Source organism: Streptomyces torulosus (assembly GCF_001419765.1).
Lineage (GTDB): Bacteria > Actinomycetota > Actinomycetes > Streptomycetales > Streptomycetaceae > Streptomyces > Streptomyces torulosus.
In genome coordinates, this window is the sequence record NZ_LIRK01000191.1 from 1 (window position 1) to 57,671 (window position 57,671).

A 57,671-nucleotide genomic window follows, 5' to 3' on the forward strand; every position below is an offset into this window, starting at 1 on the left:
CCCGAAGGTGATCCATGTCCGCCGCCCCCGAGTTGATCTCCCCCCGTTCCGCCCGGGTCCTGGCCGCTCGGCGGCTCGCCAGGCGGAACTTCCGGGGCAAGGACCGCCTGTTCCTCGCCGAGGGCCCCCAGGCGGTGCGGGAGGCGGCGGCGCACCGCGCGCCGGCCGACGGCACGCCCACCCTCGTCGAGCTGTTCGCCACGGTCGACGCCGCGGAGCGCTACGCCGACATCGTCGGCGAGGCCCGCGCCGCGGGCGCCCGCGTGCACCTCGCCGACGAGACCGTCATCGCCGACATCTCCACGACCGTCACCCCGCAGGGCCTCGTCGGGATCTGCCGCTTCCTCGACACCCCGTTCGAGGAGATCCTCGCCGCCCGCCCCAAGCTCGTCGCCGTCCTCGCCCACGTCCGCGACCCCGGCAACGCCGGCACCGTCCTGCGGTGCGCCGACGCCGCCGGCGCCGAGGCCGTCGTCCTCACCGACGCGTCCGTCGACCTCTACAACCCCAAGGCCGTCCGGGCCTCCGTAGGGTCGCTGTTCCACCTGCCCGTCGCCGTCGGCGTGCCCGTCGAGCAGGCTGTCGCGGGGCTCAAGGACGCCGGCGTACGCATCCTCGCCGCGGACGGCGCCGGGCAGGACGACCTCGACGACGAACTGGACAAGGGCACCATGGGCGGGCCAACGGCCTGGGTGTTCGGCAACGAGGCATGGGGGCTCCCCGAGGAGACCCGGGCGCTCGCCGACGCCGTCGTACGGGTCCCCATCCACGGAAAGGCGGAAAGCCTGAACCTCGCGACCGCCGCCGCCGTATGTCTCTACGCGTCCGCCCGTGCACAGCGCGCCTTCGGAGGGTGCCGCACCGTCACTCCCAGCTAGTAGGGTGACGGGCTCGGGGGCCCACTGCACAACGGAAGAGGTGGGGTACGGGGATGAGGGTCGGCACGAGCAGCACACTGGGGGGACGCGATGTGCGCGCCACACCCACGGCGCCGCACGCCGAGATCGCCGGACTCGGCATCGACCCCGACGACCTCCCCGACGGGCTCGTCGTCGCCGACGAACAGGGCCGCGTGATCTGCTTCAACGCCGCCGCCGCCCGGATCACCGCCGTCCCCGCCGCCGACGCCCTCGGACTGCCCCTGGAGCGGGCGCTGCCCCTGGAGGACCTCGAAGGCCGCCGCTGGTGGCAGCTGACCGACCCCTACGGGGGCCTCGCCATCCGCGTCGGCCAGCCCGAACGGAACCTGCTGCTGCCCGGCGCCCGCGAGGTCCTCGTGTCCGCCCGCTACATCCGCACCGAACCCACCGGACCCGTCCGCCGTGTCGTCGTCTCCCTCCGCGACACCGAGGCCCGGCGCCGCACCGAGCGCAGCCACGCCGAACTGATCGCCACGGTCGCCCACGAACTGCGCTCGCCGCTCACCTCGGTCAAGGGGTTCACGGCGACCCTGCTCGCCAAATGGGAGCGGTTCACCGACGACCAGAAGAAGCTGATGCTGGAGACCGTCGACGCCGACGCCAACCGCGTCACCCGGCTGATCGCCGAACTGCTCGACATCTCCCGCATCGACTCCGGGCGGCTGGAGGTGCGCAGGCAGCCCGTCGACATAGGCGCGGCCGTCGGCCGGCACATCCAGGCGTACGTCGCGGCGGGACAGCCCGCCGACCGGTTCCTGCTCAGGATCGAGCAGCCCCTGCCCGACCTGTGGGCCGACCCCGACAAGATCGACCAGGTGCTCAGCAACCTGCTGGAAAATGCCGTGCGGCACGGCGAGGGAACCGTCACGATTGACGTCACGCCCACGGCGTCCCCCCGCGAAGGGGAGGACACCGGTACGTCGGTCACGGTGAGCGACGAGGGCACCGGTATCCCGGAGGAGTCCATGAACCGCGTCTTCACCCGCTTCTGGCGGGGCAGCAAGCGCGGTGGCACCGGCCTCGGTCTGTACATCGTCAAGGGCATCGTCGAAGCCCACGGCGGCACCATCACCGTCGGACGCGCCCCGAGCGGCGGCGCCGAGTTCCGATTTACGTTGCCCGTGAGCGCTCCGGCCTACCTGGCCTGAGCAGCCTGCGGGCGCATCCGTACACCTCCACCCCGTTAGACTCGGCCTTTGGCACCTTTGTGTCCTGCACACGGCCCTGAGCGCCGGTCACGGGGACCTTCAGCCAGCCAATCGGAAGCACGGGAAGAGATGTCGGCACCGAATAAGTCGTACGACCCTGTAGAGGTCGAGGCCTTGAAACCGGAAGAGATCGAGCGCATGCGGGACGAGGCGCTCGCCGCCTTCGCCGCCGCGGACTCCCTCGACGCGCTCCAGGAGGCCAAGGTCGCCCACACCGGCGGCACCTCCCCGCTGGCCCTCGCCAACCGCGAGATCGGCGCACTGCCCCCGCAGGCCAAGGCCGCCGCCGGCAAACTGGTCGGCCAGGCGCGGGGCGCGGTGAACAAGGGCCTCGCTGCCCGCCAGGCCGAACTGGAGGCCGAGCGCGACGCGCGCGTCCTCGTCGAGGAGGCCGTGGACGTCACGCTGCCCTACGACCGCGTACCGGCCGGCGCCCGCCACCCCCTCACCACCCTGTCGGAGCGCATCGAGGACGTCTTCGTGGCCATGGGCTACGAGGTCGCCGAGGGCCCGCAGGTCGAGGCCGAGTGGTTCAACTTCGACGCCCTCAACATCGGCCCGGACCACCCGGCCCGCGGCGAGGCCGACACCTTCTTCGTCAAGGGGCCGGACGGCGGCACCGAGTCCGGCGTCGTGCTGCGCACCCACACCTCGCCCGTGCAGATCCGCTCGCTGCTCGACCGTGAGCTGCCGGTGTACGTGATCTGCCCCGGTGTCGTTTACCGCACCGACGAGCTGGACGCCACGCACACCCCGGTCTTCCGTCAGGTCGAGCTGCTGGCCGTCGACGAGGGCCTCACCATGGCCGACCTCAAGGGCACCATGGACCACATGGTCCAGTCGCTGTTCGGCGAGGGCATGAAGACCCGGCTGCGGCCGAACTTCTTCCCGTTCACCGAGCCGTCCGCCGAGATGGACATGGTCTGCTACGTCTGCCGCGGCGAGTCCGTCGGCAACCCCGACCGGCCCTGCCGCACCTGCTCCAGCGAGGGCTGGATCGAGCTCGGCGGCTGCGGCATGGTCAACCCCAAGGTGCTCACCGCCTGTGGTGTCGACCCGGAGAAGTACAGCGGCTTCGCCTTCGGGTTCGGCATCGAGCGGATGCTGATGTTCCGCCACAACGTCGAAGACATGCGAGACATGGTCGAGGGTGACGTCCGGTTCACCCGGCCGTTCGGGATGGAGATCTGATGCGGGTCCCGCTTTCCTGGCTGCGGGAGTACGTCGACCTGCCGGCGACCGAAACCGGCCGTGACGTACAGGCCAAGCTCGTGTCGGCCGGCCTCGAGGTCGAGACCGTCGAGCAGCTCGGAGCCGACCTCAAGGGCCCCCTCGTCGTGGGCCAGGTGCTGACCATCGAGGAGCTGGAGGGCTTCAAGAAGCCGATCCGCTTCTGCACCGTCGACGTCGGCACCGCCAACGGCACCGGCGAGCCCCAGGAGATCGTCTGCGGCGCCCGCAACTTCGCCGTCGGCGACAAGGTCGTCGTGGTCCTCCCGGGCGCCGAGCTGCCCGGCGGCTTCGCCATCTCCGCGCGCAAGACCTACGGCCGCAACTCCCACGGCATGATCTGCTCCAGCGACGAGCTGGGCATGGGCGACGACGGCACCAAGGGCATCATCGTGCTGCCGCCGGAGACCGAGGTCGGCAAGGACGCGATCGAGCTGCTGGAGCTGGTCGACGAGGTCCTCGACATCGCCGTCACCGCCAACCGCGGCGACTGCCTGTCGATCCGCGGCGTCGCCCGCGAGACCGCCATCGCCTACGGTCTGCCGCTGCGCGACCCGGCGCTCCTCGACGTCCCCGGCCCGAACGCCTTCGGCCACCCCGTCCAGGTCTCCGACCCGCTCGGCTGTGACCGCTTCACGGCCCGCACCGTCACCGGTCTCGACCCCGAGGCGCGCTCCCCGATCTGGCTCAAGCGCCGGCTCCAGAAGGTCGGCATGCGCCCGATCTCCCTCGCCGTCGACATCACCAACTACGTGATGATGGAACTGGGCCAGCCGCTGCACGCCTACGACCGCAACCTGGTCCAGGGCACCATCGGCGTCCGCCGGGCCGCCGAGGGCGAGAAGATCGTGACTCTCGACGGCGTCACCCGGAAGCTGCACGCCGAGGACCTCGTCATCACCGACGACCGCGGCCCCATCGGCCTGGCGGGCGTCATGGGCGGCGCCGACACCGAGATCGCCGACCACGACGATCTGGAGAACGCGTCCACCGAGGTCGTCATCGAGGCCGCCCACTTCGACCAGGTCTCCATCGCGCGCACCGCCCGCCGGCACAAGCTGTCGTCGGAGGCGTCCCGCCGCTTCGAGCGAGGCGTCGACCCGCTGGCCGCGTCCGCCGCCGCCCAGCGCACCGTCGACCTGCTGGTGCTCCTCGCGGGCGGCACCGCCGACGCGGGCGTCACCGAGGTCATCGCCCCGTCCGCGCCGCACACCATCGCGGTCCCGGCGGACCACCCCGACAAGGTCGCGGGTGTCGTCTACGGCCGCGAGACCGTCGTACGCCGCCTCCAGGAGGTCGGCTGCGACGTCTACGGGCAGGACGAGCTGATCGTGACCGTGCCGTCGTGGCGGCCCGACCTCACCGACATCAACGACCTGGCGGAGGAGGTCATCCGCCTGGAGGGTTACGAGAACCTGCCCTCCACGCTGCCCAAGCCCCCGTCGGGCCGCGGCCTCACCCACCGGCAGCGGCTGCACCGCCGGGTCGGCCGGGCGCTCGCCGGCGCCGGGTACGTCGAGGCGCCGAACTACCCGTTCATCAGCGAGCAGGTCTTCGACCAGCTCGGGCTGGACGCCGACGACCCGGCCCGCCGTGTCGTCCGGCTCACCAACCCGCTGAGCGACGAGGAGCCCGCGCTCCGTACGACGCTGCTGCCGGGCCTGCTCGGCGCGCTGCGGCGCAACGACGGCCGCGGCTCGCACGACCTCGCCCTCTTCGAGACGGGGCTGGTCTTCCAGCCGCGCGCCGAGCAGGGCGTCGCCGTCGCGCTGCCGGTCGACCGTCGGCCCACCGACGAGGAGATCGCGACGCTGGACGCCGCGCTGCCCGAGCAGCCGCGCCATGTCGCCGTCGTCCTCGCCGGGGCCCGCGAGCAGGCCGGCTGGTGGGGCAAGGGCCGTCCGGCGGACTGGGCCGACGCGGTCGAGGCCGGGCGTGCCGTCGCCCGTGAGGCCGGCGCGGAGCTGATCGTCCGCAAGGGCCAGTACGGGCCCTGGCACCCGGGCCGCTGCGCCGAGTTCGTGGTCGTCGTCGACGGCGCCGAGCGCGTCGTGGGCCACGCCGGTGAACTGCACCCGCGTGTCGTGAAGGCCCTCGGGCTGCCCGCGCGTACCTGCGCCGCCGAGCTGGACCTGGATGTGCTGGAGCGGGTCGGGGACGACACCCCGCAGGCGCCGAGCATCTCCTCGTTCCCGGTCGCCACGCAGGACGTCGCGCTGGTCGTCGACGAGTTCGTGCCGCACACCGAGGTCGAGGCCGCGCTGCGCGAGGGCGCCGGTGAACTGCTGGAGGGCATCCGGCTGTTCGACGTCTACGAGAACGCGGAGCAGCTCGGTGAGGGGCGGAAGTCGCTGGCGTACGCGCTCCGCTTCCGGGCCGAGGACCGGACGCTGACCGTGGACGAGGCGTCCGCGGCGCGCGACGCGGCGGTGGCCCTCGCGGGTGAGCGTACGGGGGCGGTTCTGCGGAGCTAGGACGCCGGGGGCGCCGTGGGTGCCGAGGGTGCTGAGAGCGCCGAAGGGGCGGGGAGCTGCGGGTGTTCGGCGGCTGCGGGTTGTCCGTGGCTGGTCGCGCAGTTCCCCGCGCCCCTTTCAGGGGCTTCGCCCCTGATCGGGGCCTCATCCCCCTCTCTTCTTCTCACTCATTCGAGTGAGAACTTGGGGCGATCTGGCCCGAACGGGGCATTCGGTCGACAGAATCGGACCGGCCTCTCTGGGCCGTACCGCTGTCAGGGCCTGATGGGGGGCCAACGGCATGATTCGAATCAGGACTGGGGCACCTCCACGGGCATGGGTCCGAAGGCGCCGCCCGTCCGACGGGCGGTCTGTCCGACGGGCCCTCGCGCTGGGGTTGCCGGCGGTGTGGGGCGCGACGGCCGTCTCCTACAAGTGGGCCTGCCCGATGGCGCAGAACAACGGGCTCGGGGCCCGGCTCGCCAGCAGCGCCGTGTTCCTCGCGGTCGGCGCCGGGCTCGTACTCCAGGTCAGACAGGCGATGCTGCAGGAGGTGCGGCAGGCGCGCCGGGTCGCCGGTGCCGCGCAGAGCGTACTGCTGAGGCCCCTGCCCGCCCGGATCGACGGACTGGCCACCGCCGCCGCACAGCTCTCCGCCGACCGGGGCGCGACCGTCGGCGGCGACCTCTACGAGGTGATCGCCACCGAACACGGCGTGCGCGTCGTGATGGGCGACGTGCGTGGCCACGGCCTCTCCGCCATCGGCACCGTCGCCGCCGTGCTCGGCAGCTTCCGCGAGGCCGTCCACGACGAGGCCGAACTCACCGGCGTCCTCGCCCGCCTCGACCGCGCCCTCGCCCGGCATCTGCGGGACCGTGCCCGCGCCGAGGACACCGAGGAGTTCGTGACCGTACTCCTGCTGGAGATCGCCCCCGACGGCGAGGTCCACGCTCTCAACTGCGGGCACCCCTGGCCGTATCTGCTGAGCGCCGACCGGGCGGAACTGATGGCCGGTGCCGACCCGCTGCCCCCGCTGGGGGTGTTCCCGCTGCCGGCGGAACTGCCGGCCACCCCGTGCGGCCGGCTCCTCCCCGGAGAGGCCCTCTTCCTCCACACGGACGGCGTGGAGGACGCCAGGGACGGCGACGGCCGCTTCTTCCCGCTGCCCGCGGCCCTGGCGGAGGCCGTGCGGGGCCGCCCCATCTCGCCGCACTCCGTCCTGCGCGCCGTCTTCACCCAACTCCTGCGCCACACCGGGGGACGGCCCAAGGACGACGTCGCGATACTGATCATCCGCAACGACCGGCTCATGAGGGCCTCCGCCGCTTACCGAGGCGCGGGGACCTGCACGATCGGACCGCCCGGCCCCGCGGCCGACACCCCACCCGTCGTCCCCGGGCCGTAGCCGCCGAGCGCCCTCGGCCTGTTCGTCCCGACGGGGCCACCGCGCTGTACGAGGGGGAGCCGGTGGCCCAGTCGGCCTCTTACGAGGCATTCCAGTCAAGCGGCCCGAAACTCTCCGCAACAGCGCGCGTACAGCCCGAATTCGGGCATTCCCTTCACACCCCGTGTGAAGACGGAGGCGCTACGCTGCCAAACGCCGGCACCGAGCCACCGGAGGGCCCTCCATGCAGCCCAACACCCTGCTCGACGCGATCCTCGACGAGGCCGGTATCTCGCACGCCGGACTCGCCGCACACGTCAACCAGGCAGGGCGGGCACGCGGTCTGGCGCTGAGATACGAACACACCGCCGTGGCCCGGTGGTTGAAGGGGCAGCGACCGCGTGGCCAGGTGCCCGACCTGATCTGCGAAGTGCTCGCCGGGCGGCTGCGCCGGACCGTCACCCTCGACGACATCGGTCTCGGAGTGCCGGGTGAGGCGACCTCCCCGCATGGCGCGGGACTCTCCGGGTTCGTGGAGCGCGCCACCGCCCTGTGGCGCTCCGACGAACAGCAGCGCCCCCATGTCCTCGGCGCCCCCGCCGTCACCGGAACACCCGCCGTGATGCCGGTGTGGGAGTGGGAGAACCCGCCGGAGGACGTCGACGTCTCCCGCGGCGGACGGCACCGCGTCAGCATGGCCGACATCGAGATGCTGCGCGCCGCCCGATCGCACTACGAGCAGCTGTACCGCAAGGCGGGCGGCATCGCGACCCGCGCCCGTATCGTCGGATTCCTCAACGCCGAGGCGGCGCCCCTGTTGCGCGGCAGCTACACCGACGCCACCGGACGCCAACTCCACCGGGCCACCGGCGGACTGGTCGCCATCGCCGGCATCTGCGCGTACGACTCCGACGCGCACGGGCTCGCCCAGCGCTACTTCCACCAGGCGCTGCGGCTCGCCAAGGCCAGCGGGGACCGGGGACTCGGCGCGTATGTGATCGCGCTGCTCGTCAACCAGTCGCTGTTCATGCGGGAGTACCGGCAGGCCGTCGCCTTCGCCGAGGCCGCGCTGCGCGCCGCCGGCAAGCACATCACCCCGGCCCTCGCCGCGGACCTCTACGCGATGCAGGCCAAGGCCTACGCGCACCTCGGTGACGGCACGAGCGCGCTGTCCTGCATCCGGCGGGCGGAACAGGCCGCCGAGCGCATCCGGCGCGGCCATGAACCCGACGAGACCGGCTATGTCCAACCCGGCCTGGTCAATGTCCAGGTGGCGGAGGCGCTGCTCAGCCTCGGCGATCTGACGGCCGCGGCGGAGCACGCGGCGGCGGCCGTCGACACCCCGGCGCACGACCGGGGCCGGGTGCACCGGCTCGCCATGCTCAGCCAGATCGAACTACGGCAGGGCAACGCCGACAAGGCGGTCGAGACCGCCGTGGAAATGGCCGAGCGGGCGCGCGGAATGGAGTCCATGCGCCTGCGCGACAGACTCCGGGCGGTACGCGAACATCTCGTGCGAAACGGCTGCGCGGGGACCACGGAGGCCGCGGAACTCATCGACGGGGCACTGCGCGTACCGCTCTGACACGGCGTCCACGGCCCGGCCGTGCACCGCCTGTGCGCCTGCTGTCACCACGCTCCTGCTGCGATATTGCCACTTACTCGGCGGAAGGTGGCAGAACCGTGCAGTGGACGAAACAGAGCGAACAAACTGTGTATTCGAACCGCTGGTTCAGCGTCAATCTCGCAGATGTCGCATTGCCGGACGGGCGGCACCTCGATCACTTCCTGATACGGCTGCGGCCCGTCGCCGTGGCCACCGTGGTCAACGAGGCCAACGAGGTGCTGCTGCTGTGGCGGCACCGCTTCATCACCGACAGCTGGGGGTGGGAGCTGGCGGCCGGCGTCGTCGAGGACGGCGAGGGCATCGCCGACGCGGCCGCCCGGGAACTGGAGGAGGAGACCGGATGGCGGCCGGGACCGCTGCACCACCTGATGAGCGTCGAGCCCTCCAACGGGCTCACCGACGCCCGGCACCACATCTACTGGGCCGACGAGGGCGCGTATGTCGGTCACCCCGTGGACGACTTCGAGTCGGACCGCAGGGAATGGGTTCCCCTCAAGCTCGTGCCCGACATGGTCGCCCGCGGCGAGGTCCCGGCCGCCAACATGGCGGCCGCACTGCTTCTCCTGCACCATCTGAGGCTCGGACAGGACGCGGGGCGCTGATCCCTCCGGGCGTCCCGCCCGTGCCGTTCAGCGGCCCACGGCCTGCCAGATGGCCACCACCAGTGCTCCCACGGCAGCGAGCGCCGCGACCGCGGGCAGCGGCCAGCGGGAGTGCTCCAGGGTGACGACCCGTGTGCTCAGGTCGTCCAGCTCCTTGGCGGTCTGTTCGGCACGGTGACTCAGCAGGGTGAGCCCTCCCTCGACGCGTGCGTGCGCCACGTCCAGGCGGCGGCGTAACTCTGCGAGTTCACCGTGGACCACGGGATGCTCGGGGTCGATGGCCACGAGTCCGCTCCTTTCTGTAGTCGTCTCGGTAGTCGTCACATCCCTTGCATGCGCACGGCAAGTCAACTCGCCTGGTGGGCGCATGGGGAGCGTGTGCGAGCGGCATATGCGTGTCCGCCGCGCACACGGTGTGTGAATACGACGGGCCCGGCACCCTTTCCGGCGCCGGGCCCGTACGAGGGACCGCTTCTCACGTTCCGTAGTCGTGGCGGGGTGCTCGGCCAGAGGAGACGCGACGCGGACCTCAGCGACGTCAAGCCGTGTGCTTGTGCAGTACGGAGAGGTAGTGCCGGTCCCGGTGCGGCACGTGGTGGTCGCGTGCGGGCAGGCTGAAGACCGCGCAGACGTCAGCGGGCTGGGTGATGATGCTGGATTGCCGGCCGAAGGTGAGATTGCTGTTGACCACATGCCGGCAGCCTGCGCCGTCGAGGGCGGTGATCAGCTCCTCGCGGAGGACGGTGGTCTCGTAGGACTCGGAGTCGGGCAGGACGAGTGGCGGGAGTCTGGCGGGCGAACCGGGCCAGAGGTCGAGGTAGATGCCGCTGACGGCCCGCCGGGTGACCTTCAGCCGCAGCCCGCCCCAGGAGTAGGGGTAACCGTCGATGTCGGGCCCCTTCATGATGTGGGCGGGGTGCGGGCGCCCCGGGCCGAGGAGATCCTCGGCCTCGGCCAGGGACATTCCGCAGTGCAGGGGCCCGATCCGGCCGGTGCGGGAGAAATCGACGAGTACGTCCATCAAGGTCACGAGACTGATATTGCCTCGCGGGTCGGTGTCGACGTCGGGCAGGGTTCCGGGTGATGAGCGATGCGTACGTGATGACCTACTCGCCCCCCGATTCCGTCGAGGGCCTGCTGCAACGGGGGCGTGGCCTGGGCGCGGTGCGAGCGCTGCGGGACCCCCGGAGAGCCGCCGCGTTCGTGTACGACGGGATCCGCCGTGACTGGCGATGGGACGGGACCGACGACCGGTCCCTGTATCTGGCGCGGCTGGTCCAGGACTTGGAACTGTCCCCGACACCGGTCGTGGACCAGCTGGCGGGGGACGAGGAGTCCTGCCTGCGGGCCTGCGATGTCCTTGAGCTGCTGGCCCTCGCCGGAGCGGACGAGGCCAGGGACGGGCTTCGCGCGTACGTCCGGGAAGGCGAGCACTGGGTCCCCGTACTGGAGTCGGTGTCGGCCGGCTGGCCGGCCGAGTGGTGGGACGACCTTGGTGACGTCGCACGCGCGCGCATCGGCGGAGAAGCGGAGCTGCCTTGGTGCTCCGAGCCGTGGACGCGGTTCGGCATCGAGGTACGGAGCCGCCCGTCCGTTCCGCGTCCCTCGCTGGCCGGGCTCCGGACGGAGGAGCTTCTCACCCTCCTCGCCGACAACTCCGCGGAAGACATGACGAAGTTCGACGCGTTGCGTGTGCTGAACAGCCGAGCGCCCGCTGAGGAACTGATCCCGTTGGTCCCCTCGTTGGGCACGGCGGACGACCGTCGGCCCCTGCCCCCGCTCCGGCGGGCCGTCGAGCGCCTCGGAGCCGCCGCCGTACCGGCCGCGCACGGCTGGGCGCGGGACGAGCGCCCCTGGCTGGCTGAGCTGGGAGCGGACGTCCTGGCCGAGCATCCCGGCCCCGAGGCACTGCCGGGACTCGTGGAGGAACTCGCCCGGCTATGGGCCGCGCGGACCTGGTGCGGTCCCGACCGGACAGCCCGCCGCCTGGCCCGGTTCGGGCCCGACGCGGCTGACGCGGTGCCCCACCTGCGGCGCTTCTGGCTGCGCACCCCGCACTCGTACGAGCGGACGGCGTACCTGGAGGCGCTCGCAGCCATCGACCGGGACGGGCTGGACCACGTGTACACCGAGTCGCTCTGGGACTGCGAGGAGAAGGCGCGGTTGGCGGCGATCACCTCGGCGCCCGACGGCCCTGAGGCCCTGGAACGGATCGCGGTACTGCGCGACGACCCGATGGAGACGCCCGAGGTGCGCGCCGCGGCCCGAACGCGGCTGGCAGCCGACGCGACGATCTCCTCGTAAGCCGACTCCCGGACGACGGAAAGACCCGCTCCCGGGAACGTCGGGAAGCGGGTCTCTCTCGTGTCGTGCGGGTCAGCCGTACGTGTAGAAGCCCGAGCCGGTCTTCCGGCCGAGGCGGCCCGCGTCGACCATGCGCTGGAGCAACGGGGGAGCGGCGTACAGCGGCTCCTTGTACTCCTCGTACATCGAGTTGGCGATCGAGACGATCGTGTCCAGGCCGATCAGGTCGGACAGCTTCAGCGGGCCCATCGGGTGGGCGCAGCCCAGCTCCATGCCGTTGTCGATGTCCTCGCGGCCGGCGATGCCCGACTCGAACATGCGGATGGCGGAGAGCAGATACGGCACGAGCAGCGCGTTGACCACGAAACCCGAGCGGTCCTGCGCGCGGACCGCGTGCTTGCCCAGGACCTTCTCGGCGAACAGCTGCGCCCGGCTGAGCGTGCCCTCGGAGGTGGTGAGGGCCGGGATCAGCTCGACGAGCTTCTGCACCGGGGCCGGGTTGAAGAAGTGGATGCCGATGACCTGGTCCGGACGCGAGGTGGCGACCGCCAGCTTCACCAGGGGGATCGAGGAGGTGTTCGAGGCGAGGATGGCGTCGGGGCGGGTCAGCACCTGGTCGAGCACCTGGAAGATCTCGGTCTTCACCTGCTCGTTCTCCACGACCGCCTCGATGACGAGATCGCGGTCGGCGAACTCCCCGAGGTCGGTGGTGAAGCTCAGACGCGCCTGGGTGGCGTCCCGCTCCTCCTCGCTGATCTTGCCGCGCTCGGCCGCCTTGGACAGGGAGTTGAACAGCCGGGTACGGCCGATCTCCAGGGCTTCGCCGGTGGTTTCGGCGACCTTGACGTTCAGACCGGCGCGGGCGCACACCTCGGCGATGCCCGCTCCCATCTGGCCGCAGCCCACGACTCCGACTCGCGCGAGATCTCCCGTTGGGAAGTCCGTCACATCGTCCCTTTCACTGGTCTACGTGGCTGGCGGATACCCCGGGTACGGGCCTGCGCCAAACCTGCACGTTACCTCCGGCCGCTACCGATCAGTATCGCGGGTACCACATGGAAGGCTGGCTCCACGAACGGTCCGCGACGAGGCGGGCACGAAGCGGTACGCGGAGGTACGAGGATGCATCGGAAGCCACGGATGTCACGAAGGGCGTTCTGGGCGACCGCGGTGACCACACTCGTGGCGGCGGGCGGCGTCGCGGCAGGCACCGCCATCGCCGGTCAGGGTCCCGACCGCCGCAGGCGGGCCTCCGGCGAGCTGCGCGGCATGTGGCTCGCCACCGTCGTCAACCGGGACTGGCCCTCCAAGGCGGGCCTCACCGCCGACGAGCAGCGCGCCGAGCTGCTCGCCCACCTCGACACCGCCGTGGAGCGCCGCCTCAACACGGTGATCTTCCAGGTCCGCCCCACGGCCGACGCGCTCTGGCCCTCCCGGTACGAGCCCTGGTCGCAGTACCTCACCGGCACCCAGGGCAAGGACCCCGGCTGGGACCCGCTGGGCACGGCGGTCGAGGAGGCCCACGCCCGGGGGCTGGAGCTGCACGCCTGGTTCAACCCGTACCGGGTCGCCAACCACACCGACCCGAGCCGTCTGGTCGCCGGCCACCCGGCCCGGGAGAACCCCGGCTGGGTCGTCCCCTACGGCGGCAAGCTCTACTACAACCCGGGCATCCCCGCCGTGCGCGCCTTCGTCCAGAAGGCCATGCTCGACGCCGTACGGAAGTACCCGATCGACGCGGTGCACTTCGACGACTACTTCTACCCGTACCCGGTTGCCGGTCAGGTCTTCGACGACGACGCGGCGTACGACACCCACGGCGGGAGCTTCCCCAACCGGGCCGACTGGCGGCGCGACAACATCGACAAGCTGGTGAAGGAGATGGCGGCGCAGATCAAGGCGGTCCGGCCCGGCACCCAGTTCGGCATCAGCCCCTTCGGGGTGTGGCGCAACGCCGCCACCGACGCGCGCGGCTCGGACACCCGGGCCGGTGTGCAGACGTACGACGACCTGTACGCCGACACCCGCAAGTGGGTCCGGAAGAACTGGATCGACTACCTCGTCCCGCAGCTGTACTGGAACATCGGCTTCGCCGCCGCCGACTACGCCAAACTGCTGCTCTGGTGGGCCGAGACCGCGCGCGGCACCGGAACGCGCCTCTACATCGGCGAGGCCCTCTACAAGGCCGGCGACCCGGCGCAGCCCGCCGCCTGGCAGGACCCGGCCGAGCTGTCCCGGCACCTGTCACTGGCCCGTGACGTCCCAGAGGTGCGCGGGCATGTGTTCTTCTCGGCCAAGGAGGTGACCGTCGACAAGATCGGGGCGATGGCGCGGGTGGTCGCCGACCACTACCAGCAGCCGGCGGAGCCACCGCGCTGAGCCACCGCCGGTCCGCTCTCCCGGTCTACTGCCGCGCTTCCCTGTGCCGGATCTCCGTGTCCGGGCCGGGCGAGCACACACCCTCGTGCCCGTCCTCGAACCGGACGCGGTACGGGGGATTGCCCTCCTGGCCCATGACTTCGACGATCTCGCCGACCTTGTCGTGTTGTCCGACCACCCTGCCGTGCTGGACAAGCTGGTCGCCCACGGTTGCACGCATCTTCGGGGCCTCCTCACCAGGCGCGGGAGCATCGGTCCGTGGCCTGAGTCTACGGTGGGCCGGTCCGATCGGATCCTGCCCGGACTCCGCTCAGCCCCGCGCCCGTTGGGTGACGGCGATGCACACGAGCACCGCCGCGGCCGTCAGGGGGGCGGCCACTGTCAGGTGCTCGCCCAGCAGCAGCACCGACCACACCAGTGTGAGCAGGGGTTGGGCCAGCTGCAACTGGCTGGCCCTGGGTATGCCGATGGCCGCCATGCCCCGGTACCAGACGATCAGGCCGAGGAACTGGGACCCGGCGGCCACCCACAGCAGCCCCGTCACACTGTGCGCGGTCAGCTGGACCGGCTCGTACGACAGGGCCAGCAGCGCCCCCGGCACGCTGAACGGCAGGCAGCACACCAGCGCCCAGCCGATGACCTGCCAGCCGGGCATCACCCGGGCCAGCCTGCCGCCCTCGGTGTAGCCGGCCGCGCACACCAGGAGCGCCGCGAAGAGGTAGAGGTCGGCGGTGCCGAGGGCGCCGCCGCTCTGCGCCACCGTGAACGCGAGGACGGCGGCGGCCCCGGCGAGCGCCGCGCACCAGAACGTGCGCGAGGGCCGCGAGCCCATGCGCAGCGCCGAGAACAGGGCGGTGGTCAGCGGGAGCAGCCCGACGACCACGGCGGCGTGCGCGGTGGTCGAGGTCTCCAGGGCGAGCGTGGTGAGGAGCGGGAAGCCGACGACCACTCCCGCGGCGACCACGGCCAGCCCCGCCCAGTGCCGGCGGCCGGGCGGCGGCACGCGCAGGGCCAGCAGACAGCCGCCCGCGACGACGGCCGCGAGGACACAGCGCACGGAGACGAGGGACCAGGGGCCGAAGCCCTCCAGACCCCAGGCGGTCGCCGGGAACGTGAGGGAGAAGGCGACCACACCGAGGGCCGCCTGAAGGATGCCGCCGCGGCTCCCGGAACGGCCCACCTCGGCCTGACCGGTGCCGACCGCTACTGTTCGCTGGTTGATAGCGCTACTCTGTGCTCTCATGCAAGAGCGTAGCAGTGTCGCGGAACTGGCGGAACAGCTCAGAAAGGAGCTCGACCGCTACTCACCTGGTGGAAAGCTGCCGTCGAGTCGAGCACTCGTGGACCGCTTCCGGGTGAGCCCGGTGACCGTTTCGCGGGCCCTGGCCCAACTGGCCGCGGAGGGCCTGGTGGTGACGCGGCCCGGTGCGGGCGCGTTCCGGGCGCGGCCGCGCGAGAACGGGGCGGCGGCCGTGGGGGACACCTCCTGGCAGGAGGTCGCGCTGAGCGCGGACGGCACCGCCGAGCCGACCCCGCGCACGGTGGACGCCTCGGGCGTCCTGGTCTCCCTTGCCTCCCCGCCGCCCGGCGTGATCGAGTTCAACGGCGGCTATCTGCACCCGGCGCTGCAACCGGAACAGGCCATGGGTGCCGCCCTGTCGCGGGCCGGGCGCCGTCCCGGCGTCTGGGCGCGGCCCCCGGTCGAGGGCGTCCTGGAGCTGCGCGAGTGGTTCGCGCGGAGCATCGGCGGGGCGATCACGGCGGCCGAGGTGATCGTGGCGGCGGGCGGCCAGTCCGCGCTCACCACGGCCCTGCGGGCGCTGGCGTCGCCCGGCGCGCCGGTGCTGGTCGAGTCGCCCACGTACCCCGGCATGCTGGCCATCGCCCGGGCCGCCGGTCTGCGGCCGGTCCCGGTGCCGGTGGACCCGGACGGGGTGCGGCCGGCCCTCCTCGCCGACGCGTTCAAGGCGTCCGGCGCCCGGGTCTTCGTCTGCCAGCCCCTCTTCCAGAACCCCACCGGGGCCGCCCTGTCCGCCGAGCGGCGGGGCGAGGTGCTGCGGATCGCACGCGAGGCGGGGGCCTTCGTGATCGAGGACGACTTCGTGCGCCGGCTCGTGCACGAGGACGCGGGGCCGCTGCCGCCGCCGCTGGTCTCCGACGACCCGGACGGCGTCGTCGTACACGTGTCCTCGTTGACCAAGGCGACCTCGCCCAGCTTCCGGGTGGGCGCGCTGGCCGCCCGCGGACCGGTCCTGGAACGGCTGCGCGCCATCCAGGTCGTCGACACCTTCTTCGTGCCGCGCCCGCTCCAGGAGGCCGCCCTCGAACTCGTCGGCTCGCCTGCCTGGCCCCGTCATCTGCGGGCGGTGTCCAGGGAGTTGAAGAACCGTCGGGACGCGATGACCTCCGCGCTGCGGCTGCACCTTCCCGAACTCGCCCTGCCTCACATCCCCTCCGGCGGCTACCACCTGTGGCTCCGCCTTCCCGACGGCACCGGGGGCACCGACCGGGCCCTCGGTTCCGGGGGAGAGGCCGCACTGGTCGCCGCGGCCCTCCGCGCGGGGGTCGCCGTCACCCCCGGCCGCCCCTACTTCAGTGCCGAACCCCCGGCCGCGCACCTGCGGTTGAGCTTCGCCGGGGTCAGTGGGACGGGGGAGATCGTCGAGGGTGTCCGGCGGCTGCGGGCGGCGGTAAACGGTTCGACAGCGGGGCTCTGACCTGCGAACGTCCAGCCGTGAACGACGCATTCCCCTTGCCCCAGGGCTACGAGATCTCCACCGACCCGACCCGACTCGACGTCGGACGCGTCCACCGCTGGCTGTCCTCCGACGCGTACTGGGCCCTCGGCCGGCCCCGCGAGAAGCAGGAACGCGCCATCGCCGGGTCGCTCAACTTCGGTGTGTACGAGACCACTTCGGGCGAGCAGGTGGCGTACGCGCGGGTGGTGACCGACGGGGCGACGTTCGCCTGGCTCTGCGACGTGTACGTGGATCCGGCCCTGCGCGGCAAGGGGATCGGCAAGGCGCTGGTGGGCGTCGTCCGCACCCACCTGGAACCGCTCGGGCTGCGCCGCGTCCTGCTCGCCACCCAGGACGCGCACACGGTCTACGAGCAGCTCGGCTTCCGCCCCCTCGTGCAACCGGACCGGTGGATGGCCCTCGTGTCCGAGTGAGCCGGGGGGCGGCCTCCGGGGAGCGCGCGGGTGGCTTCCGGCGAGGGCGCGGGTGGCTTCCGGCGAAGGGCGCGGGCCGTGTCCCGTGAGGGTCCGACGGTGTCTCGTAACCTATGGGTAACGCCTCTTGACCTGCTCAGTTCCGGCCACCACGATCTCCGCATGCATCTTCGGGTCACGTTCGTCGCCGCGGCGCGCTGCTCCTCGCTGCTCGCTGAGCGTTTCGAGGACGACCGGCCGCTGGACCAGGCCGGCTGGGACGAGGTGCAGCGCGCCGCCCACGAACTGGTGCCGTTGGCGGCGGCCGAGCTGCGCTACTGCTCGCCGACGCCCCGCAGTCGGGCCACCGGCGACGCCCTCGGGTACGCGCCGCTGGCGCAGCCCGCGCTGCGCGACTGCGACATGGGCCGCTGGCGCGGCTTCACCCTCGGCGAGGCCATGGCCCGGGAACCCTCGGCGGTGGACGCCTGGCTCGCCGACCCGCGCTGCACCCCGCACGGCGGTGAGTCCCTTCTGTCCTTCATCGCCCGGATAGGGAGCTGGCTCGACACCCGGCCGAAGGACGACGGCGGCCGGATCGTCGCCGTGGCCGAGCCCTCCGTGCTCCGCGCCGCCCTCGTCTACGCGCTCAAGGCGCCGCCGCCGACGTACTGGCACATGGACGTCCGCCCCCTGTCGACGCTCACCGTCGCGGGCCAGCCGGGCCGCTGGAACCTGCGGCTGGGCGCCGCCTAGGGCCCTTCTGACGGATCTCCGTGGGAGAAGGAGCGGCGTCCGGTGCGTGCTCTCGCCGTGCCGCGTGGAAGTCCTCGTAGCGGCGCTACGTGGGCTTTCGCGCGGTGCGGCGAGAGTGCGTGCCGGGGGCCGTGACGCCGCGGAGATCCATCAGAAGGGCCCTAGGTCGACCGGCGCGCGGGCCGCGCCGGCTCCCCGGGGTGTCCGGCCCGTGCGTAGTCGGTGACCAGGAGCTGCTCCTTCGTGGGGCCGCCGACGCGCCATGTCGTCCGCCAGTGGTCGTCGTCGTACACCTCGAACTCGCCCCGGTAGAGGTCGGCGGCGCACGGGTGGTCCGTCCGCCAGTGGCCCGAGGTCAGGTCCAGGTCGTGGAAGGGGCGGCCGTCGGCGAAGCGGACGTCCGCCGTGGCGGGGGTGGGGCCCGGCAGGAAGCGCAGGGTGCGTTCCGCGGGGCGGGGGGCGCCCTGCCAGACGAAGATCCCGGCCTCCCGGTGGAACAGGCCGCCCCCGTCCAGCGGGCCGAAAACCGTCGTACCGGAGAACTCGCCCGTCGCACCGCTCACGAGATCCCGCACCACGCGGGTGACCTGCCAGCTCCCGGACAGATAACCCAGCACATCGGGCACTGACCGGAACTCGCCCATACCGGGCCTCCCTTGAGTCACATGGGTGGCCGCACGCCCCATTGACGCCTCCCGGCCTCCTCCCTATCTTGCCGTTCGATGTGCTGATCATTGCCTGATATTTCGAACAACTCTCGACCCCCACCACGAGCCGCGGAGTATCCATGTCACGCAGCACCCGCACCCGTTGGAGACTCGGCCTCACCGCCACCGCCTTCCTGGTGGCGGCGGCCTCGGTCCCGGCCCCCGCCCACGCCGAGGACGTCACCGACTACACGATCACCGTCGACCCCACCGCCAAGGGCGCCAGGATCGACGACACGATGTACGGCGTCTTCTTCGAGGACATCAACCGGGCCGCCGACGGCGGCCTCTACGCCGAACTCGTCCAGAACCGGTCCTTCGAGTACTCCACCGCCGACAACCGCGCGTACACCCCCCTCACCTCCTGGACGGTCGACGGCTCGGCCCAGGCCCTGAACGACAGCGGCCGGCTCAACGACCGCAACCGCGTCTACCTCTCCCTGGGCGCAGGTTCGGCCGTCACGAACACGGGCTACAACACCGGCATACGCGTCGAGAAGGGCAAGAAGTACGACTTCTCGGTGTGGGCGCGGCCCGAGAGCGGTACGACCCTGACCGTCACCCTGAAGGACGCCGACGGCACGCTGGCGAAGGCCCGTCGGGTGGCCGTCGCGGCCGGCGGCTGGGCCAAGTACCGCGTCGTCCTGAAGGCGACCCGGACCAGTTCCGACGGCCGCCTCGCCGTCGCCACCTCCGGTGCCGCCGCCCTCGACGAGGTGTCCCTCTTCCCTCGCGACACTTACAAGGGCCGCCGGAACGGTCTGCGCAAGGACCTCGCCCAGAAGATCGCCGCCCTGAAGCCGGGCTTCCTGCGCTTCCCCGGCGGCTGCCTCGTCAACACCGGCTCCATGAAGGACTACAGCGAGGCCTCGAACTGGGAGCGCACCCGCGCATACCAGTGGAAGGACACGATCGGCCCGGTCGAGCGACGGGCCACCAACGCCAACTTCTGGGGCTACAACCAGTCCTACGGCCTCGGCTACTACGAGTACTTCCAGTTCGCCGAGGACATCGGCGCGATGCCGCTGCCCGTCGTGCCCGCCCTCGTCACCGGCTGCGGCCAGAACAAGGCCACCGACGACGAGGCCCTGCTCCAGCGGCACATCCAGGACACGCTCGACCTGATCGAGTTCGCCAACGGGCCCGCCACCAGCGAATGGGGCCGCGTGCGGGCCCGGATGGGCCACCCGAAACCCTTCCACCTCACCCACCTCGGTGTCGGCAACGAGGAGAACCTGCCGAACGAGTTCTTCGCCCGCTTCCAGAAGTTCCGGGCCGCCATCGAGGCGAAGCACCCCGACATCAAGGTCGTGTCGAACTCCGGCCCCGACGACGCGGGCAGCACCTTCGACACCGCGTGGAAACTGAACCGCGAGGCGAACGTCGACATGGTCGACGAGCACTACTACAACAGCCCCCAGTGGTTCCTCCAGAACAACGACCGCTACGACTCCTACGACCGCAAGGGCCCGAAGGTCTTCCTCGGTGAGTACGCCTCCTGGGGCAACGCCTTCAAGAACGCCCTCGCCGAGGCCGCGTTCATGACCGGCCTGGAACGCAACGCCGACGTCGTCAAGCTGGCCTCCTACGCGCCGCTCCTCGCCAACGAGGACTATGTGCAGTGGAGCCCCGACATGATCTGGTTCAACAACCACGCGTCCTGGGGTTCGGCCAACTACGAGACGCAGAAGCTGTTCATGAACAACGTCGGGGACCGGGTCGTCCCCTCGACGGCCACCGGGACCCCCGCGGTCAGCGGCCCCATCTCGGGAGCCGTGGGCCTGTCCACGTGGGCCACGACCGCCGCGTACGACGACGTGAAGGTCACGGGCGCCGACGGGGCGACCCTCCTCAGCGACGACTTCAGCGGGGACGCCTCGCAGTGGACCCACACCGGTCGCGGCAGCTGGACCGTGCGGGACGGGCAGTACGTGCAGACCGATGTGGCCGCCGAGAACACGATGGTCTCGGCCGGTGACCCGTCCTGGCACGACTACGACCTGAAGGTGAAGGCCACGAAGAAGTCCGGCAAGGAGGGCTTCCTCGTCGCCTTCGGCGTCAAGGACACCGGCAACTACTACTGGTGGAACCTCGGCGGGTGGAACAACACGACCAGCGCGGTGGAGCAGGCCGTCGACGGCGGCAAGTCGTCGTTGATCTCCAAGCCGGGGACGATCGAGACGGGCCGCGCGTACGACATCGAGGTCAAGGTGCGGGGCCGCAAGGTGACCCTGCTGCTCGACGGCCAGGAGTGGGGCAGCTTCACCGACGACAAGCCGGCGGAGCCGTTCCGGCAGGTGGTGACGCGGGACGCCAGGACCGGTGACCTGATCGTCAAGGTCGTCAACGCGCAGCCGGTCGCCGCGCGTACGGCCGTGGACCTCGGGGGTGCGAAGGTGCGGGGTACGGCGCGGGTGACCACGCTCGCGGCGGCGCCGGACGCCGTGAACACGGAGACGGCTACGCCGGTCGCGCCGGTGACGTCGACGTTCCGTGGGGTGGCGAGGGAGTTCAGCTATACGTTTCCGGCGAACTCGGTGACGTTCCTTCGGATCAAGAAGCGGTGAGGAGGGACGGCCGCCGGGTCTGAGGTCCGGCCGCGGGTGCGTGGGAGCTGGTCGCGCGGTTCCCCGCACCCCTTTCCGGGCCTGCGGCCCGATCCAGGGGCCTGCGGCCCAACTCGGGGGCCGCGGTCCATGGGTTACGAGCGGCGGCGGGGCTTTCCTGGCCTGCCGCCGCTCTTCGACGTTCTGGTGCCGCCCGAGCCGGATCGGGGGTTGCGGGCGGTCGGCTTTCCGGTGCTGGGCTGGCGGCGGGTGCCGGCGGCGGGCTGGCGCTTCGGCTTCGGCTGCTGCTTCTCCTCCGAGGGCTTGGGGCGGCCCCGGGAGCTGTTGACCGTACGGCCCCGGACGATGCCGATGAAGTCCTCGACCATGTCCGTGGTCGCGTCCTGCGGCCAGGACAGGGCGACCCGGGACTCGGGGGCGTCGGTCAGCGGGCGGTACGTCAGATCCTTGCGGTGGTGCAGGCGGGCCAGCGACTGCGGGACGACGAGGAGCCCGATCCCGGCCGCCACCAGCTCGATCGCGTCCGCCGTGGTGGCGGGGCGCTCGAACGCCGGCTGCCCCGGAGGGCGCTCCCAGTCGAGGGTGTCGTCGAGGGGGTGCAGCACCACCTCGTCCGCCAGATCCTCCGTGGACACCTCGTCGACGGCCGCGACGACATGGTCCTTCGGGACCACCACCACCGTGGCCTCGGTGTAGAGGGGGATCGCGCTGAGGTCGGCCCCGTCCACCGGCAGCCGGACGAACCCGGCGTCCGCCTCGCCGCCCCGCAGCGCGCCCAGCGCCTCGGCGGCCGACACCTGGACCAGGGTGAGGGGAATGTCGGGCAACCGCTCGTTCCAGATCCGCACCCACTTCGTGGGCGTCACTCCCGGAACGTACGCGAGCCGGAACGAGGGCGATGCATCCGAACCTGTCACACGACCAGGCTATCGGGCCGGACCGCCGCCCCCGCTCTCCGGGCGTGGTCAGCGATGGCGCACATGCTCGATACCCTGGACACCATGACGTCGCACCAGACCGCACCCCAGACCATGAAGCCCGCGACCGCGGCGAAGAAGCTGGGTGTGTACCTCGAAGCCACCCCCGCCGAGTTCCGGGAGGGCGTCGTCTCGCGCGCCGAACTGAACGCGCTCCAGGCCGACCCGCCGGCCTGGCTGCAGGAGCTGCGCCGCAACGGCCCGCACCCCCGCCCGGTCGTCGCCGCCAAGCTGGGCGTCTCCATCGCGGGACTGGCCCGCGCCGGGGTCACCGAGGCCCTCACCACCGAGCAGATCGAGGCGCTGAAGGACGAGAGCCCTGAGTGGCTCCAGCGCGAGCGCGCCACCCAGGCCGAGGTCCGCAAGGAAGGCGCCCGCATCAAGAAGCGCAACGCCGAGCGGGCGGCGGAACGCCCCTAGGGGCAGCGGGCCCCGCGGTGGGCCGCTCTCGGCGGGCGTCTCTCAGAGCGTGAGCACCGGCCGTACGGTGAAGTCCTCGTAGAGGTCCTCGCCGTCCTCCCCGTACACGAACTCCGCCATCGACGGGTTGACGTTCGACGTGGCCAGGGGCAGCCAGCCGAGCAGACGGCCGTAGCCGCCGCACACGGACTCGCCGCCGTCGCCGCCACGCACCACCGAGGGGTCGCTCGTGAGCTCCGTCGTGTACGTGTCGTACGCGATGCGCAGGCCGAAGGCGTTCGGTTCGTGCTGGGGGCCCGTGGGGTCGTCGTAGGGGACGCGGTCCAGGGGGCAGTCGTCGCCCCAGCGGAACAGGGTGCTGGCGCCCGCACCGCAGGCGTGCTCCCACTCGTCCGAGGTAGGCATGCGCAGACCGCGCGCCGCCAGGACGGCCGGTGTCTCCGCGGGCGGCTCCGTCAGATGCTCGCCCTCCACCGCCATGAGCACGGCGTCCAGCACCACGTCACGGCGAGGACTGAGCACCTGCGCGAGGTGTTCCCGAAGGTCGCTGTCGTACCCGTATCCCCCGGCCACGCTCCGGGCGTAGTCCGCCGACTGCTCGGGCGTCGGCCGCCAGCCGGCGGCGTCGAAGCCGAGCGTGACCCGGCCGCCCGGTATCAGGGCGAACTCCTGCCCGTCCCGCTCGATCAGCACACGGTGCAGTGGAGCACCGAGGTGCTCGACGGTGTCGACGCGGACCACCCGGCCGCCCACCTGGGCGGCGGCGTCCTGGGCGACCTGCCGCGCGATGGCCGGCGCGAAGGAGCGCCAAGTGTCGAGAGTGAGACCGGCGAGAGACATGCGACGCAGTGTGACATGGGGGTCGGACAATGCCCCGGCGGACGGTTGCGGCCGCGATGGGTCGGTCGGTCGAAAAGTCGTTCGGCAGCGGCCGTGCTCGGTGACAGGATGACCGCGGGGACACGGATGAAACACCGGTCACGAGGGTCATGAGGTCACGGGGTCATGGGGGCGCGGGTGGCGGGTTTCGCGGTGGAGGCGTTGGACGACGTGCCGTGGGAGCGGCTGGAGCCGGTGCTCGAACAACGTCCGACGACGGGCACGCGCGCGGCCCTGCGGAGGCTCGTGCTGAAGGGCGAGGCGGCGACCGAGGAGGACTGCTACCCGCTGTACGACTGCCTCGCGCTCGGCACCGGACGCCTGCCCTCCGTCAGCACCGCCGCGCTGCCGTTCGTCGCCGCCCTCGCCGGTGATCCGGCCTGCGGCGCGCGGCGCGAACTCGTCGGGATTCTGGTGAGCTTCGCCCGGTTGGCGGCCGAAGCCGAGCCGGGCCAGGTGGACGAGGCGTGGCACGAGGCATGGCGGCTCCAGCGGCCGGTGTTCCTGGCGCTGTTGGCGGACCCGGACCCCGAGGTGCGCAGGGAGGCCCTGCCCCTCGCCGGGGACGTCGGCCCACTGCTGGACCGCTGGCGGTCGGAGACGGACCCGACGGTGCGGCCGGCCGTCCTGCTGGAACTGGGGACCGCCGTCGGCGCCACCGGCCCGGAGGCGGCGGACCGGGTACGGGCGGTGGTGACCGAGGTGCTGCAGGCGGACGACCCCGTCCTGCGGGTCGCGGCCGTGCACGCCTGGGCCGCGTTCGATCCCGAGGCACCGGTGCGGGAACGGGACCTGCTGACGGAGATCCTCACCGACCCGGCGGTGCGACCGCTGTTCGAGGCCGCGTGGTACGTCCCTGACGTCGAGACGGCCTTCACCCGCGAGGACGTCGTCTCCTGGACGGTCGGCCTGTTCGCCCCCGTCCCCCCGACGATGCTCGACTTCGTCCTCGACCTCATCGAGGCGGCCCGCCGCAACGGCGACGCCCCGCTGTGCCGCGTCGCGCTCGACGAGGCGTGGCGGCTGCTGGTCCGGCGGCCGTCCGTGGCCGAGCGGCTGCTGCCGCACGCCGGCGCGCTGCTCGCCGACCGGGACGACGGCGTCCGCTACCGGGCCACCCACCTCCTCGCGGTACTGGGCCCCCGGGCGGCCCCCTACGCCGACAAACTCGCCGCCCTTCTCGACGACCGGGGCGAGGACCAGCACGACTTCCTGGAGGGCACCGTCGGCGACCACGCCCGCTGGGCGCTGACCCGCATCGGCGACCCGCGCGCCCTGCCGGGCCTGATCGCGCGACTGTACGCGCCCTACGAGGGGCAGTACTCGCGCGCCTACTGCTCGGGTGACCCCCGCCTGCCGGAGGTCGAGGACGTCCTGACCCCGCTCGCGGCGCACGCGGAGACCCTGGTGCCGGACATCCGCGCACTGCTCCGGAAGGACGGCAAGGGCGGCGGGCTGACCTGCTGCCTGCTCGGCGTCCTCACCGCGTGGGGTGAGGCGTCCGCGCCCGCCCTGCCCGAGGTCGTGGCCCTGCTGGACGACGCCCGGTACTCGCTGACCGCGATCGACGCGCTCGTGGCGATGGGACCGGCCGCGGCGTCCGCCGCACCCGAGGTGCGCCGCGCCACCGTCCTCGACCACCCGGGCAACCACCAGAAGGTGGCGTGGGCCGCCTCGGTCCTCGACGGTGACAGCGCGTCGGCGCTGCGGCTCGTGGGCGAGGCCGTGCTGACCGAGGAGGAGCCCTTCTACGGTCCCGTCCACCTGATCGGTCACTTCGGCCCGGCTGCCGCGCCCTACGCCGACCGGGTACGACAGCTCATGGAGCGCGGCGACGGCTGGCTGCGGCTGCGGTCCGCGATCGCGCTCGCGTCGATCACGGGCGAGGCGGAACCGAGCGTGTCCGTCCTCGGGGAGCACCTGCGGCCGATGGCCGACGGCGACGACTCCTACGGCTACTTCGTCGACGCACTGCGCGCCCTCGTCGCCATCGGCACGGTCACCGACGAAACCCGTGCGGTGCTGCGCCGGGTGCGGGACACCGACCGGAGGCTGGCGCCCCACGGGGACTACCGGACGATCCTGTTCGACGAGGAGATGCGGTCCCTGGTCGACGCGGTCCTCGCCCTGCCGTGACGTGGGGGAGGGGGGAACGCCGTCCTCGTCCCGCAGTGACGCGGGGGCGGCCGGGCCGCCCGTCGCTCAGGACGCCGCTTCGCTCCAGCGGGCCAGCGTGCCGCTCACGTCGTCGTAGGTGAGCCAGGTCCCGTCCCCGAGCGGGCGCACATAGCTGTCGACGTGGCCGGTGGGATACGTGATCGCGCCGCGTATCTCCAGGGTGTGCGCGTCGAGCAGCCAGTGGCGGCCCTCCGCCGGGTCGTCGTCGGCGGCGTCGATCGTCGAGGCGATGACCGTGTCGGCGTCGACGAAGCCGCCACCGTGGTCCCAGCAGGGCGGCTCGTCTTCGTCGTCGAGGTCTTCGTCGTCCTCGTCCTCGTCGTAGTCGCCGTCGAGGTCCGCCTCATAAAGGTCCCCGCCATCCCCGTCGTCTTCGTCGTCGAGGTCTGCCTCGCCGCCCCGCTCCGGCCGGGCCCCCGCCGCTTCGCCCTCGGCGAGCACCGTGCCGTCGAGGGCGTGCAGCCTCAGGTCCGTGCCGTGGTGCTCGGCGGTCAGGAAGCCGGGATGCGCCGGGTGGACGTCCGTCAGGTCGCGGTCCAGGGTCTCGTTCAGGTCCCAGGCGGTCAGCTCCTCGCCGTCCCAGCGGGCCCAGTGCAGCAGGAGGCCGTCCTGGCCCATGCCGATGCTCAGCCCCATGTGGACGCCGTCAGGGTGGGAGACGTGGTGGGAGCCGGAGGCCGCGCTGTCCAGCGGCAGCCGGGCCAGCTCACGCCCGTCCCGGGCGTCCAGGACGGCCCAGTACTCCTGCCCGCCGTGCTCCTCCGGCGCCACGACATGTGCCCAGACGAGCCGGCCGTCGTCGGATATGCGGCAGGACCCGTGCTCCAGCCCGTCGCACACCTCCTGCTCGTCCCCGGTGTGCGGGTGCCCGAGGAGCGGGCCCCAGCAGCCGTGCCGGTACTCCCACAGCGTCGCTCCGCCGGGGGCCACGGCCCGCACCGACCGCTGGCCAGAGAACACCGCGAACGACGCGTCGGCGCTCACCGAGTGGACGCCCCCGCGCCAGCCGGGCCAGGGCAGAGGAAAGACGGCGGTCGGTGCGCGGTCGGCGGCGAACAGCCCGGCCAGGTCGTGGACCTCCAGCGCGGGCCCGTTCCTCAGGAGGGCGCGATGCGGGCGGTCGGCACGACTGTCGAGGGCGAAGCCGTTGACCAGGGATCCACCGTTCGGCAACTGCACCGAGTCGCGCAGGCGGGCTGTGATCGACATGGCCCGAAGGTACGGCACCCCACTGACATCGGTGCCGGCCCTCAAGTCTCCGCCTGCGCGGACACCGCGCGGAAGCGGGTCAGGAGGGCCTGGACCTGTGGGGCCGCCGGGTCGAAGAACTGCCTGGCCAGCGGGGGCGGCACGGCCGGTCCGTGTATGCGGACCTCCTGGCACGTGAAGCAGAACGCGGCCTCGAACAGTGCCGTGTCGAGGGCGTCCCCGTAGGCCCGGACGCTCCACCCGGGCGAGAACCCGCACCGGTGCTGTTCGCCCCCCGACAGTTCCTCGATCAACGCCAGGGTGTCGGCGACCTCGCCCCCGGCCCAGTGCGCGACCACGCGGCCGGGCCAGGGGTCGTCCCTCTTCGCCGGAAGCGCGGAGATCTTGACGACCTCGATCAGCGCGGTGAGGGCGACGGCCTCGGCGGGGAGCTGCATGCGCGCAGTCTGCCGTGGCCGGCCCCCACGGAGAACCGCCGTGCGTGCTTGACACAACGTCCGAACCTTCTGTCCGCAATGGACAGTTCACGCATGGGCTCCGAGCGGGGTCCCGGCGACACTCGACGAGCCGGTCTTTCCGGCACTTCGTGGCGCAGTCCACACCCACCTGTCCGCGGTAAAGGAAAAGCATGTCGCTCCTGAAGACCATCGACACCGACCCGTCCTTCGCACCCAAGGAGTCCGGTCCGCTGCCGGAACGCCTGATCTCCGGCGACCCGACGTACAAGACCTGGGCACAGGACGACGCCCGTGGGGAAACGATCCACACGGGCGTCTGGGAGGCGACGCCCGGCGAGACGCGCTCGATCAAGGGCGAGACCTTCGAGTTCTGCCACATCCTTTCCGGCGTCGTCGAACTCACGCCGGAAGGCGGCGAGCCGGTGATCTACAAGGCAGGCGACAGCTTTGTCATGAAGCCGGGCTTCGTCGGTGTCTGGAAGACCATCGAGACCGTGCGCAAGATCTATGTGACCGTGTCCTGACCCCGACGGCGCAGGTTGCCCTCGCCCGTAGAGACCTACCTCCGGCGAGGGCAACCCCGTCGATGGTCGTTTCGCCCACCTGTCAGCCTGCCTCGGCGACGGCCGCGCCGACTACTCGGCCGAGCACCGCCGCCACGGGGGCGAAGCGATGCGGTGACACCCGCTCAAGGGGAAGAGGCAAGCTGCCCTTGCTGCCGGTATTGCGATGGCGCGCATCCAACGTGCTTACGGAACACGCGGGCGAAGTGCTCCGGGTTAGGGAAACCGCAGCGCCTACCGACTTGAGATACTGGGTCATTGTCTACTGCGAGCAGATGGCAGGCAGCTTCGAGGCGCAACTCGGTGAGGTATTGCAGAGGTGTCTTTCCGGTCGCTGCGGAAAAACGACGCAGGAAGTGGTACCGGCTGAGTCCTGCTTCCTTGGCAAGCTGATCAAGCGTGATGTTCGAGGAGAAATTCGCGCTCATAAATGTTGTCACCGTTTGTAGCTGTTCCGGGCTAAGGCCTCCGGTGCGCGGTGAGGCGTCGCGGCGTGGATGGAGTAGATATTCAGCCAGGTAGTGGGCTGCACTCATGGCATAGCGCTCTCCTGCACCTGTCTTTCGGGCATGAAGTAGAGCCTGCGCCATGGATGCGACATGTGGATCGAAGGCGCGCAGTGTCTGTAATTCCGAAACATCACGGACAGGAGCGGTGGTGTGCGTGTCCAGTGCCCGCTGAAGGACTTCTACGGAAAGCTGGATATAAACGACTTCGAATGGGAGACGTCTGGGCGGTGTCCTGCTGAGCCGGATCAGGTTGTTGGGTGCGATCCGGCAGACCTCGCCAGGCCCGAGCGTGGTACCTAGCCAACCGCCATTCTCTCGACCTTCAATTTGACACACACCTCGTATTGGCGTGACGATGCCGAACCACTGATCCGGCAATTGGTATGTCCAGGTGCCGCTGTCGTGTCCTGCGGCACGCTCTTCCACAACGAGTTCCCGATAGGATTGGTCTCGGCACGTATTGATCACGTAGTTTTCCCTTGTGTGGGGTCGGGGAAACGAGGAGTGACAGGAGCCAGGTCCGTCAGCCTCAGGGCTGCAAAAACGGAACGGTCTACCTCTGTCGCTGGGCATCTCCGGCGCCAACTGCACGACAGCCTCGGCCTGAAGCCGCTCGTGCGCGGGATGCCACCGATCCGCTCACGCCGCGGTCCGCGCCGATGGCTCCGCAAGCGAGGCATCCGTCACCACATCGCCCGCAAAGGCATCGAGTCCTTGCAGCGGCTGGACCGCCACCGGTGGGTCGGCTGAGTGGACGGTGTCCTGGCCCACCGGGCTGCCGACGCCTGCAGCGCCGCTACGAGCCCAAAGCCGAGCACTTCCACGGGGCTGCCAGCCCGCGGCGATGCAATTGTGCTCTTATGCACCGATGCGTTGCGCGTTCAATCGCATCTCGTTTGTCCATGGTCATGGTTGTTTCCTCGGCGTTTCCTCAGGTCCGAGCGCGAGCCAGCATGCGCCGTCGAATGCCAAGGCTGCTGCGGGTGACCATGCTGGCAGGAGTGATCGGCGATTCAGGCGGTTCTGGTCGTTCAGCGGCTAAGTACAGGGAAACTGATCGCGAACCGTCGCGTCCGCTTGTCAGAGGGAGTCGAGGGTGCCCGTGAGGACGGCGGTGACGAGTTCGGTGCGGGAGCGCTTTCCGGTGCGGGCGAGCAGCCGGGTCAGGCGCCCGACGACCGCGTCCTCGTTGAGTCGCAGGATGGTGGCGATCTGGCGGGTGGTGAGCTGTTCGGCGAGCAGGGTGGCGAGCAGGTGGTCGTTCTCGGCGGTGGCCTGCTTGCGGCCGGGGATGGTGAGTCCGGCCTCGCGCAGCTTGGTCCTGGTGTGGAAGCGCCACAGGGCGGCACCGGTCATGCCGAACAGTTCGTATGCCTCGTACAGGGGCTTGCGCGGGCCCGCGCCCCCGTCGGCGGCTTCCAGGAGGGTGGTCGCCGTCTCGAAGGGCAGGCCGCGGGAGCGGGCCAGGTTCACCGCCTCGTGCAGGTGGTCGCGGGCGGTGTCGGGGGCCTCCTGGCGCAGGACCCGGGCCGAGGCCAGCAGGTACCTGAGCTGTGCCCGTCCGCTGCCTGTGCGGGAGGAGAGCTGCCCCAGGCTTTCCACGCAGGTCGCCGCCTCGGTGGTGCGTCCGGCCTCGACTGTCACCTCGGCCAGCAGGGCCCACAGCTCCTCTGTGGCGTAGGTCTGGTCGTGCTCCTGTGCAGCGGCGAGCCCGCGGCGCAGTGTTTTCTCGGCTGCGTCCATGTCGCCGAGGGCCATGAGCACTTCTGCTTCTGATGCGTTGAGCGCGCACTGCAGCGGACTCGTGCCGGGGACGCGCATTTCCTCGACTATCTGCAGGGCGCTGGTGACGCGGCCCCGAGCGAGGAGGATGGCCGCGGTCCTCGCGGGCATCAGAGAGTTGTCCGACACCGGGGTGGACTGGATCTCGTTGTTGGCCAGCAGTCGGCGGGCTGACTCCAGTGCCTGATCCCACCGGCCCGTAAGGTGGTGGAAGAGGAACTGGCTGAGCGGGGGCAGCGCTTGTACGGTCAGGCCGGCGGTCTCCAGCAGGTTGTGGGCGGCGTTGAGGTCGTAGCTGGTGAGCAGTTCGTCGAACATGCCGCTCGCCAGCGAGTACACCTTGCCAGGGGGCAGCTCGGGGGCGTCGTGCATGGTCAGTTCGCGCCGGTAGGATTCCGGTCGGCCCATGGCCAGGTCGGCCAGGGCTCTGAACCGGGCGAGCGCCGCGCGTGCGCGTGGGCTGGTGTTCCACACGGTCTCGGTCTGCTGGAGCAGGTGCGCTGCCTCCTGCCATCGCGAGAGGTGGCACAGGGCCAGGGCCTGGCCGCTCATCTTGGCCAGGGCGGGCACTGGCAGCCCGTCCCACCAGTAGGCGGTGGCGAACCGGGACATCGTGGCCCAGTCACGTTGGTTGGCCGTGACCGCCACGACCAGAAAGGCGGCCTCCTGCAGGTCGAGGTCGCTCAGCGCAGGTCCCGGGTTACGCAGCAGCGATTCCCCGGCGGCCCTTCCCGTGGCGTAGTCGCAGGCCAGGTAGGCGGTCGTCCCGTACTGCTGGAGGACGAGATCGCGGGCGTCGGCGTGCTCGGTCAGGTCACAGGCGGCCCGCAGCCACCGCAGGGCCCGCTCGTCATCGGTGCCGGGCCTCATCCGCCGTGCGGCAGCCGTCAGTTCGGCCACCGCACGCTCCCGGTCCACCAGGCTGCCCGCGTCCGCGACCCGGTCTGCCCGGTAGGCCGGCGCGTTCGCCTCGTCGAGAAGACCCGGCGCCGGGCGGATCACACATCCGGCGCTCTCCGCGTCCGCGTCCTTCCAGAGGACCTCGACCGCCGTGGCGGACAACCGGCTGCGGTCCACGGGGCTCAGCCGCTCCCGGACGGTGTGCCCTGTCAGCGGCAGCCGGAACGTCCAGCCCTCTGCCGTGGCGCCGTCCGGTCCGGGCTGTTCCTCGATGATGCCCGCCTCGACCAGGCGGCGGACACCGTCGTAGGCAGCGTCGGCGGACAGGCCGGCCCACGCCGCGGTCAGCTGCAGGGCCGGTCGGCCGAGCGGCCCCAGGATGCTCAACGCCGCGGCCACCGCACGACACGGCTCGCCCAGCGCGTCCACTGCCGTGACGAACCTGTCGTCGTCGGGCAGCACCGGTACCGGCGTCCTCGCGCCAAGAAAGGCGTGGCCGTCGGCGACCCGGATCCCGTCCCGGCGAGCCCAGCCTGCGAGCAGGGCCTCGACCGCCCCCGGGATGCCACGGGTCAACTCGCCCACCTGCCGGGCGAGGACGGCGTCGGGCTTTGCCCGCAACCACCGCGCGACCAGCGCGGTGACGTCATCCGGTCCCAGCGGGGACAGCTCCACCGTGCGGGCCCCCTCGACACCGGACAGCCGCTCCAGGAGGCCGGCCGGACCGTCGCAGCCTGACCCCCGGGCCTCTCCGGCCTTCCGTCCATGGCCTGAGGTGCCCAAGCCGACGGCGTCCGGCGCGCCCTCTCTCATGCCCCCTGGGCCCGGTGCGACGTGCCGCACTGCCGACACCACCAGCCGGACACCGGGCGCGAGCCGCGAGAAGTCGATGCGGCACAGCACGGCCAGGGAGTCGGGATCGGCATGCTGGACGTCGTCGACCATGATGGTGAGCGACGTGGCCTGGGTGAGGGAAGCGCGAAGCAATGCGTGCATCGCTGTGGGGTCACCCTGGTCGACGGCGGACAGCGCCCGCGTAACCAGCTTCCCGGCCGGCCGCTGCTGTGGCGAGGCGGATCGGTGCTCTTCGAGTGCCATGACCAGCCGCAGCGCCAGCAGCAGAGGCCGTTCACCGTCGCCAGGAACACAGTCCACCGCCAGCACGGCGGTCCCTTCTGGACGCAGCCGTCCGTCGACCGCCTTGAGGAACGCACTGCGGCCCACACCGGTTTCGCCTCGGACAAGGACCAGGCGGGGACCGTCAGGGTCGCTCAGGAAGTCGTGGCTCTGCTCCAACTCGCGCTCGCGGCCGAGCAGACTGTCGCCGGTACGGTCCAGTCGTGCGGGCGTACCCCAGCTGATCAGTCCGTTGGTTGCTGCCACTGTGCGGTACATCCTTGTTCAGAGATATGCCCGGGCGGACAGTGAACACGGCCACCGGCTGTGTGCCCGCACCCGGCCTTTCGTCGGTGCGCGGACATTATGAGCGTCGTCGCCACGCCATGAACCGTCAGGCCCTGTACGCGCCAACCTCCGGTGCGCCTGGAGTGCCGTACATTTCCAGCCGGGTAAAAGGAACGCAAAGTGGCGAGGAGCCGTCTCTCCTCGGGGTTGAGGAGAACGAGAGGAGCGGCAACCATGCGGCACCAGCGTGGAGCGGTCATCGGCAGGGACGGCGCGGTCCGCGACGTAGCGGAAGCCCTGCGCGCCACCGGGGAAGCGGCCCGGATCCTGCTGGTCACCGCTGAGGCCGGAATGGGCAAGACAACCGTCCTGGAGCAGGCTCGGCGTGCGGCAGCCCAGGCCGGCGCCGTAGTGGTGCGGCTCGGCTGGGAAGACGAAGACGCCGAGGACACGGCCGACGCGACGGTCCTCGACGCAGGCTGCGGCCTGACAGTCGAGGATCCCGACGGCTGCCTGCCGCCGCTCATGGCAGCCCGCCGAGCACAGTTGCGGGCCGCCGTGCGGGAGGGCGGGGCGAGCGCGCTGTCCGCCTTCTCCGAGGCGCTGACGGAGGCATCCCGCCAGACCCCGTTCGCGCTGGTTGTCGACGGCGTCGAGCGGATGCCGCAGCGTAGTGCCGATGCTTTGGCGCTGCTGCTGCGGGTCTTCCGCCCGCGAGGCGTACCCGTGGTGATGGCCGGGCGGCCGGGGCCCGCGGCGGAACCCGGCCGCGCCCGGCTGACGGCCGCGGCCGACCAGGTCCTCGAACTGCCCCCTCTGCAGCCTGCCGATGTCGCCACGCTCGTCGACGTCCACGTCACACGGCGGTTCGGCCGTCCGGCCGAATCCGCGTTGGCGGATGCTGTGTCGCGGGCGCTGGGCACGCTGGCGGGCAACCCCCGCGCCGCGTTGTCGGTGCTCGACGCGCTGGACGAGCAGGACTTGGTCGAACTCGACGGTCGGTTGTGCCTCACGCTGCCGGACAAGCGGCTGCGCTTGACCACCGGGGCGCCCGAGCTGCTCCGGTTCGGCTGGCCCGACACGCCCGCGGACCCCAAGACCATCAAGGCGGCGGTCGTCACCGCCTGTGTACTGGACCACGCCGAAGTGCACGTCGATGACGCGTTCACGATGATGCCATCTGCCGGAGCCCGGTCCCTTGAGTACACACTGGACCGCCTGATCAAGGACGGGATCCTGACCGTGGACCCGCAGGGCCGCCTGTCATTCGCCGTCCCGGCGCTCGCCGCGGCCTTGCGGACCCTGCCCATCCAGGGCGACGTGCAGGGCAACTCCGCCCGGTACATCAAGCGGTTGGCGGACGAGTTCGGTGCCGAAGCCACCGGCCGCGGCTACCCGAGGCTGGCCGATCGCGTCGCGGCCTCCGGCCCGCTCCTGGACGATGCCCTCGCCGTCCCGCTGCTGCTGGCCGCAGCCCGCCAGGAGGCCCGGACCAACTGGCCCCGATCGGCCCGCGCTTACGCGGCCGCGCTACACCGGCTCACACCACAGGACCAGCGCACCCATGGTGTGCTCCACGAGGCGAGCAGCCTGAGCCTGCGGCACGGCGACCACGAAGGGCTCCTGGCGCTCGGTAAGCCGCTGCTCGCCCTCCTGGACCCACCGCATACCGAACACACCGAGGACGTCGAGAAAACGGCCGGCCTGTCGAACATTGCCGCCGCATGGGTGTGGGCAGCCCTTCACGAACACCGAGCCCCTTGCGCCGATAGCGTCCACCGTCGCCTGGGCAAGGTCGCTGACCGGTTCCCCGCCGGGGCCGGGCTTGCGGCACTCGGCGGCCTCTACGGCATCGGCCCGCTGTCAGCTCGGCCGACAGCGGCCTCCCTCCATATCCTGGACACCTCCGGTCCCGGACACGTCCGCATGCCGCTGCCCAAGCCCACCGAACTCCGCCTGATGACCGCCGCGGTCGGCAGCCACACCGAACTGAGCCGCGCGCGGCAGCACATGCCCCCCGAGGCCATCGACGACCACACCCTGGACCAGCTGCGCGGCGCCGCCGCCTACGCAGACCTGGCCGGCGCTCTCGCAGCAGTCCTCGGCGACCGGTATGTCGCGGCACCCGAGGGCATCGCCGTCCAGTACCGGGGCATGGTGCGCGACTATCTGGCCGGGGATTGGGACGCCGCTCTGGCGGCCGCCCGCCGTATCGAGGTGCGCAGCCGCACCCACGCGGCGGCGGGCACCCCGCACCTGCCACGGGCGCTGGCAGCGGAGATCCACTGCACGCGCGGGGACGTCGCACGCGCCACAGCGTGGCTCGACCTGGTCCCCGACACCGCCACTCATCCCCTGGCCGCCCGGGCGCGGCTGGCGGTCCGGTACTGGTCGGGCCGACGAGAGGAGGCGCTGGACGAAGCCTGGCACGACGCTCGACTGGCACGAAAGAACGGTCAGCTCGCCGGTGTCGAGCGGCTGCTGCTGCGCATCCTGTCGCTCGCCGCCCGGTCGGATCAGCCGTACACGGTCCAACAGGCCCTGGAGGAAGTGGAAACCCTGCACGACGAGGCAGCCACCCCCATGACCCACGAGGCCCTCCTTCTCGCACGCGGCATCGCGCACCACGACGCGGACAGCGCGCTGACCGCCCACCGGTTGATCAAGCTCCGAGGCGACGTCTACCTGAGCGTCATCTGCTGCCTGTGCCTGACACACGTCGCCGACGACCCCCGGCGCTGGCTGACCGAGGCCATGGGCAACGCTCACACCCTCGGCCTGGGAGGCCCCTTCCGCACCGCAGTCACCCGTGCCGCGCAGCAGCGCGACATCCCCGTACCGAGACTTCGCCAAGGCCAAGAGAAGTTGACCGAACTCGACATCAGACTGGTGCGCATGGTCACTGACGGCGCGACCAACCGGCAGATCGCCGCAGAACTCGCCTGCAGCCCCAAAACGGTGGAACAGCGCCTGACACGACTGTTCCAGCGCACAGGCTCCCGCTCCCGGAGGGAACTCACCGCCGCCTGGCTCAACGGAAGCCTCACCCAGACAGCCTCAGGCCCCTCCAGCCTGGACGACCACTGAACCCTGTGAACGCCTAAGCGCCGATGGCGCAGTCAGCCGACTGGTTGGTCGGCCCCCGCCGCCACGATCAGTCGGGCGGCGTTGGTGACTGAGGAGTCCACGAAGAACTCGGCGATCGGGACATGCACCGTGAACTCACTCTTGAGGCGGGAAATGAGCCGCAGCGCGGCCAGAGAGTGGAAACCCAGCGCAAAGATGTCTGTCCGCAGGTTGATCGTCGCTACTTTGAGTACCTCGCAGTAGATCTCCGCGACCTTGACCTCGAGCTCGCTGCCCTGCGCTTCCTCGGGGACGACACGCTCGCGGCTCTGCAGCGCGAGCAAGGCTGCTTGGTCAACCTTGCCGTGCGAGGTGAGCGGGAACCGTTCAACTACGGAGATGTGAGCCGGAACCAGGTGTGGGGGAAGCTGGGTACGCACGTACGCCGCGGCTGCTGCCTCGTCGGCGTACGCACCGATCAGGAACGCGATCAGCTCAAGCTCGGCCGCTGGATCAGCCTCGGTGCGCCGAGGCACGACCAGGCTGCGCTCCACGTCCGGATGGCCGTCGAGTACCGATTCGATCTCGGCGAGCTCGACCCGATGGCCGCGCAGTTTGAGCTGACGGTCCACGCGGCCGAGAAATTCGAGGTCACCTTCGGTGGTCCATCGGCCTTGGTCGCCGGTGCGATACATACGTGCGCCCGGCTCGGCCGCGAAGGGGTCCGCCAAGAAGCGCTCGGCGGTCTGCTCGGGCCGGTTGAGAAAGCCGTCGGAGACGCCGGGGCCGGCCAGGTAGATCTCCCCTGGTACGCCGCGTCCAACCGGTGCGAGCAAAGCGTCGAGCACGTAGACGGCGGCGTGCGGCATGGGTCGTCCGATCGGCAGCGCCTCGCGGTCGAAGTCAGCACCAGGCTGGTAGGTCGTGCTGGTCACCGCCGTTTCGGTGAGCCCATAGACATTGGTGAGCGGAATCCCGAAGTCCAACCAGCGCTGGTAGACCTCGATCGGCGCGCGTTCGCCGCCGACCAGCACTCGCCGCATGGTTTTCGGAAGGGGGACAACAGCCGGGTCGATCAGGCGCACTACTTCCATCCAGTAGGCGGTGGGGATCTCACATATGGTGATCTCGCGCTCTCCGAGGAGGTGCAGCAGTTCCTCCGGGCCGGTCCGGCCGAGCACGCCATCGAAAAAGACGACGCAGCCACCGGCCAGCCAGGTGGGGAAGAACTCCTCGACATGTACGTCGAAGGTCATCGCGGCGATCTGCAGCATCCTGTCTTCCGGGCCCAGATCGAACGTGTCCACCGCGGCACGGGTGAACGCGGTCAGGTTGACATGGGTGACGAGGGTGCCCTTGGGCACTCCCGTCGAGCCGGAGGTGAACGGGACATACGCGATCTGACGGACTGTCACAGCGATGTCCTCGAGATCCTCACCGCTCTGGGCCTCGATCGAGGAAGCAACCGCCGGATCGTCGAGGGCGAGCACATGGTGGGCCCCGGCGAAGTCCTCGGCAAGGGCCACGACCGTGAGCACCAAGCGGGGCGCGGTCTCGGCGAGGACGTGGGCCGTGCGGCTGCCGGGCGCGTCCGGAGCCACAGGGACGTAGGCCCCGCCCGCCTTCAGTACGGCGAGCACGGCGGCCGGCCAGGAGGAGCCATGGGGCAAGGCGAGCGCCACCCGCTCGCCCGTGCGAAGACCTAGCTGACGCAGATGCCGCGCGAGCCGGTTGGCCTGGCTGTTGAGCTCTGCGTAACTGACTGGAGTACCGTCTTCACGCTCGATCGCCGGCGCATCGGGGCTCTGCCGGACCCGCCGCTCGAACAGCGCGTGCAGGGTGGCCGGCTCGTCCCCCGGCACGGGCCGACCGGTGAGCTCCCGATCGGGCGCGGCGTCGGTCGACGTGCGAAGCGCTCCCAGTGGGAACTCGGGGTGGGACACGGCCTCGCCGAGCAGCGCCAGGTAGCTCTCGGCCATTGCCTCGATGGTGCCCGGGTCGAACAGCTCACTGTCGTACTCAAACTGAAGGCTCAGCTCCCCGAGCGCGTCCACAGCGCTGAGACTGAGACGGAACCGGGCCCCGCCATTGGACACCTCGTACAGCTCCGTCACCGCGCAGCCCGGCAGCGTGGCCTCGAACTCCGTGGACTGCTCGAAGGAGAACATCGTCTGGAAGAGCGGGGTCTCACGCGAGGTGCGTTTGGAGTCGACCCGTTTGACAAGCTCGGTGAAAGGCGCGTCCTGTGAGGAGAGCGCGTCGAAAGCACTCAGCTGGAGTTCGCGGACCAGCGAGGCGAAGGACATGTCCGCGTCCAGCCGCAGTCGCAACGGCATGGTGTTGACGAACAGCCCAATGAGCGACTGGTGCTCGGGCCGGATCCGGCCGGCCAGAGGCGTTCCGATCAGCAGGTCGTCCTGACGGGTGTAGCGGGCCAGCAGCACGCCCCAAACACCGCCGAGCATCGCGAAGGGCGTGACCCCGAGCCGCTTGGCGCAGGCGTAGGTATCGGCCCGAAGCTGCTCTGGCACCACTGTCGTGAACTCGTCCCCCCGGTAGTCCCGGGAGGCTCCTGAACTGTGATCGACCGGCAGTGCGAGGATCGTCGTCGCACCGGCCAATTCCCGAGCCCACGCGTCGAGCACGTTGCCGTACCCGCCGTCCTCGGTGATGCGCCGCTGTTCGGCGGCGAAGTCGCGGTACTGCATGGTGAGGTCAGGCAGATCGGGCTCACCGCCCGCGTGCCATGCGGCGTAGAGCGCGACGAACTCGGTCCAGAACAGACGCAGCGACCAACCGTCCGCAACGATGTGGTGCATGTTGAGGAAGAACGCGTAGGCGTCATCCTCAAGACGTAGCGCGGCGGCCCGCAGCAGCGGGCCGTGCACAAGGTCGAAGGGCTCGCGAGCGGCGGTCTCGAGGAACACACGCCACTCGTCGGGCCGGGAGCGAAAGTCGAACACAGGCAGCGCGAAGGGCTGCGGCGGATCTGTGATGAGGCACAGTTCACCGTTTTCCTCGACCACCCGGGAGCGCAGCACCTCATGCCGACGCACGATCTCGGTCACGCAGCGCGCGGCGAGTTCCGTGTCCAACGCGCCACGCAGTCGGATCACCATGGGTATTCCGTAAACGCTGCGGCCCGGGGCGAGTTGTTCAGCGAACCAGATCTGCTCCTGCAGGAGCGAGATCCTCTCGATCTGTCGGTTGCCCATGGGTGCTCCGGTCGGGTGCGTGGCCTGCGGAGTAGTGGTTGGCTCGGTCATCGTGACCCGCTCTTCCTGACAGTCGGCTAGTAACCGAGTTCCCGGTCGACCAGGCCGATCGGCTCGAGGCCGTTCACCAGTCGACGAATGTTGCGCCGGACCAGGTCGACGAAGGGTCCGAGTGCGTGATCCAGATCGCCCGCGCAGTGCGCGGTGATCACACAGGTGGGAAGGGACCACAGCGGGTGCTCCGTAGGAAGCGGCTCGGGGGCGGTGACGTCCAGGCCGGCGCCGGCAATCCACCCGGAGGTCAGCGCACGAACGAGGTCATCGGTGATGACAAGCCCGCCGCGCGCCACGTTCACCAGGCACGCGTCCCGACGCATGGACCTGAGTCTGACTGCGTCGATCAGCCCGGCCGTGTCCGCGGTCAGCGGCGCCGCGAGGAAGACCACACGGGCCTCGGGCAGCCATTCGTCGAGGCGATCGGGCGTGCCGACCTCGGCGCCCGCTATCGGGGCGCCGCCGCGGCACACCACCTTGGCGCGGACCCTGAACGGGCGCAGCAGTGCGAGCAGTGCCCGGGCAACCCCGCCGCCGCCCACCACGAGGACCTCGGCGTTCGTCAGCCCGATGGCGGGGCGCGGCAGCCACGCGCCGGCCCTCACGGAGGCAGTGCCCTGACGCAGCACGGTCAGCGCGAGCATGAGGGCGTGTTCGGCCACCAGCTCGGACTGGACGCCCACGGCCCGGCTCCAGCGGATCCGCTGGTCCATGAGCGGCAGGTAGCTTTCGACGCCGGCGCTCGCCAGTTGAACCCAGCGCACCGACGGCGCGCACTCCAGTGCGGCTGCCAGCTCCGAGGGCTGCTCGCCGGTCCAGATCAAGCCCTGAGCCCGGGCCAGCGGAGCTAGTCGAACGCCTGAATGATGCAGAGCTGTCATGAGATCGGCGGGCGCCGGTTCCGGAAGCACTGCCACGGGTAGGTCGGGAAGCATGGTCACCAGCCACTGCCCGGCTTGCCCACCGCCGTGACGTCCGCCTTCGCGTCGGCCAGCGCTGCCACTCCACGTACTGAATACGCGTCGAAGACCTCGCGGAAACCGAGGCTGATGCCCAAGTCTGTGCGGATCCAGCTGATCAGCCGCAACATGAACAGCGAATCCCCACCCAGGTCAAGCAGGTTGTCGAGCACACCGATCTCGTCGAGTCCCAGTAGCTCCGCCGCGGCGGCGCCGACGCGCCGCTCGATCTCACCTGTCGGCGGCACGAACTCGGTGGGCAAGTCGGGCCGACGCTTCGGCGGCTGCGGAAGCATCGCGTGGTCGATCTTCCGATGCGTCGTCAGCGGGAACTCGTCCAGCCGGATCAGCGCTGAAGGGATCAGATGGGCCGGCAGTTCGTCGGCGAGGAAGGAACGCAGCTCACCGGCGCTCACCTTGTCCCGGTCAGCAGTCACGTAGCCGATCAGCCGCTGCTCACCCGACGCGTCTTGACCCGTCGTGACCAGGGCTTGACGCACCGCAGGGTGCCGGTCGAGCGCAGCCTCGATCTCGCCTGGTTCGACGCGATATCCACGCACCTTGACTTGCTGGTCGCCGCGTCCAAGGAATTGCAGCCGACCGTCGGGAAGACGGCGTACCCGATCGCCGGTGCGGTACAACCTGGCCCCCGGAATCCCCGAGTAGCGGTCGGCGACGAACCTGTCCGCGGTGACGTCAGGTCTGCCCAGGTAACCGCGTGCCAGCGAGTCACCACCAATGAGCAGCTCGCCCTCGGCACCCGCGGGAACGAGTTCGAGCCGCTCGTCGACGACGAACATGCGGGTTCCGGCGATGGCATCGCCCATGGACAACACCCCGTCCTTGGGTGCTTGTCCGGGCGGCACGGTCCAGTACGACGCGGTCGCAGTGGTCTCGGTCGGCCCGTAGACGTGCACCAACGGAAGGCGGAAGCGGTTCCACTGCTGGACCGCTTCGGGCATGGCGCGGTCTCCTCCCATGACGACCAGGCGCAGCGACGGAGGCAGTGCCCCGCCGGTGTCCACGAGGTGGCGAACCAGCACGTGCCAGTGCGCGGTCTGCATCTCCAGCAGCGTGACCTCGTGCGCGGTGAGGAAGTCGAGCAGGGCCTCCACCGGGGAGAGCGCAACCCGGTCGGCCGGGAACACGCTTGTCCCGCCCTGCACGAGTGGGGGGAACAGCTCCTCGAGTGAGGCGGAGAATGCGGAGGCGGCCAGCATCAGGTAGCGATCACGCGGCCCCATGCCGAACTCGGCACTCGCGGCGGCTGCGAGATTCGCCAGGCCGAGATGGGTGATCATGACGCCTTTGGGTGCTCCGGTGGAACCTGAGGTGTAGATCACGCAGGCCAGATCGTCCGGCGCAGCCGCGGGGGCGCCCGTACGGGGAGACAAGCGCCCCCGGTCAGGCGCAAGCGTCGTGACGGGCACGCTGGTTGGCGTCCCCTGCGCTCCTTGCGCTCCGTCTACGATGAGGATCTTGATACCGGAGTCCGCCGCGAGGAAACCCTTGCGCTGGTCGGGGTAGTCCGGGTCGATGGGCACGTAGGCCGCTCTCGCACGCAGCACGCCGAGAATCGCGACAAGCAGGTCAACGGAGTGACGCATCATCACGCCGACGCGATCGCCGGGAAGCACTCCCATCTCCGCCAGGCGCGCCGCCATGTGCTCGGCTTCGGCGGCGAGTTCGGCGTAGGTCAGCGCCCGCTGTGCATCCTCGGTGGCGGGGGCGTGCGGCGTCACCCTTGAGTGCTGCTCAAGCAGGTGCGGGATGAGCTTCGGCGCGTCGTTTCGCGCTGATTGAACGTCGGCGTTCACGCAGCAGACTCCTCAGGTTCGGGCGACGTGGACGTCAGGGGGCCTGCGGCGACGTCAACCTGCTCTGCCATCAGCTTCACAACGGGTGTGACGCCACTGCCCGGCAGCACCGGGGCGCCGAGGGCTGCCAACCCGGTCTCGAGCGCGGCCAGCGCGGTGACCAGGTCGAGCGGGTCGGCGTGGCCGCAGTGACCGATCCGTACCACTTCGTCGGCCAGTTCTCCGTTGCCGGTGGTCAGCTGGACGCCTGTGTGCTCGACCACCGCATCGACGAGAGTTTGCGCGCTTACTCCGGGCGGTGTGAACGCGGCCGTCACGATGCCGTTGCGCGCCACTTCTGGGGTCAGCAGCCGGAGTCCGAGGCCGCGCAAGCCCGCTCTGGCCATCCGGCCGAGCTCCGCATGCCGCCGGTGGCGCCGCTCCATGCCTTCAGCGAGTACCTGTTCGAGCGCCGCGGACAACTGGAGCAGCACGCCGACCGCCGGCGTCCAGGGGGTACGCGGGATGGACTGGTTCAGGTTGTCACGCGTGATCGTCCAGTCGAAGTAGTACCGCAGATGCCTGGCCTTGGCGTGCCGGCGCCAGGCGCGCTCACTGACCGAGACGAAAGAGACCCCCGGCGGCGCCATCAGCGCCTTCTGACTCCCGCCGACCACGACGTCCAACCCCCACGCGTCGGCCTGCATTTCGCAGCCGCCGACCCCGGAGGCCGAGTCCACTATCGTCAGCACACCGCGGGTCGCGCGCCCGATGGCCTCAAGGTCGGTGACGACGCCTGTGGAGGTCTCGCAGTGCACGACGATCGCCGCGACGATTTGCGAGTCGGCCGCCAGGCAGGCTTCGACAGCTGCGGGGTCCGGCTCGCGACCCCACGCGACGTCGAGCACGACGGTCTCCAGGCCATAAGCGCGGCACAGCTCCACCCAGCGCCTTCCAAAGGCACCGTTGTCCACCACGAGTACCTTTTCCCCTGGGCTGAAGAGGTTTTGCACCGCGCTCTCGAACGCACCGGTGGTGCTTGACGAGAAGATCAGCACGTCCCCCGCGGTACCAAGCACATGCCTGAGCCCGTCGATGATGCGTGTGAATATGCGTGCGAAGTCCGCGGTGCGCTCGTCGACCATGGGATGCGTCGCCGCCGCGATGACCGCGGGCGGCAGCGGGGTCGGACCGGGTATGGCCAATCTGTCCTTGTAAATCATCTTCCTGATTCCTTCGTGCCGCGGTGGTCCGGCTTCGTCAAAGGCTCGTCTGCGGTCGAGTACCGCTCAGCTGACCGACACCTCACTGCCGCTGTCCGGCACGCGCGGTTCCTTCTGCACCTGTAGCTCTGGTTGCTCAACCTTGGTCAGGGCAAGGGCGAACAGTGCCGTACCCACCACCGCGACCACAGCACAGCCCACCAGCACCGGGCGTAGGCCGAACAGGATGCCCAGTGGGCCGGCCACGGCGAAGCCGACCGGCTGGGCGATCTCCGAGGCCATCAGGTCGAAGGCGGCCACCCGGCCGAGTACGGCGCTCGGTACGGCTCGCTGCATGAGGGTCTGGAAGAACACTCCTTGCAGGCCGATCGCACAGCCGGAGAGCAGTGCGGCACCCGCCACCACCACCGTCGGCACGCCAGAGCCGAGGGCCAACGCCTCGAAGACGATCAGCGGTGGCAGCCACGCTATGAAGACCACCGGTTGCTTCGGCTTGATCCGCCCGGAGGTGAACTCCGCGCAGAGCACACCGATGGTCATGCAGGTGCCGATGACACCCCAAGCTGCGGGACCGCCCAGATGGGTGTCGGCCACCAACGGGCCGAGGACCGCGAGGGGAGCCAGCAGGACCAGCGAGAACAACGTCCACTGCAAGGTGAGCAGCCATAGCCAGGGGCGCATTCGAAACTCCCGCCAGCCTTGCTTCAGCTGCGTGAGCGTCCCGCCTTCGTGATCCGGCTCGACTTCGCCCCGGGCGGGGATCTTGGCGAATATGAGACAGAGAGTGATGAAAGCCATCAGCACGCTCTCCACCAGGAAAGCGGCTCCCGAACCGTACGCCGCCACGACCACTCCTGCCGTCGCAGGGGCCACCGTCCAAGCCAGCGAGGAAAAAGCGCCGACCAGCGCATTGGCCTCGTCCAGGTCTTCTCTCGCAACGACGTCCGGCATGATCGCCATGCTGGCCGGACCGAACAGCGCGTCAGCGCCGCCGTACACGACTGCCAGAGCGAAGAACCAGGCGAGGGTCGCAGTATCCGTGAGGAGTCCTATTGCCAAGGTCGCCGCTGCGGTCAGGCGTACGATCGACGAAACGATGAGCAACGGGGCACGCGGAAAGCGGTCCGCCGCGACGCCGGAAAACAGCGACAAGGCGAGCGAAACCGCCGCCTGAACTCCGAGGACGAGGCCGAGGTCACTCGCAGAACCAGTGGTGTGGAGGATACCGAAGCTCTCCGCGACCGGCAGGAAGCCGTTGGCCATGCTGGAGCCCAGCCGGGCGGCCAATAGGCACGTGAAGTTTCGGTCAGTCAGCAGCCTTCTGCGTTTGCTTCGGCGTCCTTTTTTGCCGGAGACCTCTACATCGCTCATTGCGTCTCTTTCCGCGCGTGCTGGTTTCAGGTCCCGGCACGAGGGCTAGGTGATGGTTTCTCTGGGTCCGGTCGGGCGGCGGTGCCACGCCGACGGGCCCTCAAGAGGTTGTCGCCTCGACCAGGGACTTGGGCCGCATGTCCGTCCAGTTCCGTTTCACGTACTCCAGGCAGTCCTCTCGCCCGGCTTCGCCGTGTACTACGGTCCAGCCCTTGGGCACGGTGATGGCGGCGGGCCACAACGAGTGCTGTCCCTCAGCATTGACCAGCACCAGGTACACGCCGTCTTGGTCCTCGAATGGATTCGCCACTGCTTTCACTCCCGTACGTAAGTTGTCATCATTCGTCAGCGGCCGCGAAACTCGATATGCGTGCCGAATTCATGGGTAATAGGGAACCTATGCAACCCGCAGCACATCGACTGTGCTGATCGGAGCATCTGGGTCCGCGGCAAGAGCGGCCAGCATCCGCCGGTAACCGTCGGCCACGTGCTGTGCGGTCTCCCGTTCGAACATGTCGAGCTGGTACTCCAGGAACGCATCCATCCCAGCCGGCTCCTTGTCCGGGCCGAAGTTCTCCCGCAGACTCAACGCCAAGTCGAACATGGAGCTGCCGCCGTCGATGTCCAATGGCACGTCGGTCAATCCGTCGAACTTGAGCCCGACGTCGGTGTTGTTCTCCAGGGTGAACATGACCTGGAAAAGCGGGTGACGGGTCCGTGAGCGGGCAGGATTGAGTGCCCTGACCAGGTGATCGAAGGGGATATCCTGGTTGTCGTAGGCATCAAGGGCGACGGTCTGGACCCGCTTGACCAGGTCTCGCAGACTCGGGTCGCCGGAGACGTCAACGCGGAATACCAGCATATTGACGAAGTACCCGACGAGATCGGTCAGCGCATCATCCATGCGGCCGGCCACGGGTGAGCCGATCGGAATGTCGGTGCCCGCACCGAGCTTGCTCAGCAGCGCCGCAAACCCGGCCTGCAACACCATGAACATGGTCGCATTTTCGGTGCGGGCGACCTCGGCCAGTGCCGTATGCAGATCGGCGTCGAGGGAGAACTCGATCGAGCCCCCGGCGAAGTCGGACATCGGTGGGCGCGGGTGATCCACCGGCAACCGCAGTTCCTGGGGGATGCCGTCGAGCACCGAACGCCAGTGCGTGAGCTGTCTCGACGCCAGGCTGTCCGGGTCCTCCTCGCGGCCCAGCAAGCGCCTCTGCCAGAGTGCGTAGTCGGCGTACTGGACAGGCAGCGGCGGCAGATTCGGCTCGGCACCACGGCGCCGCGCCGCGTAGGCCCGGGCGAGGTCTCGGGTGAGCGGCCCCAACGACCAGCCATCGCTGACGATGTGGTGCATCGACAGAAGCAGCACGTGCTCCTGCGGCCCTAGTGCGAACAGCCATGCCCGAAGGGGCAGGTCGTGCACAAGGTCGAACGGGCGTTCCAAGGCCTCGTACATCGCCTCATGCAGCTCTTCCTCGGCAAGCTCCTCGTACTCCAGTCTCACCACGCATTCCGAGATGTCCAGAACAACCTGCTGCGGCTCGCCCTCACCGTCCCGGATCACCGTGCGAAGCGATTCATGTCGCTGCACGATGTGTCGCAATGCCTCCTCCAGGGCGGTGCTGTCCAGCTGCCCTGTCAGCCGCGAAGCGAGCTGCATGGTGTACATCGAGCTGCCCGGATTCATCTGATGGATGAACCACAGTCCGAGCTGCCCAAACGACAGAGGGATCATGACTGGTCCCACATTGAGATCCTCACTGCTCTGTGCGGGCCCACCCGACCGCGCGGAAGTCATCCGGCGCCGCCGTGGGTCAGCGGACCATCGGGAGGAGTGCCGGCCGGGTGATGACGGCGATCTGACCAGAGTCGATCTGCGCCGCGAGCAATGCCGCGGTAGGCGCCTGGAACAGGGTCTTGATACCGATCTCTACACCCATGACACTGCGGATCCGGCTCAGCAGACGCACCGCGTGCAGAGACTGGCCGCCGAGTTCGAAGAAGCTCTCGTCCACACCGACCTCAGCGAGGTCCAGCACTTCGCCGATCAGCTTGCACAGTTGCTGCTCGCGCGCGGTGCCCGGGCTGCGATCGGTGACAGACGCACGATCATCCGGAGCGGGCAGGTTACGCCGGTCCACCTTCCCGTTCGTGGTCAACGGCAGGTTCTGCAAGCGCACCACGACAGACGGGACCATGTAACCGGGCAACTGTGCCGCGGCGTGGGCGAGGATCTCCTCGTTGGGCGCCTGGGCCACTATGTAGGCGACGACTTGCCGCAGCCCGGGTCTGTCTTCGCGTACCACGACGGCGGTCTGTTCCACACCTGGGTGCGCTGCGATCACGTTCTCGATCTCGCCGAGCTCGATCCGGAAGCCGTTCATCTTGACCTGGTCGTCCCGGCGCCCGACGAACTCAAGAGTCCCGTCGTTACGCCAGCGGGCCCGATCTCCGGTGCGATACATCCGCCCCCCGGCCGGACCGAAGGGACAGGCAACGAAGCCGGCCGCAGTGAGGTCGGGTCGGCCGAGATATCCGCGGGCCAGCCCAGCGCCGCCAAGGTACAGCTCGCCCGCCACGCCCACCGGCAGCGGCCGCAGGCCCTCGTCCAGGACGAAGATCTGGGTGTCGGCGATCGGCCGGCCGATGGGTGGCGGTTCGTTCCCCTCGTTCCCCGTCAGCGGGCCGATCAGCGTTGCGCACACCGTGGCCTCGGTGGGCCCGTAAGCGTTGAACATGCTGCAACGCCCGGACCAGCGTGCGGCGAGGTCGGCGGTCAGGCTTTCCCCGGCGACCACGATGGTCAGGTCCGCGGGCAGATCCTCGTCGGGGGAGAGCGAGGCGAGTACCGAGGGCGGCAGGGTTACGTGCGTCACGGTCTCTCGGACAAGCACTGCTTCGAACGAACCCCCGACGAAGTCGTGAAGACCCGGGACAAACACCGCCGTAGCGCCGCTGAGCAGGGCCATACAGAGCTCCGACACGGAGGCGTCGAAACTTGGACTGGCGAATTGCAGGACCCTGCTGTCGGACCGTACGCCGAATGCCTCGATCTGCGCGCCGGAGAGCCCTGCGAGGCCCTTGTGCGTGACCGTCACGCCCTTCGGAGTCCCGGTCGAACCGGAGGTGTAAATGACGTATGCCGGGTGCGCGAGGGTGAGTGGGTGCGACCGCTGTGCGTCGGAGACGTTCGATGCGTCCGCGTCCGCGTCCGCGTCCGCGTCCCGCCCGGTCTGCTGTTCGTCGAGGACCAGGATCGGCGTCGTCCAGGGCTGGGCCGTGGCGCCGGCGGCATCGGTCAGCAGCAGGGCGGGACGCGCGTCGCCGACGATGTACTCGAGTCGCTTGGTCGGATAGGCCGGGTCGAGCGGTAGGAACGCGGCACCCGCCTTGCTGATCGCGAGGATGGCCAGGACGAGGAGCGGGCCGCTGGGCAACGCAACCCCCACCAGCTTCTCGGGTCCCATTCCACGGGCAATCAGAGCTCTGGCAAGCCGGTTGGCCCGCTCGTTGAGCTGTCGGTAGCTCCACCGCAATGCGCCGCAGGAGACCGCGCATGCGTCGGGGCGCCGCGCGACCTGGGCCTCGAAGAGCGAGGGGAGGACGACGGGATCGAATGATGCGCCGCCCCCGCTCTGCTGCCTTACCAGCAGAGCGTGCTCCTCCTCTGAGGCCAGTGGAATCTCGCCCAGCGGTCGGTTCGGCGAACGGAGCGCGTTCTCGAGGAAGGTGGTGTAGTGCGATGCGAAGCGGCGGATCGTCTCCGGCGCGAACAGGTCGGTCGCGTACTCGATTTCCGCTTCGAGTCGGCCGTCCTGCTCAACCACCTCGATACTCAGGTCGAGTTTGGCGGCGGTGCGCGGCGGCGGTGCGGCGCCCTCGATCGTCAGTCCCGCGACGCGTATGGACTCCTCAAGCCCCTCGTCGTAGACGAACGCCGTCTGGAACAGCGGATTGCGGCTCGGGTCGCGTGGCGGACGAAGTTGCTCGATGACCTTCTCGATCGGCGCTTCCTGATAGGCGAGACCCTCGATGGAAGCCCGGCGTGTTTGGTTGACCAGGCCGTGGAAGGTCTGATCGCGCTCTGGGCGTACCCGGAGGGGCACGACATTGACGAACATGCCGATCATTTCCTCGGTGCCGGGCTCGGTCCGACCGGCCATGGGGGTGCCCACCAGCAGGTCCTCTTGGCCTGCGTAGCGGCCGAGAACGGCGGCCCAGCCGGCGAGCATGACCGCGTAGGGGGTGACGCTCCAGCGGCGGGCCGCCGCCGCGAGTTCGTCGCGCAGCGAAGCCGGCAATGTGAAGGAGTGACTGGCGCCATGGAAGCTCATGCGCGCGGGACGCTGGTAGTCGGTGGGCAGTTCAAGTGCGAAGGACGCGTCCCTGAGCTGGGTGCACCAGTGCTCGACCTGACTGTCCAACAGGCCCTCGTCGAGCGAGCGACGTTGCGCGACGGCGTACTGCCCGTAGGCGAAGGGCAGCACGGGGAGCTCGGGTGTGCGGCCCTCGGCCCCCGCGGCAAGAAGTTCCGCAAGCTCCTGGACCAACACGCCGGCCGAGACTCCGTCGAAGACCAGGTGATGTATGTCCACCAGCAGGCGGTGGTCCGCGGGACCAAGGCGGTACAAGCCGAACCGCACGAGCGGCCCATGCAAGAGGTCGAACGGAGCTGCCGTCGCGGCGCTCACGCGCTCAGCAATCTCCTGCTCCGAGGCCGCATCCCGTGGATCAAGTCTTACGGGGTGTGCGGGGACGACGACGAACCGGGGTGAGCCAGACGCGTTGGACACCACGGAGTGCAGCACCTCGTGTCGTTCAACGATATGGGTCAGAGCCGCCTCAAGCAGCCCGAGGTCCAGCTCGCCGCGCAGGGCGAACACAACCGGGGTCCCGTAGTGCGAGCCCGCATCGGCGAGTTGCTCGGAGACCCAGATCCGCTCCTGTGCCAGGGAAAGGGGGAAACTCCGGTCAACGCGGCGGTCCTGGCTGTCTTTCGGTTGCATCGCAGAGTCTTGGGTGGTCGACACTGACGTCTCCCAGTCCTTTCCGGGTAGGGTCCGTCCGGCCGCGAGGGCCGAGGTGCTGAAGTTCGTTAATAGATCACTCGCGCGTCGTGGCTGATTCTGCGATCGCGCGACTTCCGCAGGTCGCGCGCCACGTTCAGCCTCTTGAGCCAGCGGTCCGTGCCGTCGAAGCGGGCAGTGAAGGGCACCCTGCCGTGCACGATCTTGTAGTTGTCCAGGAAGAGCAGTTCACCCGGTTCGAGCACGTAATCTCGTATGTTGCGATCGACCTCCGCCTCGACAGCCTTCATTGCGCGGGCGCTGTCCGGGACGGCGTATGCGTCCTCCATGAAGAATGGATCGATGCGTAGATAGGGTGCTTCGCGGTCGCCGAAGAGGATGGCGACTCGGTCGGGCTCGCTGTCCTTGGCCATGATCCATTCATAGCTGCGCGAGAGCAGCTCGCGTTCGCGTGTCGACATCTCCCGGTTGTCTTCGTGGTGGTGCGGCAGATGCGAGCGGTCGGGCTTGATCGGGTACCGCTCCTGACAGAGCAGGTCCCTGATCTCATCAGTGAGCTCGAGGTCGTCGACCGAGGCGAAGGTCGTTGCCACCCGGTCGTGGTTGCGCAGACAGGCCAGGCCGAGGTAGTCGGCCCGCAGCGGGTGGAAGGCCTCCTCGGTGTGCCAGGTCAGCAGTTCTTCGCTGCCCGAGCCGAGCTGCTCCTTCTCATGTCCCTGGATCGGAAAGATGTCGTGCATGATCCGGCCGTCCTGCTGCGTCGCCCATGCGATGGGGTCGCCCAGCAGGGATGCGCAGAGCATGAAGTACATTTCCGCAGGGAGCGTGGACGCCCGGCCGACGTGGGTACGCCAGTGCTCGGGAGTGGGCCCGATGGCAACGTCGTCGATCCGGAAGCCGCGGATGGACAGCGCGCCACCGGAAGCCTCCAGGCGGAACGTGTTCAACTCGGCCCGCAGCCGTTGCGGCAGCTCGTGTGCGTACACCGGGCACTGCCGGACGAACTCCGGGTCACTGACCGAGTGGAACTTCGCCGTGAGCGAAGTGAGTACTTCGTTGACTGTCTTTAGCTCAATGTCCGAGAGTTCAATGCTCTGCATGTTCGTCAGGGTTCCTTTCCGCCTCACGGTTGGAGGCTCGCGGCGAACTCAGCGCCCAAAATGTCCAGGCCTTTGCTTAGTTGGCTGCGATCGCCGCCGAAACCGAGCCGGACGCGGCACGGGTGGTCGAATGCCCGGCCGGGGACGAGCAGTATGTTGCTGGTCTCTCCCAGCCGCCGGCAAAGGTCGGTTGTGTCCCGCCACGGGCGCAGTTGCGGGAACGCTGTCACTCCGCCGAGGGGCAGCGGGAGGTCGACATGATCCTCGTGCCGCGCGGCCCAGTCGGCCAACAGGCGTCGGTTCTCCCTGGCGTTCTCCAGCCTGGGAGCGATGAAGGCGTCTGCATGCTGTACGACGCGCAGCGCTATGTACTCGAGAAGGGGAGAGAGACTGAGGGTGATGCGGTCGCGCAGGTTGGTCATCGCCCGCAACAGCCCCGGGTCCGCCATGCACCACCCGAAACGCATGCCGGGTAGACCAAAAGCTTTTGAAAAGGTTCCGATCGACACAGTGCGCGGATAGGTCAGTCCGGGGTCCGGCAGCGGTGCGTCATCGTAGACCAGGTCCGTGAAAGCGCCGTCCCACAGGAGATAGGCGCCAACATTGTCAGCAATCTCCAGCAGGCGATGGAAACCAGCAAGGTCGAGTGTCGCGCCGGTCGGGTTGTGTGGAAAGTTGACCACAATAACCTTGGTGCGCGCAGTGACGAGCCTCGCAAGTTCCTCCACGTCAGGCCGAAATTTGTCCTCCTCGCGCAGCCGCCAGCGCAGAACCTCGCACCCCATGGACTCTGCGACGGATACGTGCGAGTGGTAGGCCGGGTGCAGGGCGACGACTTGGTCACCTGGCTCAAGGAGGGTCTGGAGCGCGACGTAGATGGCCTCGCTGCCGCCGTGCGTAAGCATGACCCTGCCCGCGTCACCGTCCCCCCAGCGCGAGGCGATGGCCTCGCGCAGGTCGTCCCGACCCAGGCACGGACTGTCTCGGAAAACGATCTCGTCCAAATCGCCAGGCTCGATGCCGGCGAGTTTGCGCACCTGTCCGAGCGAGTAGTCAAGAACCCCACTCGATCCGATGTCTATCGCAGCGTCATGATAGTGGTCGCGCATCCAGTCTTCGAGCAATGCCCCATCAAAATTCATCGTTCTCCAGAACCTTATCCTCGCGACCCAAGAACAACGAAACGGCTCGTGGGGATGTCTGACTCTCGTGCTCAATGTGCTCGGCAGGAAACGAAATATCTCCCCGGTCGGTGATCAATCTCCCAGACCGAGGGTGCGAGGTCCTCTATGGAGCAATGTACGTCCTCTCTGATATGGGCAGTTGACAGATATTGCCCGCTGCGGGATCTGCATTGCTGCCCATGCGTCGATGAGTCGGGTGCCCCATCTGTCGATAACCGACATCGCGGAAGAAGAGGACTTCCGTTTGCTCTTCACCGCAGGGCTGTTGGCCTGGGCCCAGGGTGCCGCGGTGCGGCTTGAGCGCCACGACGTAGGGCAGGCCGGCCTCGCGTAGCGCGAGGTACCGGTCGTCGCTGACGGAGTAGGCGCAGTCGGCGACCACGGCCCGGCAGGCGAAGCCCGCCTCTTCGGCTCGGGCCGCGAGGGCGGCGGACAGTTGCGGCTTGATGCGGAAGGCCGGGTCGGACCGGCCGCGGGCGAAGTGGTGGGCGGGCGTGTACGGCTGTGCGTACAGCGGGTAGTACACGCGGTCGTCGGTCCACACCGTGGTCACCGTGACGATGCCGTTGTCGGCCTTGCCGTACCGGCCCAGCCACTGCCGGCCCACATGCGCGGTCGCCGTGGCTGCTGCGATTGACGTCAAGCACCGGGGGCTGTAGCGCGGGACGCGGAGCCGGGGACGGGGGATGACCCCCGGCCCCGCGTCCCGGGCGGCATGTCAGTGGTTGACGTGGCCGCCGGCCATGGGGCGCCCCGCTGTCATCAGGTTCTTCAGGTCCCGGGCGTACTTGGCGACGAGGTCGCGCGTGAGGCTCGGGATGTCCCCGTGCCCGGCGATGGCGCCGGCCCGGACGGCGGCGCGGAACCGGTCGGAGGGGATGACGGATCCGGGTACCGGGTCCTCGGGCTCCTGGTAGGCGTGCCGGATGGGCAGCGCCGCGTACTGCCGCTGTGCCTCGGGCAGGGCGCGCATCGCTGCCTCGAACCGCAGGTACCACTCGGCGTAGTCGTCCACCCGCTCGATGGCGTGGCCGTCCTGCGCGAGCCAGTCGACGATGGCGTCGAGGGAGACGCCGTCGTCGTGGGGGTTCACGAGGCTGAACGTCCGGTATTCGGAGGGGGCTTCAGAGATGCCGCGGCCCCCCAGCGCCACCATGGCGGTGGCGGTGAAGTCGACCGGCAGGCCGTCGTAGTGGGCGCGTTCGCCGTCCGCACGGTAGAAGCTGCGCGGCGCGACCCCGGTGGCGAGCACGCTGAACAGGAGGCGGCTGAACACATCGGTGACGTTGAGCTGTCCGCCGTACCGGCTGTGCGCGAGGATCATGCTGGACCGGAAGGTCGTGACCGGCAGTCCGCACAGGTCGTGCGCCTCCCGCAGCAGCACTTCGCCGGCCCATTTACTGGTCGCGTACCCGTTGGCGTAGCCATCGTCGACGTTCAGGGCCGGTATGGCGACACGGACGTCGGTGTCCTCGTCGAGGGCCGGCCGGCAGGAGTCGGCGACCCCGACGCTGGAGATGTAGGTGATCGGCTTCGCCCGGCGGGTGAGGGCCAGCCGGACGAGTTCGGCGGTGCCGACGACGTTGGCCTCGAAGAGGTGCGGGTACGGCAGGAGGTGGTTCACCAGCGCACCGGCGTGGACGATCAGGTCGACCTCGTCGGCCAGCCGGTCCCAGACCGCCTCGTCCAGGCCGAGCCGCGGATCCGCCATGTCACCCGCCACGACCTCGAGATGGACCGCGGCCAGTTCCTCGTACGTCCGCACCAGCTCCGGGTCGCCGCTGTCGAAGGCCGCGTCCAGCCGCTGCCGGGCCGCGGCGGCGTCCTTGCCGCGCACCAGGGCGATCAGCCGGCCGCCGGCCGGCGCGAGGGTGCGCAGCCATTCCAGGGCGAGGAAGCGGCCGAGGTAGCCGTTCGCGCCGGTCAGCAGCACGGTGCGCGGCTCCCGCTCGGCGCGGGGCAGCGCGGGGGCGTCGGCGAGGAGGTGTGCGTCGAGGAACTTGTCGAGAGTGAGGTCCTTCGCGTGAACCTCGGTCACGCCCTCGCCGTGCACCGAGGCGAAGGTGGGCCGCCGCACGGCCGTACCTCGGCGAGCAGGGTGCCCGGCGCCCTCGCCGCCTTCCTTGATCCCCACGATGCGGATCGTCATCTCCTTGAGCGTCACCGGTTCCAGGAACAGTTCGATCGGTACGTCGATGGCCAGCTCGTCGCGGAGCCGTCCGGCCAGATGCACGGACGTCAGCGAGTCGCCGCCCGCCTCGAGGTACGTCTTCCCCAGACCGGCGGGGCCGTCGAGGTCCAGCGCCTCGATCACCAACTCGGCGACCCAGGACTCTAGTTCGCTCCCCAGTGCGGGTGCCGCACTCTCGGCCGGCGTCTGAGCGGCCGGGCCGCGCAGCGTCAGGGCGCCGTAGCTCTCGCCCGCGAACGGGTACGACGGGAGCCGTACCCGGCGCACCTCGCCGTCGAGCGTCGGCCAGGTCACCTCCTCGCCGCGCAGCCACGCCTCCCCCGACGGGTCCCGCACCGGATCCGGGTGGCCCTCGGCCAGTGCCATGAGCTTGTCCGACGCCTCCAGCACGCCGGCGGCGACCACGTAGGCACGCACGGGCATCCCGACCCGGCCGGTGCGCAGGGTGTGCGCGACATCGGCGATGGCGGGGGCGTCGGCCTCGCGCAGACGTGCCGCCAACCGCGATGCCACGAGAGCGAGTTGATGCTCGGTGCGGGCCGACAGCGGCAGGACCGTCGGGCGGGCGCCGGCCTTCGCGCGCGGCTCGCGTGCCGGTGCCTCCTGCACCACCACGTGCACATTCGTGCCGCCCATGCCGACCGACGTCACGCCGGCCAGCCGGGGCAGGTCCGGCCTGCGCGGCCAGTGACGGGTCTCGGTCACCAGCCGCAGCGGCGAGTCCCGCAGGGCGGCGACCGGGCTCGTGACGTTCACCGTCGGGGCCAGGGTGGCGTGCTCCAGCATCAGGACCGTCTTGATCAGCGCCGCCACACCGGCCGCCGTGTCGGCGTGCCCGATGTTCGACTTCACCGAACCGAGCGCGATGCCGACGCCGCCGTCGCCGTCGAGGCCGGCTCGGGCGGTGAACGCCGCGCTCGCCGCCTCCAGTTCGATCCGGTCGCCCAGCTCGGTCCCGGTCCCGTGCGCCTCCAGGTACTGCGCCGCCGACGGCTCCAGCCCCGCCGCCGTCCACGCCTCGGTGATCGCGGCCGTCTGCCGGTTCACGCCCGGAGCGGTGAAGCCGACCTTGCCGGCCCCGTCGTTGGTGACGGCCGTGCCCCGGATCACCGCGCGCACCGGGTCGCCGTCGGCGAGCGCGTCCTCCAGCCGCCGCAGCACCAGCACGCCCACCCCGCTGCCCGGCACCGTGCCGGCCGCCTTCTCGTCGAAGGGGCGGCAGCGGCCGTCGGGGGAGGAGGTCCCGCCCTGGTAGTAGACATAGCCCTCTTTGCGCACGGTGCCGATGGCGACGCCGCCCGCCAGCGCGGTGTCGCACTCGCCGAGCAGCAGGGCCTGGACGGCAAGATGGACCGCCGTCAGCGAGGTCGAGCAGGCCGTCTGGACCATCATGCTCGGCCCGTCCAGGCCCAGCCGGTAAGAGATCCAGGGCGCCAGGAACTCGCGGTCGGTGAGGATACGCATCTGGAGCGCGCCGATCGACGCGGCGAGCGCCGGGTCCATCTCGGCGGCCAGCGCGTGGTCCGTCGAGCTGCCGCCCATGTAGACGCCGGTGCGGGGCGGTGCGTTCAGCGGGGCGTACCCGGCGTCCTCCAGCGCCGACCAGGCGGTCTCCAGGAGCACCCGGTGCTGCGGGTCCAGGGCGGCCGCCTCGGTGCGGTTGAAGCCGAAGAGCTCGGCCTCGAAGCGGTCCGCGTCGGCGAGATGCCCCGCCACCGGGACGAACGCGGGATTGCGCAGCTCGGCCGGGTCGGCCCCGTCGGCGAGCAGTTCCTTCTCGGTGAACTCGGACAGCGAGCAGACGCCGTCGCGCAGGTTGGCCCAGTAGGCGTCGAGGTCGGGGGCGCCGGGGAAGCGTCCGCTCATCCCCACGACGGCCACCGTTTGCTCAAGGTCGTGCTGTGCGGCTTCCTCGGTCGTCATCGCGTCGTGCCCTTCCTGGAACGGAGCTTGTGCAGTGCGGCCCGGCGGTCGCTGCCGCGCCGGGCCGGTCGGTCTGGGTGATGAAGTCCTGGTACTCCGGGTGTTCTGGAGCGCCGCGAGGACGGCCGGCAGCCTTATCGAATTGCCGCCCAAGTCGAAGAAGTTGTCGTGGAAGCCGACTCGGTCCAGGGTCAGCAGCTGCTGCCACACCCGGGCCACGCGCCGCTCGGCCGCGCTGTCCGGGGCGGTGTACGACCGGCTCAGCCCGGGGCGGAGAACGATGGCCGACGGTATCTTGTGCGCGGGCACGGAACCAGAAAGCCCCAAGTCGTTCTCGGCCTCGGCGGGCGGTGGGTAGCTGGCTGCGTTGCGGGTTCCCGAAGCGAATGGATGCGCCACTCGGGTGCCGCGCGCCTGGAAGACGGGATGATTGAGGTCGCGCCGGAACCAGGGCAACTCCACCGTCACCGCCGTTCCCCACCCTCCAAACGCTGGCGCCGTGCTCGCAGCGCGCGAGCGCGCCTGTCCGATGCCGCTCGCCCGACCACAGCCGAACCATCGTCCGAGGGCACGCCGTCACGGATCAGCGTTGCCTGCGCCGCCACCGTGGTATGCGAGAACAGAGCAACAACCGAGAGCCGAACTCCCGTATGCCGATCAAGGGCGTTCTGAAGCTCGAAGAGCTTGAGCGAGTGGCCCCCCAGATCGAAGAAATTCACCTCGATCGGAACGTCTTTCCGCTTCAGTACCTCGGCCCACGCGGCGGACACCCGTCCAGTCGTGTCGTCCGTGGGGGCGGCGGCTACATCCTCTGCCTGGGAGTCCGGATAGGTTTCTGCCAGAGCAGTAAGGCGTTTTCGGTCGATTTTTCCGTTGACAGTCACAGGAAACCGATCAAGCACGTGAATCCAGTTCGGAACCATGGCTTGCGGCAGCCTGCGGGCCACATGCTCGCGGATTGGTTCTGGAGAAATGTCAGGAGGCGACAGGACGAACCCGACAAGCTGGGTCCGCTCCGCGTTCGTCACCACGACGGCGTCGCTGACCCCTGGTGCAGTACGCAGATGAGCCTCGACTGCGCCGAGCTCGATCCGATGACCACGGATCTTGACTTGTTGATCGCGGCGGCCGAGGAATTCCAGCTCACCATCGTCGTTCCACCGGGCGAGGTCCCCCGTGCGGTACATCTTGGCGCCCTCGACGTCGGTGAAAGGGTCGCCGATGAAAGCCTGGGCAGTCGCTTCAGGGCGGCCGAAGTATCCTCGAGCCACCCCTGCGCCGCCGATGAACAACTCGCCGCTTACACCGCGTGGGACCGGCTCCAGCTCCTCATCCAGCACGTACAGGCGGACACCAGGCACCGGCCCGCCGATGGATATCGGTCCAGGGGCCTCATAACGGCGGAAGCTGGCCCACACAGTGGCCTCGGTCGGGCCGTACTCATTGACCAGGGCGACTCGGCGGCCGAGCAAGGCGAAATGGCGTTCCACCAATGCCTCGGCTGGCGACTCGCCGGCCACGATCACCGTATCCAGCGCATCCAGCCGCCTGCCCTGCCGTGTCGCCGCGTCCAGCAGTGCGCTGTAGAGGAGCGGTACACAGAGCAGCCGGGTCACTTGCCAGCGTTCCACCAGGCCGGCCAGCCGCTCAGGATCGCGGATTTCATCAGATGCGGCTACGACCAAGCATCCCCCCGCGGTCAAGGTCCCCCACACCCCGGCAACCGAGGAATCGAAGGCCAAGGGGGACACAAGCAAGAAGACTGGAGCGCCGGGATACACCGCGCGGCGTGCCCAAGTGGAAGCGGCCAGCTGGCCGTGCTCGACCAGGACGCCCTTGGGCTCGCCCGTGCTGCCCGAGGTGTAGATGATGTAAGCGGCGTCATTGGGTGTCACCGCGACTGCCGCCGCCGTGGTCTCTTCTCCTTCTCGGGCGTCCTCCGCTCGAATGACCGGGCATGTGAGCGTGGGCAGTCGGCCAGACGTGCCGTCT

41 protein-coding genes and 2 pseudogenes (1 of these 43 running past the window's edge) are annotated in these 57,671 nt (G+C 69.9%); 18 read left to right on the forward strand and 25 right to left on the reverse strand.

Features of this window, described 5'->3' with window-relative positions; all coding sequences use genetic code 11:
• Nucleotides 1-14 precede the first annotated feature (14 nt).
• The 7 genes from AOK23_RS13990 to AOK23_RS14020 all read left to right on the forward strand — a co-directional run bounded on the left by AOK23_RS13990 (nt 15) and on the right by AOK23_RS14020 (nt 9,424).
• The gene (locus AOK23_RS13990) at nt 15-878 is read left to right on the forward strand and encodes a TrmH family RNA methyltransferase (RefSeq protein WP_055713045.1); all 864 of its coding nucleotides are present in this window, start codon (nt 15-17) and stop codon (nt 876-878) included.
• Between the two features lie 53 nt (nt 879-931).
• Nucleotides 932-2,068, forward strand: a complete 1,137-nt coding sequence (locus tag AOK23_RS13995; protein WP_055713046.1) for a sensor histidine kinase — start codon at nt 932-934, stop codon at nt 2,066-2,068.
• Between the two features lie 129 nt (nt 2,069-2,197).
• On the forward strand, nt 2,198-3,319 hold the full coding sequence (gene pheS, locus AOK23_RS14000; protein ID WP_055713047.1) for a phenylalanine--tRNA ligase subunit alpha: 1,122 nt from the start codon (nt 2,198-2,200) through the stop codon (nt 3,317-3,319).
• Complete coding sequence (gene pheT / locus AOK23_RS14005) at nt 3,319-5,832, forward strand: phenylalanine--tRNA ligase subunit beta (protein ID WP_055713048.1); 2,514 nt, start codon at nt 3,319-3,321, stop codon at nt 5,830-5,832. Before pheS ends, pheT begins: the two co-directional genes overlap by 1 nt.
• A gap of 427 nt (nt 5,833-6,259) precedes the next feature.
• Nucleotides 6,260-7,216, forward strand: coding sequence for a PP2C family protein-serine/threonine phosphatase (locus AOK23_RS14010; RefSeq protein ID WP_240496386.1), 957 nt, complete (start codon nt 6,260-6,262; stop codon nt 7,214-7,216).
• A 223-nt stretch (nt 7,217-7,439) separates the two neighbouring features.
• Nucleotides 7,440-8,780 (forward strand): NsdA family TPR-like regulatory protein, encoded by a 1,341-nt coding sequence (locus AOK23_RS14015; protein ID WP_055713049.1) that lies wholly within the window; start codon nt 7,440-7,442, stop codon nt 8,778-8,780.
• A 98-nt stretch (nt 8,781-8,878) separates the two neighbouring features.
• The gene (locus AOK23_RS14020; protein WP_055517029.1) at nt 8,879-9,424 is read left to right on the forward strand and encodes an NUDIX hydrolase; all 546 of its coding nucleotides are present in this window, start codon (nt 8,879-8,881) and stop codon (nt 9,422-9,424) included.
• Between the two features lie 27 nt (nt 9,425-9,451).
• Here AOK23_RS14020 and AOK23_RS14025 read toward each other — a convergent pair whose 3' ends face one another.
• Both AOK23_RS14025 and AOK23_RS14030 read right to left on the reverse strand, forming a co-directional pair.
• Nucleotides 9,452-9,709 carry a hypothetical protein gene (locus AOK23_RS14025; RefSeq protein ID WP_055517027.1) on the reverse strand — a complete coding sequence of 86 codons (258 nt, stop codon included), beginning with the start codon at nt 9,707-9,709 and terminating at the stop codon, nt 9,452-9,454.
• Nucleotides 9,710-9,962: 253 nt separating this feature from the next.
• Nucleotides 9,963-10,445 (reverse strand): hypothetical protein, encoded by a 483-nt coding sequence (locus tag AOK23_RS14030; protein ID WP_420823709.1) that lies wholly within the window; start codon nt 10,443-10,445, stop codon nt 9,963-9,965.
• A gap of 62 nt (nt 10,446-10,507) precedes the next feature.
• Between AOK23_RS14030 and AOK23_RS14035 the strand changes: the two genes are divergently transcribed.
• Nucleotides 10,508-11,728: a hypothetical protein gene (locus AOK23_RS14035; protein ID WP_157878028.1), complete on the forward strand. Its 1,221-nt coding sequence runs from the start codon at nt 10,508-10,510 to the stop codon at nt 11,726-11,728.
• A gap of 72 nt (nt 11,729-11,800) precedes the next feature.
• Here the strand turns inward: AOK23_RS14035 and AOK23_RS14040 are convergent, their stop codons facing one another.
• Nucleotides 11,801-12,676, reverse strand: coding sequence for a 3-hydroxybutyryl-CoA dehydrogenase (locus AOK23_RS14040; RefSeq protein ID WP_079049465.1), 876 nt, complete (start codon nt 12,674-12,676; stop codon nt 11,801-11,803).
• Nucleotides 12,677-12,868: 192 nt separating this feature from the next.
• On the opposite strand from AOK23_RS14040, the gene AOK23_RS14045 reads away from it, so the two are divergent.
• On the forward strand, nt 12,869-14,107 hold the full coding sequence (locus tag AOK23_RS14045) for a glycoside hydrolase family 10-like protein (protein ID WP_055713052.1): 1,239 nt from the start codon (nt 12,869-12,871) through the stop codon (nt 14,105-14,107).
• A 25-nt stretch (nt 14,108-14,132) separates the two neighbouring features.
• On the opposite strand, the gene AOK23_RS14050 is transcribed toward AOK23_RS14045, so the two are convergent.
• Nucleotides 14,133-14,327 (reverse strand): DUF1918 domain-containing protein, encoded by a 195-nt coding sequence (locus AOK23_RS14050; protein WP_055517021.1) that lies wholly within the window; start codon nt 14,325-14,327, stop codon nt 14,133-14,135.
• Between the two features lie 90 nt (nt 14,328-14,417).
• The gene (locus tag AOK23_RS14055) at nt 14,418-15,350 is read right to left on the reverse strand and encodes a DMT family transporter (RefSeq protein ID WP_055713053.1); all 933 of its coding nucleotides are present in this window, start codon (nt 15,348-15,350) and stop codon (nt 14,418-14,420) included.
• Here AOK23_RS14055 and AOK23_RS14060 point away from each other — a divergent pair.
• The 3 genes from AOK23_RS14060 (at nt 15,349) to AOK23_RS14070 (ending at nt 18,014) form a co-directional block, all read left to right on the forward strand.
• Nucleotides 15,349-16,824: an aminotransferase-like domain-containing protein gene (locus tag AOK23_RS14060; RefSeq protein ID WP_055713054.1), complete on the forward strand. Its 1,476-nt coding sequence runs from the start codon at nt 15,349-15,351 to the stop codon at nt 16,822-16,824. The genes AOK23_RS14055 and AOK23_RS14060 overlap by 2 nt on opposite strands.
• Nucleotides 16,825-16,841: 17 nt before the next feature.
• Complete coding sequence (locus tag AOK23_RS14065; protein WP_055713055.1) at nt 16,842-17,279, forward strand: GNAT family N-acetyltransferase; 438 nt, start codon at nt 16,842-16,844, stop codon at nt 17,277-17,279.
• A gap of 162 nt (nt 17,280-17,441) precedes the next feature.
• A complete protein-coding gene (locus AOK23_RS14070) occupies nt 17,442-18,014 on the forward strand; it encodes a histidine phosphatase family protein (RefSeq protein ID WP_055713056.1) in 573 nt (190 codons plus the stop codon).
• Between the two features lie 161 nt (nt 18,015-18,175).
• Here the strand turns inward: AOK23_RS14070 and AOK23_RS14075 are convergent, their stop codons facing one another.
• Nucleotides 18,176-18,658, reverse strand: a complete 483-nt coding sequence (locus AOK23_RS14075; RefSeq protein ID WP_055713057.1) for a DUF6314 family protein — start codon at nt 18,656-18,658, stop codon at nt 18,176-18,178.
• Nucleotides 18,659-18,801: 143 nt separating this feature from the next.
• Here AOK23_RS14075 and AOK23_RS14080 point away from each other — a divergent pair, with 143 nt between their 5' ends.
• The gene (locus AOK23_RS14080) at nt 18,802-21,288 is read left to right on the forward strand and encodes an alpha-L-arabinofuranosidase C-terminal domain-containing protein (protein WP_055713058.1); all 2,487 of its coding nucleotides are present in this window, start codon (nt 18,802-18,804) and stop codon (nt 21,286-21,288) included.
• A gap of 134 nt (nt 21,289-21,422) precedes the next feature.
• On the opposite strand, the gene AOK23_RS14085 is transcribed toward AOK23_RS14080, so the two are convergent.
• Nucleotides 21,423-22,205: a LysR substrate-binding domain-containing protein gene (locus AOK23_RS14085; protein ID WP_079049466.1), complete on the reverse strand. Its 783-nt coding sequence runs from the start codon at nt 22,203-22,205 to the stop codon at nt 21,423-21,425.
• Between the two features lie 84 nt (nt 22,206-22,289).
• Between AOK23_RS14085 and AOK23_RS14090 the strand changes: the two genes are divergently transcribed.
• Nucleotides 22,290-22,685: a DUF5997 family protein gene (locus AOK23_RS14090; RefSeq protein WP_055516980.1), complete on the forward strand. Its 396-nt coding sequence runs from the start codon at nt 22,290-22,292 to the stop codon at nt 22,683-22,685.
• 42 nt (nt 22,686-22,727) lie between these two features.
• Here the strand turns inward: AOK23_RS14090 and AOK23_RS14095 are convergent, their stop codons facing one another.
• On the reverse strand, nt 22,728-23,525 hold the full coding sequence (locus tag AOK23_RS14095) for a hypothetical protein (RefSeq protein WP_055713060.1): 798 nt from the start codon (nt 23,523-23,525) through the stop codon (nt 22,728-22,730).
• Between the two features lie 165 nt (nt 23,526-23,690).
• Here AOK23_RS14095 and AOK23_RS14100 point away from each other — a divergent pair, with 165 nt between their 5' ends.
• Nucleotides 23,691-25,700, forward strand: coding sequence for a hypothetical protein (locus AOK23_RS14100; protein WP_055713061.1), 2,010 nt, complete (start codon nt 23,691-23,693; stop codon nt 25,698-25,700).
• 66 nt (nt 25,701-25,766) lie between these two features.
• Here the strand turns inward: AOK23_RS14100 and AOK23_RS14105 are convergent, their stop codons facing one another.
• Nucleotides 25,767-26,951: a hypothetical protein gene (locus AOK23_RS14105; protein ID WP_055713062.1), complete on the reverse strand. Its 1,185-nt coding sequence runs from the start codon at nt 26,949-26,951 to the stop codon at nt 25,767-25,769.
• Nucleotides 26,952-26,992: 41 nt separating this feature from the next.
• On the reverse strand, nt 26,993-27,388 hold the full coding sequence (locus tag AOK23_RS14110) for a hypothetical protein (protein ID WP_055713063.1): 396 nt from the start codon (nt 27,386-27,388) through the stop codon (nt 26,993-26,995).
• Between the two features lie 191 nt (nt 27,389-27,579).
• Between AOK23_RS14110 and AOK23_RS14115 the strand changes: the two genes are divergently transcribed.
• On the forward strand, nt 27,580-27,933 hold the full coding sequence (locus AOK23_RS14115) for a cupin domain-containing protein (RefSeq protein WP_055713064.1): 354 nt from the start codon (nt 27,580-27,582) through the stop codon (nt 27,931-27,933).
• Between the two features lie 164 nt (nt 27,934-28,097).
• On the opposite strand, the gene AOK23_RS44940 is transcribed toward AOK23_RS14115, so the two are convergent.
• Nucleotides 28,098-28,907 (reverse strand): helix-turn-helix domain-containing protein, encoded by an 810-nt coding sequence (locus tag AOK23_RS44940; protein WP_157878029.1) that lies wholly within the window; start codon nt 28,905-28,907, stop codon nt 28,098-28,100.
• A gap of 109 nt (nt 28,908-29,016) precedes the next feature.
• Between AOK23_RS44940 and AOK23_RS48430 the strand changes: the two are divergent.
• A pseudogene (locus tag AOK23_RS48430) lies at nt 29,017-29,302 on the forward strand (transposase family protein); the annotation flags it as partial.
• Nucleotides 29,303-29,561: 259 nt separating this feature from the next.
• Here the strand turns inward: AOK23_RS48430 and AOK23_RS14120 are convergent.
• Nucleotides 29,562-32,546 (reverse strand): AAA family ATPase, encoded by a 2,985-nt coding sequence (locus tag AOK23_RS14120; protein WP_240496382.1) that lies wholly within the window; start codon nt 32,544-32,546, stop codon nt 29,562-29,564.
• A gap of 255 nt (nt 32,547-32,801) precedes the next feature.
• On the opposite strand from AOK23_RS14120, the gene AOK23_RS14125 reads away from it, so the two are divergent.
• Entirely contained in the window at nt 32,802-35,654 is a 2,853-nt protein-coding gene (locus tag AOK23_RS14125; protein WP_055713066.1) for a LuxR family transcriptional regulator, read from the forward strand.
• A 32-nt stretch (nt 35,655-35,686) separates the two neighbouring features.
• Here the strand turns inward: AOK23_RS14125 and AOK23_RS14130 are convergent, their stop codons facing one another.
• The 13 genes and pseudogenes from AOK23_RS14130 to AOK23_RS14195 form a co-directional block, all read right to left on the reverse strand.
• Nucleotides 35,687-38,848 (reverse strand): non-ribosomal peptide synthetase, encoded by a 3,162-nt coding sequence (locus tag AOK23_RS14130; protein ID WP_055713067.1) that lies wholly within the window; start codon nt 38,846-38,848, stop codon nt 35,687-35,689.
• 77 nt (nt 38,849-38,925) lie between these two features.
• Nucleotides 38,926-39,726 carry an NAD(P)-dependent oxidoreductase gene (locus AOK23_RS14135; protein ID WP_157878030.1) on the reverse strand — a complete coding sequence of 267 codons (801 nt, stop codon included), beginning with the start codon at nt 39,724-39,726 and terminating at the stop codon, nt 38,926-38,928.
• 113 nt (nt 39,727-39,839) lie between these two features.
• Nucleotides 39,840-41,678 (reverse strand): non-ribosomal peptide synthetase, encoded by a 1,839-nt coding sequence (locus AOK23_RS14140; RefSeq protein WP_055713069.1) that lies wholly within the window; start codon nt 41,676-41,678, stop codon nt 39,840-39,842.
• Nucleotides 41,675-42,880: a pyridoxal-phosphate-dependent aminotransferase family protein gene (locus tag AOK23_RS14145; RefSeq protein WP_055713070.1), complete on the reverse strand. Its 1,206-nt coding sequence runs from the start codon at nt 42,878-42,880 to the stop codon at nt 41,675-41,677. The genes AOK23_RS14140 and AOK23_RS14145 overlap by 4 nt, the downstream gene beginning before the upstream one ends.
• 66 nt (nt 42,881-42,946) lie before the next feature.
• Nucleotides 42,947-44,251: an MFS transporter gene (locus tag AOK23_RS14150; protein WP_079049470.1), complete on the reverse strand. Its 1,305-nt coding sequence runs from the start codon at nt 44,249-44,251 to the stop codon at nt 42,947-42,949.
• Nucleotides 44,252-44,351: 100 nt separating this feature from the next.
• Nucleotides 44,352-44,561, reverse strand: coding sequence for an MbtH family protein (locus AOK23_RS14155; protein ID WP_055536649.1), 210 nt, complete (start codon nt 44,559-44,561; stop codon nt 44,352-44,354).
• A gap of 87 nt (nt 44,562-44,648) precedes the next feature.
• Nucleotides 44,649-45,989 carry a condensation domain-containing protein gene (locus AOK23_RS14160; protein ID WP_055713072.1) on the reverse strand — a complete coding sequence of 447 codons (1,341 nt, stop codon included), beginning with the start codon at nt 45,987-45,989 and terminating at the stop codon, nt 44,649-44,651.
• A 79-nt stretch (nt 45,990-46,068) separates the two neighbouring features.
• Complete coding sequence (locus AOK23_RS14165; RefSeq protein ID WP_055713073.1) at nt 46,069-49,284, reverse strand: non-ribosomal peptide synthetase; 3,216 nt, start codon at nt 49,282-49,284, stop codon at nt 46,069-46,071.
• A gap of 65 nt (nt 49,285-49,349) precedes the next feature.
• The gene (gntD, locus tag AOK23_RS14170) at nt 49,350-50,381 is read right to left on the reverse strand and encodes a guanitoxin biosynthesis L-enduracididine beta-hydroxylase GntD (protein WP_055713074.1); all 1,032 of its coding nucleotides are present in this window, start codon (nt 50,379-50,381) and stop codon (nt 49,350-49,352) included.
• A gap of 23 nt (nt 50,382-50,404) precedes the next feature.
• Nucleotides 50,405-51,523 (reverse strand): capreomycidine synthase, encoded by a 1,119-nt coding sequence (vioD, locus tag AOK23_RS14175; protein ID WP_055713075.1) that lies wholly within the window; start codon nt 51,521-51,523, stop codon nt 50,405-50,407.
• A gap of 301 nt (nt 51,524-51,824) precedes the next feature.
• Nucleotides 51,825-52,187, reverse strand: a pseudogene (locus AOK23_RS49750) (transposase); the annotation flags it as partial.
• A gap of 96 nt (nt 52,188-52,283) precedes the next feature.
• Nucleotides 52,284-55,988 (reverse strand): thioester reductase domain-containing protein, encoded by a 3,705-nt coding sequence (locus tag AOK23_RS44945; RefSeq protein WP_157878031.1) that lies wholly within the window; start codon nt 55,986-55,988, stop codon nt 52,284-52,286.
• A 155-nt stretch (nt 55,989-56,143) separates the two neighbouring features.
• Nucleotides 56,144-57,671: the 3' portion of a non-ribosomal peptide synthetase gene (locus AOK23_RS14195; RefSeq protein ID WP_079049474.1), read on the reverse strand. 365 nt of this gene lie beyond the right edge of the window; the window shows 1,528 of its 1,893 coding nt (coding positions 366-1,893); its start codon lies off the right edge, out of view — the gene reads right to left on this strand; its stop codon occupies nt 56,144-56,146.

Excerpts from the sequence above, each read along its gene's own strand:
- AOK23_RS13990 (WP_055713045.1), top strand. The coding sequence starts at position 15 with ATGTCCGCCGCCCCCGAGTTGATCTCCCCCCGTTCCGCCCGGGTCCTG.
- AOK23_RS13995 (WP_055713046.1), top strand. The coding sequence starts at position 932 with ATGAGGGTCGGCACGAGCAGCACACTGGGGGGACGCGATGTGCGCGCC.
- pheS (WP_055713047.1), top strand. The coding sequence starts at position 2,198 with ATGTCGGCACCGAATAAGTCGTACGACCCTGTAGAGGTCGAGGCCTTG.
- pheT (WP_055713048.1), top strand. The coding sequence starts at position 3,319 with ATGCGGGTCCCGCTTTCCTGGCTGCGGGAGTACGTCGACCTGCCGGCG.
- AOK23_RS14010 (WP_240496386.1), top strand. The coding sequence starts at position 6,260 with ATGGCGCAGAACAACGGGCTCGGGGCCCGGCTCGCCAGCAGCGCCGTG.
- AOK23_RS14015 (WP_055713049.1), top strand. The coding sequence starts at position 7,440 with ATGCAGCCCAACACCCTGCTCGACGCGATCCTCGACGAGGCCGGTATC.
- AOK23_RS14030 (WP_420823709.1), bottom strand. The coding sequence starts at position 10,445 with ATGGACGTACTCGTCGATTTCTCCCGCACCGGCCGGATCGGGCCCCTG.
- AOK23_RS14035 (WP_157878028.1), top strand. The coding sequence starts at position 10,508 with ATGAGCGATGCGTACGTGATGACCTACTCGCCCCCCGATTCCGTCGAG.
- AOK23_RS14045 (WP_055713052.1), top strand. The coding sequence starts at position 12,869 with ATGTCACGAAGGGCGTTCTGGGCGACCGCGGTGACCACACTCGTGGCG.
- AOK23_RS14050 (WP_055517021.1), bottom strand. The coding sequence starts at position 14,327 with ATGCGTGCAACCGTGGGCGACCAGCTTGTCCAGCACGGCAGGGTGGTC.
- AOK23_RS14060 (WP_055713054.1), top strand. The coding sequence starts at position 15,349 with ATGCAAGAGCGTAGCAGTGTCGCGGAACTGGCGGAACAGCTCAGAAAG.
- AOK23_RS14055 (WP_055713053.1), bottom strand. The coding sequence starts at position 15,350 with ATGAGAGCACAGAGTAGCGCTATCAACCAGCGAACAGTAGCGGTCGGC.
- AOK23_RS14070 (WP_055713056.1), top strand. The coding sequence starts at position 17,442 with ATGCATCTTCGGGTCACGTTCGTCGCCGCGGCGCGCTGCTCCTCGCTG.
- AOK23_RS14075 (WP_055713057.1), bottom strand. The coding sequence starts at position 18,658 with ATGGGCGAGTTCCGGTCAGTGCCCGATGTGCTGGGTTATCTGTCCGGG.
- AOK23_RS14080 (WP_055713058.1), top strand. The coding sequence starts at position 18,802 with ATGTCACGCAGCACCCGCACCCGTTGGAGACTCGGCCTCACCGCCACC.
- AOK23_RS14090 (WP_055516980.1), top strand. The coding sequence starts at position 22,290 with ATGACGTCGCACCAGACCGCACCCCAGACCATGAAGCCCGCGACCGCG.
- AOK23_RS14095 (WP_055713060.1), bottom strand. The coding sequence starts at position 23,525 with ATGTCTCTCGCCGGTCTCACTCTCGACACTTGGCGCTCCTTCGCGCCG.
- AOK23_RS14100 (WP_055713061.1), top strand. The coding sequence starts at position 23,691 with ATGGGGGCGCGGGTGGCGGGTTTCGCGGTGGAGGCGTTGGACGACGTG.
- AOK23_RS14105 (WP_055713062.1), bottom strand. The coding sequence starts at position 26,951 with ATGTCGATCACAGCCCGCCTGCGCGACTCGGTGCAGTTGCCGAACGGT.
- AOK23_RS14110 (WP_055713063.1), bottom strand. The coding sequence starts at position 27,388 with ATGCAGCTCCCCGCCGAGGCCGTCGCCCTCACCGCGCTGATCGAGGTC.
- AOK23_RS14115 (WP_055713064.1), top strand. The coding sequence starts at position 27,580 with ATGTCGCTCCTGAAGACCATCGACACCGACCCGTCCTTCGCACCCAAG.
- AOK23_RS14125 (WP_055713066.1), top strand. The coding sequence starts at position 32,802 with ATGCGGCACCAGCGTGGAGCGGTCATCGGCAGGGACGGCGCGGTCCGC.
- AOK23_RS14130 (WP_055713067.1), bottom strand. The coding sequence starts at position 38,848 with ATGGGCAACCGACAGATCGAGAGGATCTCGCTCCTGCAGGAGCAGATC.
- AOK23_RS14145 (WP_055713070.1), bottom strand. The coding sequence starts at position 42,880 with ATGATTTACAAGGACAGATTGGCCATACCCGGTCCGACCCCGCTGCCG.
- AOK23_RS14150 (WP_079049470.1), bottom strand. The coding sequence starts at position 44,251 with ATGAGCGATGTAGAGGTCTCCGGCAAAAAAGGACGCCGAAGCAAACGC.
- AOK23_RS14160 (WP_055713072.1), bottom strand. The coding sequence starts at position 45,989 with ATGATCCCTCTGTCGTTTGGGCAGCTCGGACTGTGGTTCATCCATCAG.
- gntD (WP_055713074.1), bottom strand. The coding sequence starts at position 50,381 with ATGCAGAGCATTGAACTCTCGGACATTGAGCTAAAGACAGTCAACGAA.
- vioD (WP_055713075.1), bottom strand. The coding sequence starts at position 51,523 with ATGAATTTTGATGGGGCATTGCTCGAAGACTGGATGCGCGACCACTAT.